This window comes from Cognataquiflexum rubidum (genome assembly GCF_022538115.1).
GTDB lineage: Bacteria > Bacteroidota > Bacteroidia > Cytophagales > Cyclobacteriaceae > Cognataquiflexum > Cognataquiflexum rubidum.
Genome location: NZ_JAKZAL010000002.1, coordinates 403,699 through 461,369, shown reverse-complemented (window position 1 = coordinate 461,369; position 57,671 = coordinate 403,699). Strand labels below are relative to the sequence as shown.

Below are 57,671 nucleotides of genomic sequence, written 5' to 3'. Positions count from 1 at the left end.
CCTTCCTGAATGGTATGACCATACAAAATCAGTTGGGAAATATAAAGAGCAAAAACCTTGCAAGGTATTGCGGGCAGGATCAAATTTCTTTCAAATAGGGGAATCAATTCCTAGGCTGAAAAGAAGTTTTGAAGACCTTGCTCCCGATATGGTGGGCCTTATCCATCCCATGAAATTTGTAGGAGTAACAATTACTCTGATGAAATTATAATTTCAGCTTGCACTTGAGAGAATTGATGAAAAAAACCTCTTTTTACTTCCCATAATTCAAATCAAAAGCTTGCAAAGAGAAAGGCAAATCAAAAACCCAAGGTAAATTCCAAGGAAAGTCTTTCTTCTACTTTAATCATTCCACCCATTTTTTTGGGTGCTTCCAAATCAAGGTCATCAAAACTAAGGACCAGATTGGCACGAAGTCCTTCGGATACCCTCTTTAAAACCAAGGATGGAAAATCAAGTTTTTTACCCACCAAAGTGACTGAAAGGTCGCAGGTATAATGTCCGTAATTGGACTTGAGGTTTTGTACTTTGACCTTGGCAGTGGGGAACTTGTCTGATTTGACGGTGTTTCTGAAATCTCTATTCAGTAAAAAATTACCACATGAAAAATCATGAACCGGGATGTCAAAAACCATTTCCTTTGTCGGTCCTTCAAAGTCAATAAATAACGTATCCTTCAAGCCTGCTTTTGAATAATCGCAACTGAATCCACCGATCGAGGTCTGACCACTTACTGTGATCATTTTTTTGGTGACTATTACCTCTCTCTCTTTTTTTTCAGGATTCAGAAGAATCAAAATTAGGGCTAGAAGGATACGCATCATGTTTATTTAATATTAGAATCCTATGACACCTTCAATCATGATGCCGTTGAATCTACCACCATTTCTGATATCTGTAGCAGCAAAACCTGCATAGTTCTGGCTTACATATTCAAGTTTTGCAAGGATGTTTTTGGTTACAAACCAGCCACCGCCTATTTGAATCCTGTCCATGTTGACTTCCAAACCTGAACCTGCCAAAGGACCATTGACTTCATTGTATCGGCCAGCCACGTAGTATTTTTCGCTTCTGCCAAATCTATAGACCAAGTCCAATCCAAGTTGATTCCATGTTCTGTCTACAGTTTCATTTGCAGCTCTACCTGTTGATTGCTCGAAGTTACCAAAGAACTCCAAACCTTGGAACTTGATGAATGGGTTGACCACAAAGGCAGTGATATTATTTGTCTGACCTGGGTTAAATCTTCCAGATGTGAAGTTAGCAGCAGTAGTTGCCAAGGTGTTTTCCATAACCAAGTAGTATCTTGAACCTGCACGGTCACCACCCCACAATGTATTTCTCGCTGAACCTGAAGTGGTATAGATAGAGCCTGTCAATCTCACTCTCAAATCATCAGAAAGTTGTTTATCATATCCGAATTTACCGATAAAAGAAGGCTTTCTATCATTCGGTCTGGTAACACCACCTTGGATTTCACCACCTGTGATGGCAGCCAAAGCTAACCAACCGTTGGATTGGAAGAACAACTCTCCACCAACTTCTGTGGTAAAGGCATCCATGATATAGTTTCCTACAAATGGATTGTAAATAGCGTTACCGTTGTCAGTTCTTCTGAATTGCGCATCGCCATAGTTGATCTGCATGTGACCGACACGGAGAGTCAGGTATTTGTCAAACCAATCAGTGTTGCCTACATTCAAGAAGGTCAACTTGTCCACCTGCAAGTATCCACCTTTAACCCATGTTTCAGGGTGGTGTCTAGAAGACAGGTAAGCAATCATGTTCAATCTCAAACCATCTGCCAAGGCCACGTCGATGTTAAGGTTGGCAGTGGCAAGGTTGGTACCTGAACCGATTTCAATAAGTTGATTTAAATTCACGTTATTAGCATTCAATACCGGGCTGGCAGTGTTTGTGTGACTTAGGCTTTGCCATTGTTGGGTGAAATGGCCACCAATTCGGACTTTCATTCCTTCAAAGGCTACGGAATCGTTTTTTCCGGTTTCGAAGATGTTAATACCTCTTTGGTCATATGGTCTCCAGAATTGTAAGTCTCTCTGTAGTCCTTGGGCATAAGTGGATAAGGATAGCACCACAAATGCAAGCGTAGCAATAAAATTCTTTTTCATGATATTAGGATTTTTAGTTGATAGGTTGAAATGTTGTTTTAAATGATATTTTTACTTCGTCTCTGGTTTTTACTGTTCCCATCAAGGCTGTTGGAGGCGTGATGGAGAAGTTGGTCAATTTGGTATCGAAACTTCCTTCAAAGGTGAATTTGTTTCCACTTTGGGTAACCTTCAGGGGAAAAGAAGCTGTCTTTGTGACACCGGCGATCGTAAAATCTCCTTTTGCCTGAAAGCTGCTTCCGCTGCCTGTGATTTCCTTCAAGGTGAATCTAATTTCCTTGTTCTTACTTGTGTCCAGTGCCTTGTAAGCATTGTTGTCTAAGCCTCTAGTTCCACTTTTTAAACTTTCGGCTTGTGCTGATACGGTTGCGCTTTTCACACTTTTCAATTGGTTACCTTCTACTACCAGCAGGGCTTCCCCTTTGGCTGTGCTAGTGGTCATGGTCCAGTCATGCAGGGACGAACCTCCGTCTATCTGTAAGTTTGGTGAAGGGGAAAGTGTGTACTTGGTTTGTGCCTGAAGGGCCGAAATTGTTGATATCAGGATAAAAACCAGTATCGTTGATATCTTCTTCATGCTGTTTTTCATAATCAGTTGTGTTTGTTTAATGACTCAAATTTGAGGATATGAATCTCATTAAAACATGATCAAAGTCATTTAATAGTATGATTTAAAGCACAACGATATTTTATGGATTAAGTCAAAATAAAAAAACAGAATTTCCACCCAAATTCAGGTGAAAATTCTGTTGAATCTGTCTAAGACAGGATAAAATAAACCCTATACTTTATTTAAATAATTTTTCCAAAATTTTATATGTTATCAAATAGGTCGGACGCACCCCCTCCATGCCCAATGCGCCTGATGCCAAAGTGCTTCCCGTCTCCAAAGGATTGTCAGAAGCATAGTATGCATAAAGTACTTTTACATTTTTGGAAATGTTTTGTCTGATCTTACTTTCGGATTGGATGGCCTTCTGATAATGTGCCCCTTCCATTTCCAGTCCGATTGCCTGCCAACTTGATTCCATCAAATAACTCAGGACATCTTTGTTTTGAAGAGAAGTCCCCAAAACGGTAAACATTGTTCCTTCATAAACCCCCAAACCAAATCCTTCAAAGTCCTGTTTCTTCAGCTCGTTCTTGATAGGGTAATTGTCCGCCGTGCCTTCAAACACATGGCTTGTCGGAATCATGATGTCTCCTTTTTTGCCGGTAAGGATTCCGGCCTTACCCATGATGGAGGCAGAGAGCACATTCAAAGGATAGGATTTGCCATTGATATGGTCGTAAGGCTTGAGCAATTCATCAAAGCACTCGTATGCCTGCTCACCAAAAGCATAATCCATGATCAAAATCACAGGTTTCTTTTTGTCTTCTTTGGCAATTTTGACCCCGGGAATGAGAGAATCAGTGGACATCTTGGCGGTATCAATAAGCTGCACGTTGATGTTGGTCCCTGAGGCATCATGAACCTCAATGAGTCCATTTTTCAGGGCAAAGCTCCAGATTTCCTTTCCTTTGTTGGTTTTGGCTCCAGTACTGATATCCATGGCCACACTTTCTATTTCCTCAAATGACTTTAATCCCAAAGCCTGATGCCCGTAAATAGTATTGGCCACACTATGAAGATTAGCTGAGATGATGTGGATCGGCCTTTCTATCAATCCTTGCTCAAACAGTACGGATTTGATGGTATTGGCCCAAAGCTCTCCATAGACGTGGTGACCGACCCGTTGTCTCAAAGTGGAAGAAAAAGAAATTTCCCTGTCTTTTCCATTGAAAAACTCATCCATGGCCAGCTTTCCCAAATGATATACTATAGAGAAAAGACTGCTCGTATGAGGCGATGTTTCAAATTTTTGCACCGCATCGTGGGTTTCATCGAAAGTCCTTCCGATGACATGACTGAGATAGGAACAGGCAACTTCCCTATCAAACTCCTCCCCGTTGACTTCCTTCTCGACGGTTTTTTCCAACATCTCCCAGTTCAGGTCAAACCTGCCTTTGTGGTCCGTACCGTTGGATTTGATTTTTTCTGACTCTATATACAGAAAAGTAATGTGGGTCAAAATATCATAGATATCAGATCTTCCCCTTGTCATCTCGACATACATCTGATCCTGATCGACCCGGTAGCAGTTTCTTTTCCTTTTGGCAGGGATGATCGCTGAAAAAGTTGAATTCTCATATCCTTCCCTACTGATAAGCCTGATATAGCGGCATTGTTCGATCCCCCTTGGAAGCCGTTCCATGACATACAATAAGCCGTCTAATTCAATTTTTTCCTCATTGCCCAATAGCCCGTAGATCTCCGGACTCAGCACCAAAAGTGAATCTACAAGCGACTCACCGGAAACTCCCATTGGCTTATAAGAACCCCTCATAAAAAGGTGTCTCATCGTGATGTAGAGTTTTTCGATGGCTGCCCGTGATTCTTGTGCGCGTGTTCTTTGCATAATTTTTAAAATATTTTGATTGGATAAATTCGACAAACTTAATCAATTTTACCCAATTGATCAGGTTAAATTTTCATTACCCTTCCTGCCCTGTCCCAGATCAGACGTATTTCTGCTTCAATACATTTATATGATGCTGCGCATGTCCTGCAATGATATGGATCAGTGCCCTGACAGAAACCCGGAAACCATTGGCATTTCCGATATTGGTATAAGATGATTCCGGTAAGTTTTTTACGAGCGAAACCAAGGCCTTCCTGGAAAATTCAAAATCTTCCAATAAAGCTGAAAGCGGGATATGGTTAAAATCTGCATTTACCACAGATTGGTCCTGATCAAATCCCGGAAGGGCGGCTTTTTCTCCCCGTGCAAAGCACAAAGCCCTAAATGTCATGATCCTATCGGTATCGATGATATGTCCCAAAACTTCCTTGCCTGTCCATTTTCCCGGTTCATAGGCGAGTAGGCTTTTCTCTTCTCCCATTTGCTCATAAAATTTCCTGATCTCATCCACTTGTTCCAAAAGCAGGGAGGGAATATCCTTTCCTATGACCCAATTGACATAACCGGTGTAATAGGATTCGTATTCACCTTCGTGGGGCACTAATATTTCGTTCATGTAATTCTGGTTTATAATTTAGATTTCTACGGGTAAATTTAGCCCATTCACCTTGAGCATTTCCGATTATGAAAAAAATTTTACTCCTCCTTGCCTGTTTCTCTTTCAATTTTGCTTTTGCGCAGACTCAGATTATCCACCGCAATGCTGAGATCGAAAAGATGGTAAAGGAAATTTCGGCCACCAACCTGGAGAAATATGTCAGGGACCTTGCCGGATTCAGAACCCGTCATACCTTAAGTCCAAACAATCCAAAGGAAGGAATCTCAGCTTCCCAACAGTATGTCCTGAATCATTTTAAATCTTTTGAAGCGGCCTCCGGTGGCAGGCTGACTTCTTTCATCGACACCTATACCATCCCTGCGGACAGCAGAAGAATCCCCACAGACACCCAATCCGGCAATGTCATGGCGACGCTCAAAGGTACAGATCCCAATGATGACAGGGTCTTTATCATCTCCGCCCATGTCGATAGCAGGGCTTTAGATGTGATGAATACAAATATTGACGCACCGGGAGCCAATGATGACGGTTCGGGGGTAGCTGCAGTCATCGAATTGGCAAGGATCATGTCACAAAAATCCTTTCCTTCAACCATCATATTTGTCGCAGTATCAGGTGAGGAACAAGGCCTGAAAGGTGCCGCATACCTTGCAGAGAAAGCCAAAAAAGAACATTGGAACCTCGTCGCCATGCTCAACAACGACATGATCGGCAACAGCAATTCTTCTGAAACCAATATCAATGACAATACCCGTGTCAGGATCTTTTCCGAGGGTGTTCCTGCTGCCGAAACAGAGCAGATGACTGCTATCAGAAGATACACCAACGGAGAAAATGACAGCAAATCCCGTCAGCTTGCACGCTATATGAAGGAAGTCGGTGAAAGATACGTAGATCAGCTGGAAGTGAAATTGGTCTATAGAAACGACCGTTTCCTCAGAGGCGGCGACCACACACCTTTTGCTAGGGAAGGATTTACAGCCATCAGGGTTTGCGAAATGAACGAAAATTACTACCACCAACATGAAAATGTCAGGGTAGAAAACGGCATCCAATATGGAGATTTGCCTGAATTCGTTGATTTTGAATACATGAGAAAAGTGACAGGCATCAATTTGGCTTCCTTATATTCCATGGCATCGGCTCCTTCAGAACCACAAACCGTCGGCATAGATGTCCGAAAACTCAGCAACACCTCCACCCTCAGGTGGGAAGCCCCGGCCAAAGGAAAAGCGAAAGGATACTATGTCATGATGCGGGAAACAGATTCTTCTAATTGGGAAAAGAAATTTTATACAGAAGCCACTACCTTGACCATACCTTATTCCAAAGACAACTTTTTCTTTGCAGTCCAATCAGTCAGTGAAGATGGACATGAAAGCATGGCTGTATTCCCGCAGCCGATTACGAGGTAATCATATTTCTTAAAAAATGATGTTTTAGAAAGGTAATGGATATTAATGGATATTGGATATTGATGGATATTGGTGTTTGAACCAACCCTTTTGTTTACCTCGGGTGAATTGTCTTTTCGAAAGAATAAAGAAAATAGAGATTTAGAATTGGCATTATCGTTACTACTTTTCCATGATGGTATCTCAGTAAAGAATCGCCTTTGCCTACCTAATCCAAATATCAAATAGTGTCTTTTTTGAAATGAGGCATATTACTGAATAATAGTTGGTTGAATACCCTTAAAATCTTTGAATAAGAATTACTTACAGAATGGTCTCGGCAGGCTCGACCACCGGGATTATTGATGTTGAAGGGGGCTATGAGAAATGCGGCTTTGCCGCATTTCTCATAGCCCCCTCTTGTCTCACGATATCCGTTCACCGAGCTTGCCGAGGTGGAGAAAAATGATATTTGGCTATTGGTAAATAAGCGGATAATCATATAATGAAAATACTGATTTTGTTTGCTTTGTCCAGAATATCAAAAAATATCTAATATCAATTAATATCCTACCGCCTTCCGGAAATAGCCTTGAAAAAGAATAGCCGTCCGATATGGTATTTCGGTTTATCCTGATTAGAACGGATACCCGATCGCAAAATTGATTACCATATTTTCTCTTCTCCAAGCCGGATCAAAAACGTAAAAAGTATCCAGCCATCTGTCATCTTCAGGAAGCCAAGGTTTGCGGACAGGAAAAGCCAAGTCAAAACGCAACACAAAAAGGCTGATGTCAACCCTCAGACCGAGTCCTGCACCCACACCAAGTTCTTTGGCCCAATCATTGGTAAAATTACCTCCCTTGAGTGCATCGTTTTCATTAAACAACCAGACGTTACCTGCATCCACAAAAAATGCTCCTTTCAGGTATTTGTTAAAGGGAAATCTCATTTCCACATTTCCCTCCAACCTGATATCACCTGCCTGGTCAAAAAATCCACTTGTACTTCCTCCTTCAGGAAAAAATGTACCGGGACCTAAGGACCTGATTCTAAATGCCCTTACACTCCTTGGACCTCCTGCGAAAAATTGTTTTACGAAAGGCAGTGAAACCGAATTGCCCAGAGGAACACCCACACCGCCATAAAGCCTGGTGACAAGCATGGTTTCTTTGGTGAATTTGTGGTAAAACCTCAGATCCATGTCATTTTTGATGTATTGGGCATATTCCAATCCAAAGGCAAAACCGGGATTTTCTGTATCAAATAAGGTGTTGATCCCTTTCAAAAAATTACCTGCAAGGTCAATGGTCGTGGAAAAGAAAATGGCATTCTTCCTATCAGCATCTACGAGCTGGTTATAATTGAAAGTGTAATTCATCCCCATGATAAACTGCTGCTCAAAACTTCTCCTCAGAAAAGGGTTGGAGTCCAATATCTCATCGAATTCCGGTGTTGTACTGACAAGGTTGACAATACTCACGCTGAGAGGATTGAATTCGTGGTATACGTATTTGTTGATGTTCCAAAAATAACCAAAGGCGGCATTATAAGAATTAATAAGGTATAAATCAGTTCTGTTTTGATATTCCACACCTGCCGTAATTCTGGTTTTTGGGATGGCCAATTTGAAACGGTTCATCACTGGGACAGGGAATAGTACCCTCGGAAAAACCAAAGATCCTTGTAATCCCATTTCAATAGATTGCTGTGCCTGCCGATCCCCTGATTGTAACTGAACTTCATATCCAAACTTTGCGGTCAGATTGAATGTCTCTCCACCGTGGAAAATATTCCTGTTTTGGTAAGTAAGGATCAATGCGGGGCCCACAAAACTGTTGGACTTGGTGACACCCTGGATTTCTGCCCGAACCGCCCTTTTATTGAGCGGTGACAACAGAATCCGGGCATTGAGCGGATAGGTGCCGTCTTCATTTCTAACGCTATCTGTTTCTTCAAAAGAAATGTTGACAAACCTAAAATTACCTATTGAAGAAAGCCTGTTTGAAGTTTGCCTCGAAATTTGCGGGTCGAATTTAGCCCCTTCCCTAAACAGCACGTAATTTTCCAATAAATGGGGTTTGAATACCTCACCTGCCTGAATGATGTCTATCCCGTTGATGGTGACCGTATCCTCATCAGCTCCATCTTCATTAAGGGCATAATTTGGAAACACCTTGATGTCCTGAATGGTATAAGGGTATTTGGATTTAACAGGTGTATTTGTTTTGAGTCTCAAATAAAGGTCAAATCTCCTGTCCTCATATTGATTGGTATCGGCTTCGAAAACCAACAAATCTGCATTGAAATTGTAATAACCTTTTGACTTAAGGTCCAGATCAACCCTTTCCCTTTCCTTTTTCATAGCATCCAAGTCAAGCTTGCTACCCCTGACTAACTCAGTCTGGTCTAGGCTGTTTTTGATCTCTTGGATGACTTCCAATGAATCGCCAAGCAACTGATAGGTCTCAAGTCGATAAGGCTCCCCAAATTCCATGGTGTATTCAATCCTTGCAAATTTTCCTTTCTCGATGATTTCATATTTTTCCTTTCCATAAAAGTACCCCTTATTTTCTAGCCGGTTGAACAGGATATTGGTGGTCCGCTCAGGCTGAACATCACTGAGGTAAACAGGTTTTTCTCCAAATCTTTTGCCCAAAAACCTGTTTATGAATCCTGGTTTCTCTTTGTTGCTTTTGTAATGAGCCCAAAGACCAAACCTTACTCCCAATATTTTGCCATTTGGATCAGGTTTGATAAGACTGTTGAGGTCAGTTTGGAGTAATGACCGCTCAGATTTGGTAAGTGGTGCATCTAATATCAATTCATGCCCGGTGTAAAGGGACTGACCTTCAGGAATAAATTTTTTGACCCCACATGAAAAATTCAAGAGGAGAAAAAATATCAATATGTATCCCAGTCGCTTACTCATTTCCGGTCTTTTTTTCACTTACCATCGTTCCTTCGGTTTCCTCCACCTCATTATTCTCCTCTTTTTTTACAGCTTCCTCAGCACTTTTTCTCCAAAGCTCTTTGAAAGCATTGAATTCCTTATTGAAAATAAAAGATATTCCAGTTATTATCAATTGACCGTCTATGACGGATTCAAACTGGTTTTTACGGTATGCTTTTGCCCTCCACTGTCCTCTCTGATCGAGCAGGTATTCCACACTCACATCACCAAAAAGCGCATCACCCTGATTTACTTCCTGATTTCCTCCTTCTACATCCACCTGACCACCGACAGAGATTACCAATCGGTCATCCATCAGGGATTGTTTGGCGGCGACATTGAGCTGTGTCCTGTCTTGAGCTGCCCCCGTCTGGAAATCCGTGTAGGAATCCAGGTCAAAATCCAAAGAAAATCCAGTATCACCAAACAGCTTTCCGGAGAGCGCATTGAGCTGACTCGAAAGAACCTGGCTGACTGAGGACCTTGCAAGGTTGACAGAACCCCCGGCAGAACCGTCATTGCCAACGACCGGGAAAAACTGATTGAGAACCAACAAGGAGAAAACCTGTTTGGTCAATTCATCCTCCTGTTCATTGATCTGCTGAATCATGCCATACACACTTCCTCCAAAGGCTCCCCTTTCCTGTTCGGCAAGGTCTAGCTCAAAAGAAATTTCCGGTTTCAGTAATTCCCCGTCAATGTTCAAATAAACCATAAAAGGAAGAACCTGCCTGAATTGGCTTGCAGTGCTTTTGTCCGTACCACTGAGCTGTGCCTGCATTAATTCTGCTGCCGAAGTTCTGATATTATATATGGCGGTGAGGTCCAGCGTTGCATCCATTGGATCTCCTTTCCAAATCACTGTACTGCCTGGGGCAAGTTCAAATCTCCTGTTGACCAAGTTAAACAGGTTCATTTCATAATGTCCGTTATTCACCTCATACCTTCCCGAAAGGGATATGTCCCCATTTGGATTCATCAGCATATTGAGGTCAGCCTCACCTTGGATTCTCAGGTTGTCATTGGTCCTTTCATCTACTATCAGGTTGAAAATCGTCTTTGGGTCTATCTTCAGATTTGCTCTCACATCATAGCCTTTGATTCCCGGTGTCAAGGATTCCCCTTCCCTCCTATAAATAATATCGTAGGGATCCTGATGGTTAACAAAAATCACAACTCCGGTCCGCTCGACGAGGTCTATGCGGTCTTCCGGTACGATAAAACTTACTTCGGTCCCTTCATTGACTTTGAGCTGCATATTCACCACAGGCAGAGAAAGCTTTCCTCCTATTTGCAAATCAAGGTCTACTGATGCTTTGCCAAAGAAAAGGTCACTATCTGCCCTTGTAGAATTCATTACCTGAAAACCTTTGGTCTGAAGCTTAAGGTCAAAACCGACATCTGTAAGATCCTCAGTGAGGACTTTCCCATTGATGACAAAATCATCTCCCAATGCATCTTTGATTGTAAAATTTTTGAAATAAACCCCACTGTTGTCCAATTCAATCAATTCATTAGGAAAAGTAAAACTTGTATTCAGCTGACTTACCAAAAATCCTGCTTCTTTAAAGCCAACTTTTCCTTTATAAACAGGCTCCTGTGCAGCCCCCGTGACTTTAAATTCTCCTGTGATATATCCTTTGGGCTGGGTCAGGGCGCTGTCTGAGACAATTTCCAAAATTGACATTTGCAAGGCATTGAGATCCACTTTGAGGTCCAAGTCTGTCTGTGCTGAATCTGCCAATATGGTCCCAAAAACATCAAGGTCCACTTCGCCTTCTTTCAAAGCCAGGTTAAAATCATATTCCTTGATGCTTAAAGCTGTAGCTTTTAAATCCAACCTTCCGAGAGGAATGTCAACCAACTCAAAATCCCTCACAGACAGATCAGCCAAAAAACCTATGGCATCAAAGGGATTAACCGCTATAAGGTTTCCATTGACAATTCCTTCAGCAAGGGGATTTTCCGGATTTAGAAAACCAAGGATGGAGTGTAGCGTAAAGTTTTTGAATTCGATGCCGAGATGCTCTTCGTCTTCTTCAATAAGCTCATTTTTCAAGCCCAAAGATTGGTCACCGTTGGAAAATACGAAATTTTGAAACTGTAATGATTTAGGAGAATAAGTCACCAAATTGTCCTCAGGGATATCCCATTTTTCTTTGTCGAAGATTAGGTCTTCCGTCAAAAACCGCACTTGAATCGAATCCCCCCGATTGGTAACCTGCGATGCAAGGTTGATGACCGTCTCCTCTTCATATTCGGAATTAAATAAAAAATTGACTACTTGGTCTTTGAAGTCAGCATGCACTTTTGTTTTTCCAATATTAAGGGGAGAGTATAAAAGACTATTGAATCCCAAATCAAAATTGAGTGAGTTTGCGTCCCCGTTTAGGTCAAGGCTGAAGGTGTCCAAGGTGGCATTTAAGTAAAGCAAATGGGGCATCCGGATCCTGGTATGGAGATTTTGAACAGAGGAATTGAACCCAAACTCAAACAAAAGCGTGTCCATTTCATCTATGTCAGCCAATAAAAGCTGGTCAATAAATGGCGTCGGATGGAAATTGAAAGATGACTCAGCTACGATATCTCCTACAAAAAGTGAATCTGAACTGCCCACTATGACCTGATTGAAATAATCTTCCATGGCCAAAGCAAGATTTGGCAATGAACCATTTACAGTAAAAAATCCATCTAGAAAATCAGATTGGACCTTTATATCTGATAAGGTATCTAAAAGCGTGGCTTCCATTATGATGTCACCCATCGGGAAATCCCTGTCTTCTAAGTGGAAAGTCCCGTCAGAAAGCTCTATATCCGCCAAAAATCCCGCCGGATTTCCAGACACGTTACCTGAAATTTGGAATTTGGTATTGATATCCTGTCTCGTTATTCCGACCGTTTTGGTATTAAGTTTTTTGACATCCATCAGGAAATTTACCTCAGGGTTGACTGTGTCAATTTTAAGAGTGGAATTCAAAGTGAAATCGATGTATTCTCTGGCATAAGCCATTTGCAAGGTGGCGACTGTGTCCTTTGCGGAAAGCGCCAGCTCAATTTCAGACAGGTCGAGATCTGCCCAAGCCAATTGGCTAAAATCGACTTTCATGAGGCCTTCTATGTCATACAATCCTGTTCCTTGGCCATCAAGGCTTGACACCATGCTGATAGGCTTCAGATCCGGCAATTCAAGTATTTTTCCAAGATCTAACTCCACAATCTCCAGATTCGATTTTACAAAATACCGGCCTTGTTCTAAGATCGTCCCATTTAAGGCTACAGTTCCATCGCTTGTTTCGAGTAGCAAATCAGTCATAAAGTCTGCCAAGCTTCCATCCGCCATCGCCGTCAATTGAATATCTTCAGGCAGCGAGTAAGATTCCGAATCAAAAAATGGTTCGAGGACGTTCCCTTTGGTCTTAAATACCATTTCAGGAATATCGACATTGAGCCTATCCAAATCGGTGGCATTCCGGATCTGTGCAGACCTGATTCTCATGCTGGTATTTCGACCATATGCAAGGTCAAAACTCGGGATTTTCAGGTTGGTCATTGTGCCGGAAACATTGCCCGAGGCCCTGATCCCATTTTTCCTCAATTCCTTGAAATAAATGTCACTTGCCAATTCCGGCACAAAGTAAAGGGCCTCTGATGCATCAGTTTCCAATTGCTGCAAGCGGATCTCAAAACCGGAGTTTTCGGGTTTATTGATAAAAGCATCTAGGCTTTGGTATAAAACCAAAAAATCTCCTCTAAGGGAAGATTTAGCTGTTTTGGCATCGAAATTCCCGATTCTTATCTTTGTATCATCAACTTCCAGTTTACCTTGAAGCCTTTCAATAGCCAACCCACTGCTTTCTTTGAACGACAGTAAGTCAATGACAGCTTGCGCCTGTTGGTCTTTTAAAAAGATACTGTGGGTTTCAAAATTGAGTCCGGACAGCATGATGGCATCAGAATTGAAAATCCCCTGTCTGACATTTGATTCCCCTGCAAAATATGCGACTTCATTGTTTTCAAGCTTGATAGAACCTACCTCTACCCACCACTCCGGCCAAGAAAAAGGTACCTGTTCTTGGCTGACCGGTACACTTGGAGAATTGCTTGTAGGGCTTAACCTCAGGTCGATTTTTGAATCCGACAAGGACAGGGATTTAACCAAAATCTTGTTTTCTTCTAAGTTGGCTTCCGGGAGGGAAAGGAAAAAATCCCCGATATCCATTTTGGTAGAAATGCCATCTGGAATGGACGTGTACTCAATTTTGCTGTTTTGGATTACTACTTTGTCCAACGCCAGTAAAGGCAACGGGGAAGTAGCAAGCGTATCCAAATCTTCGGAAGGAGGAAAAGAGTGGGTTTGAAGGTAAAAGATGTCAGCATTGTCAATGAGGATATTTTGAATCCCAAAGTCCATCTTGTTCAGATCGAATTTATCAGAATCAATGGTGATCTCTTTCCATCCCGCACGCAGGTTTATCCCCAATATCGGATCATAATATTTCAGCCTGAAATTTTTCAATTCCACCAAACCAAAAGTTAGGTTTGGATAAGCGGCAACGCTGTCAGGCTGTGTTACAAGCTCTGTGGAATCTACTGGAGTAACAAAAGCATCTATCAAAAAATTGAAATTGAAATTCTCTGTCAAAGAATCCCGCGTGACATTCGCTACCAACCCATCCCACCAAATTTTTGAAACCTTAATTTCTCCATCTCTGATTAAGGGCATGATAGCAACACCTGTCTCCAGGTTTTGGGAATAAACCAAAGTGTCGCCTTCTAAATCTTCCAGATACAGCCCATTCAAAAAAATATTGCCTCCAAAAGTGATAAAGAGTTTTTCAATACTGACGGGCGTTCCCGTTTTTTTGGAAACAAAGGAAGTCGCCTTTTGAATGATGATGTTTTGACCCCAAGGACTTCTGATAAAAAAGAAAAGACCAACCAGCAAAAGCAATAAAACCGCTAATGTGATGCCTAAAGTCTTTAAAAATATCCTGACAACCTTTTTGATGAACTTTAAATTTAAATGAATTGGCTATTTTCAAATATACGTGTTAAACAATTTTTACACGAATTTTTCTGTCAATTGTCTTAATTGCTAAATACATTCTGCCAACTTAATGCCAGTTACATATTAAGAGAATGTTAACTTTTGAATTTATGGGTGTTTTCGGTTTTGAATTACTTAAATTGAATGATATTCAAACTCGAAATGGAGATATTTTTCAGCATACTTTTTTTATTGGTTACCTATTTTATGACTACGCTCGGAGTAGTCCAAGGCTACATACCGGGTGGGTTCAAAACTGTAAAAGAAAAAAACGGAAAAACACATCAAGTCGTCAACTATGCTAAAATTTTAGGCATCAGCTTTATTATTGCATCGGTGTTTTCAGGAATGTTCTTTTACTTTTTCATTTATCCCAACTATCAGTACAAATAAGGATTTTATCATTCCTTTTTTAGAGATATCAATTTTTTTACCCATTTTAACGCATCAAAAATTCTTTCATTCTAATCCCTTAAAATCCATGGACTATTCTATCAGACCTTGCGAAGAAAAAGATTTACACGCCTTGGTGAAATTATGTGGCGCTCATGCCACACATGAAAAATCAGAGTATTCGCCGGAAGGAAAAATCGACGGTCTCAGAGATGCCATCCTGGGGACCAACAAAAAACTGAACTGTTGGATTGTGGAAATCGATGGGAAAGCCGAGGGATTTACCACCTTCACCATTGATTTTTCTACTTGGGATGCCGCTCCATTCTTGTACATGGATTGTCTTTTTCTGAATGAAAAATGCCGAAGTACCGGAATCGGTGCTGAAATCATGCGCAGGATTCGGGAAGTGGCGAAAGAAAACAAATGTGTCAATATCCAATGGCAAACTCCTGAATTCAACGTCCGCGCCATCAAATTCTACGTTGGTCTGGGAAGTACTGGCAAGCAAAAAATGAGGTTCTTTTTGGAGCCTTAGGATTGGTTAATGGTTATTTGGTTAATGGTTATTTGGTTAATGGTTAATTGGTTATTTGGTTAATTGAGAAAGTCTTTAGCTTATTTTAAATTCAAAAGAAATAAAACAGAAAAACCTCCGAAATCGGAGGTTTTTCTGTTTTCAATGGGATTTAAGCTTAATTAAATAAGTCAAATTTTACTCCGAAATTGATACGTGCACTGTAAAATTCTTCTTGTGCAGTTCTTTGCCTGATTCCCTGATAGTATCTCAAAGGCTGATTGGTCAGGTTGTTTGCCTCAGCAAAAACCCTCCAGTTTTGGGTGATGGCATAAGATGCATTTACATCAAGGAACGTCTGACGGTCATAGAATAGATCTTCAAAATTGGACCCGCCAATCTCATCAATGTAACCGCTCGCATGGTTTACTGATACCCTTAGAACCAATTTTTCGGTTTCAAATGACAAGGAAACGTTGAACATATTTCTTGCAGTTCCCGGCAATTTTAGAGCATCCTCTTCTCTTCCTTCTATCCCCGAAGTTCTTGAATCAGTGAAAGTGTAATTGGCAAAAATCCCAAGACCTTTCCATATTCCCGGCAGAAAGTCAAACTGTCTTTGGATGGAGGTTTCAAAACCAAAGACATCGGCAGTTCCGCCATTTTCAGGACGAGAGGATTCGATTAGGTCCCCAAACTGTGGATCCGTGATATTCAATTGGGTGTTTTGGTAAATAAAATTATCTACATCCTTGTAAAAACCACCTGCTGTGAATACTCCGACAGATTCGTAGTAATTTTCAAACATCAAATCAAAATTCATTGATGTAGTTGGTACCAAGTTAGGATTTCCCCTTTGTAGGGATTGGTTTTCAGGGCTAAATATGGCAAAAGGAACTAGGTCGAAGTAATTTGGTCTTGCAATGGTGTTGGCCCATGCCAACCTCAAGATTCGATTATCACTGATATCGTATTTGAAGTGAGCTCCCGGCATAAAGTTGGAATAATTTTGGGTAACAGTTGCTGACTGGGTGAACGTCTCCTCGTCCTCATCCAACTCAAAGCCCCTGTATTCTAAACTTGTGTTTTCGAGCCTCAATCCGAAAATACCTGAAAACTTAGAATTGAACTGGTAATCAGTCATCACATAACCTGCGGTGATTATCTCCGAAGCTTGGTAGTTGCCGGTAATATATTCAGCAAAAGCATCTTCAAAATCGAACAAAGATTCATTTTTGAGATCTAATCCCCCCAAAAACTCTTTGTCCACGAACCTTCCCGGTACATACTGAGGTCCGTTGAGAAACACCCTGTCATTTTGAAAACTATTAGGCAAAGAACCAAAATTATTACCTCCTGCACCTAAATCAACAATCGGATCATAAACGTCATAAGAGTCTGTTCTTTCCTTATATTTTGACCTTACCCTTCCGCCAAATTTAAAAATCCCTTTATTGGCAGCATAAGGCATTGTAAAATCTACTCTACCATTGAGGTCCTCTTCAAATGTATTGTTATTGGATTCATAGATTTCATTGAGTCCCAATCCCAAAGCAGCATCTTGGTTGACTAGGGTAGTCAAAACCTTGAATGGATCTCTGATATCCAAAATCACGTCTGCATTGCCCCTATGTGTGATGTACCGCTCGTTTGGTCTGTCTTCTGAAGCTTTGGCATACGTTCCGTTCCAGGTCATTTTCAGCTTGTTGAAAATATGGCTACCCGAAAGCGTGGTGTTGATTACCCTTTGGTCTTCCAGACGTGTATTCCTAACCCTATCATTATCAATTCCACCCTTGGTTTGAATGGCTGTTCTTCCACGCATCTGAAAAAGATTGGGTGCCAATGTGGTAAAATTACCCGACTCAAAAGGCAAATCTGTACGGTCTACTCTAAATCTATACCTGCTCTCCCAATCATCCCTCCAATTGTACATGGCATTAAATACAATGGAGTGGTTTTTATTGAAATCATAGTCCAAAGCAAGGGTGGCAGACCTTCTTACCCTTTGGACATTATATTTTCTTATATCAAAATTATTTACAACTACAGGATTGTTAGGATCGTCTGTCTCTGCCCATTGTGCTTCATAATTGTCTGATCCGAAGTTGTGGTTATTGTAGGAACCGGAAAAAATCACTCCCAATTTGTCATTGGCAATCCTATCACCTAAAATCAGCCCACCAGTCCAGATGGGTTTGTTTGTCAAGAGATTGACACCTGATGCCGCTGTACCTGAAACCCTGAGTCCGTTAGGAGCTTTTCTCGTCACAAGATTAACCGCGCCACCGATGGCATCCGCATCCATATCTGGAAGTACACTTTTATTGACCTCGATCGTCTGGATCATATCAGAAGGAATCAAATCCATCTGAACTCTTCTGTTATCACCTTCTGCAGAAGGAACTCTTTCTCCATTGATCATAACGGAATTCAACTCCGGTGCCATCCCACGGATGATGATGTTCCTTGCTTCACCTTGGTCATTTTGCATGGTGATACCCGGAATCCTTTTGATCGCATCACCGATATTGGCATCAGGAAATCGCCCAATCTGATCCGCAGCCACAATGTTGGTGATATTGGAATTGGTTTTTTGTTGGTTTAACGCCCTAGCTTGGCCTTTGAGCCTGTCACCAAATACAATCACTTCACCACCTTCTAACATTCCGGGCATCATTTGGAATCTCATATCCAAAGTTTGTCCATCCTGAAGGGTGATTTCTTTGGTGAGAGAAGTATAACCTAAATAGGATACAATGACCGTATAATTTCCCGCAGGGATTCCCTGAATCACAAAGTCACCAAGCTGATTGGTCACTGTGCCTTTATTTGTCCCTTCCAGAATGACATTTGCTCCAGGAAGAGAGAGGTTTTGGTCGTCGATTACCTTTCCCCTAAATGTGGATTGGGCCAATAATTCTCCTGAAAACAGGAGAAAACCCAACGCCATTATTAAATGTAACTTTGTTTTCATATAATCTTAGTTTGTTTTTTTATTTTCTGGATTTTAAAAGATCACCGGCAAGGTCTTCCCATTTATATAACTGGAATGTTTTGTCGTCCGACATGGCGACAAAGAGTCCTTTTGTGAAAGTGCTGTTCAGTGGAAGACTGGTGACCTCGGAGCCATCGCTTGATACGGTGGAAGTTTTGATGATGGTGATCAGGTTATGTTGGTGAGGATTGGCTGGGGCGCCCTCTCTTGGGAAAACATGGAATTGGTTGACCTCCTGATCTGATACCAGGATGTAACCTGTGGTATCATCCAATTTGTAGATAGATATTCCCTCGTGGTCTTGGTTAAAACCCTCTGTGGCAAAAAGTGCCAATTCCTCATTTCCTTTTGCGGGGTCAGCATAATATTTCCTGACACCGACTCCTTCATCCGAATAATAGATGAAGCCTAATTCATTGTCCACTGCAATGGCTTCGATTTCTTTTTTGCCGCTGTAGTTACCAAATTTCCGAACCAGCTCCAGTGTAATTCCTGTCTCCGATCCTTTGATTTCATATTGCCATAAATAAGTACCATCAGTTGGTCCTGTTTTTCTCCCTGCGATGACATAATGTTTTCCATTTGACTTATCATGATAAACGGCCACTCCCATTAAGTCCCGGTACATTTCAGCCGTCTCTCCCTGATATACTTCGACTCCCCCGACTTGGATTTCTTTCATATCGGGCAAAGAATAAAATCTCAATTTTGAAGTCATCCTTTCACCGGTCACCGCAAAATCTACAAAGCTATCCCCCATTTTCAATCCGTAAGCGACATCTACATTATTGGGACGTTGAAGACCTCTGACAATCAGGGAATCTATTTTTTTACCCGAGAGATCGAAAACATAAAGGGCACCATCAGCATCTTTGTCTGTTCCTATTATGAGGCTTTTGGAAGGGTCTGTAGGATTCACCCAAATAGCCGGGTCATCGGTATCATAAATAACCGAATCTGTCACATAGATTGGTTTTATAGGTTCAATGCTCTGGGCTGCCTCTATTTGTGTGTTTTCAGGAGATCGCTGGCAGGAAGAAATCAAGAGCGAAATCAAGAGAGAAAAAGCAGTAAATTTTCTAATCATATTGATGTGTTTTTTGATGCCAAAACTAAGGAGCGATCAAAGACTTACCCATTAAATTGTGTTATCAAAAAAGTAACATTTGAAGAACAAAATGTTAATTCCAGAATATTAAAGAATCAAATATGCTTATATAAATTACTGATTTATAATATTTTATATCATGTTAAGAGAAAATTAAGCGAAAAATAATAGTAAACAGCAGATAACAATTCATTCACACTAGGACATTAAACAACGCATTGAAGTGCTAAAAAATACTCCCTTTGGGGTATGGGTTTCGAAAATTATTTTTTTGAGTTTTATACTGAATAAAGTTCCATCTTTTTTAAACATCCCAAGCCATGAGAAATGATTTACAATTTGCATTGGAAAATGAAAAAAAACTCATGTTCAAAAACAAGGTCGTCAAACTAAACACCTTCAAAACCAAGGAGCCGATCAAGAAAGACACAATATCCAAAGCGGGTGAATACTATCAAGATAGAATTGCCATCCCTACGGTAGAAGGCCATGAGATTTTTTTTGTTTCCAAGATTATCAGATGCGAAGCAGACGGAAACTACTCCAAAATCATCTTTGCAGAAAATGACTTCCCAATCATAGTCTCCCGACAGCTGAAATATCTTGAATCTGTGCTATTCAAAAACGGTTTTCTAAGAATCCATCATTCACACTTGATCAATCCCTTTTTCATAAAAAAAATCCTAAAAAGCGATGGAGGTCAGGTGGAAATGGAAGGCGGAACCAAGATCCGGATAACAAAGAATAAAGAGGAAATAATCAAAACCCTGTTCATTTCTATCGATAAAATATAGGTCAAATCAAGAAAATACTAAAAACACCAAAGCCAAATATCTCTATTTGGCTTTGGTGTTTTTTTAATGATTTCTATAAAGCGCTCTTATAATTTATTCGCCTCTTTAAGGTTCTCAATGGCTAACTCAAAATCTGATTGCATTTCCAATGCCTGATTTAAAGCTGCAATAGCTTCAGCCTTATTTTTTTGGTACATGTAGACCATTCCTTTCAGGTTGAGCGCGGCGGCTTTGAGGGTTACTTCCTGAGTGGTGTTGTCGGCTTTTGGAAATCCGACCTTTTCTTCAGAAGCTTTTGGCGCCTTCACCAGCATATTGATGGAATTCAATGCTTCTTCCTGTCTGTTTAGTGAATATTGCATGTAAGCGGTTTTGTACAGACTGAAGAGGTTATTGGTCAGCAGGTAATGCCTTTCAAAATTTGGAAGTGCTTTGTCCAAAGCTCCCAACTGCTCCAATGAATTGGCGGCAACTTCAAGAGCGATTAGGCTTTTGTCGTTCATTTCCAGGATGTCCAAAGCAGATACCGCTGCCGATGTGTATTGTCCAGCTTCAAAATAAAGCGAAGTCAAAGTTTCCGGATAAGTGATGTTGGTCGGATTTCTTTCTATCAATTCAAAAAGCTTCGTTCTGGCGACGGCCAAGTCATTGTACCGCAATGCCAATTGGTAAATCTTCTTGTCAATTTCGTTTCGTTTTTGGTTTGTTTCTGTTTCTACAGGTTTGTCTTGGGCTAAGACCGAAGTGACCATTACGAGCATGAAGGCCACCGTCATCATTATTTTATTCATTCTTTCTATTGTTAAATCGTTGTTAATCCTTTAGTGGCGGCTAATTTATATAATAAGTCCATAGCTTCAGCTTTATTGTTTTGAATTTGTCCCTCCAAAATCGCCTCCTTGATTTCCTCTTTCAATTCACCCACTACTTTTGAAGGCCGCAGGTCAAATAAAGCCATGATTTCTTCTCCTGATACAGGCGGTTGAAAATTCCGGACTTGGTCATTTTCCTCCACTTCCTTCATCTTTTCCTCCACCTTATCAAAATTGGCCAAAAACCGCTGCACTTTGCTGTTGTTTTTGGAAGTGATGTCTGCGCGGCAGAGTTTCATCAAGTCTTCAATATCATTACCCGCATCGAAAAGCAATCTCCTTACCGCAGAGTCAGTGACTTTCTCAGAAACCAAGGAAATAGGCCTGAGATGTAACCTCACAAGCTTTTGGACATACTTCATGCGGTCATCCATCGGAAGTTTCATCCTGCGGAAAATTCCAGGAACCATCCTTGAACCTTTGTCTTCATGGCCATGGAAAGTCCATCCGACTTTTTCATTGAACCGCTTGGTGGCAGGCTTCGCAATGTCGTGCATGATGGCTGCCCATCTCAGCCAAAGGTCTTCCGACATTTGGGACACATTATCCAAGACCTGCAGGGTATGGTAAAAGTTGTCCTTGTGGGATTTATCGCCTACTGAGTCTACGCCTTGTAGCTCCACCATTTCTGGGAAAATTTCCTGAAGTAGTTTGCTCACAAACAGCAACTTGAAACCGTAAGAAGGCTTTTCTGTCAAAATGATTTTATTGAGTTCATCAATGATCCGCTCGGCGGAAACAATCTGAATCCTGTGCGCATCGTGGACTATCCCAAGAAAAGTATCCGGTTCGATGTCAAATTTCAGTTGGGTGGCAAATCGAATCGCCCGCATCATCCTGAGTGGGTCATCAGAGAAAGTGATGATCGGATCGGTTGGCGTTTTGATTGTTTTTCTTTTGATATCCCCCATTCCATCAAATGGATCAATCAGTTCTCCATAATTATGGGAATTGACAGATATAGCCATAGCATTGATGGTAAAGTCCCTGCGCTCCTGATCTTCCTGAAGGGTTCCATCCTCCACAATAGGTTTTCGGGAATCGTGCCGGTAAGATTCTCTCCTCGCTCCCACAAATTCAACTTCCCAATCTTCCAAACGGATATTTGCTGTGCCAAAATTCTTGAAAACAGAAAGCGGAACATGCTCCTCAAAGCTGTCTGCAACAGCTTTTGCCAAAGTAATACCACTGCCGACGCAGACAAAATCAATGTCCTTGCTAGGTCTTTTCAATATCAGGTCACGAACATACCCACCGACCACGTAGGTTTCCAAGCCAAGTTCATCGGCTATACGTCCAACACGGCTGAATATTTCTAACTGGTCTAAATGGGCTTTGAAATTCATGCTCTAATAATTTTGACGTCCCCATCAGGGCTCAAAAACATTTCTTTGGTACCTGCACTCAAAAGTGGAAAAAAGTCCTCCGTTACCATATCCCATTCTTTGGATTTACTAAACTGAAGGATCAAAGGCTGGGAAAAAGCAAATATCAGCTTATTCCAAAATTCTTTTTTAATGAAAGAGAATTTGACTTTTCCGTCAATAATGGGTCCGTTTTTTAGAATCCTGTTGACAGGAGTATGGTAAATCGTCGGCTTGGTGGCATACTCAATGATATCCAAAGACACCTCCGAAAACTGCTCTGCGACATTTCTGATCTGAAATACATCAAAAAAAAGAAAAATGCCCTCCTGATCGTCTTTTGCAGCATCCCAACGTTGAGGTGCAATCAACTCCAAAACGGTACCATGACCGTCTTTGATCTTGATTCTTCCCTTTTCTTTGAGAATATTGACTGCATCTTTGATTTCCATTCCGATTCTTTTGCTTCAAAAATAAGGCAGATTATTGGAAGGAATGCTAAAGAGGATTACAAAGTTTTTAATTGGTGGCGAATTCTGACTATATTTTTGTTTTGATCTCACGCAAAAACGCTAAAGCGCAAAAAAAAAGAGGAAGAATCTTTAATTTTCCCGACTCCTCCAATGCACCCTATATTCTGCTTCTCCAGAAGTTGGATTTAATTCTCTCGCAAAGACGCCAAGGCGCAAAAATCTGTCGGATGGATTAAAGCCGTCAGACATTTTTTAAACTTCCTACTATCCTGTTATCCTGCTTCTCCAGAAGCTGGATGAATTATTCGCCGCAGTTATCCTGCTTCTCTAGAAACTTTATCGTTAAAATTTCTAATTGTCAGAAGCCAATTTTATTCAGCTAAAAATAAAATCCACAGCTAACTCAGCATGCAGCTGGGTAGTGGAAATCAAAGGAAAATCCGTTTCCTCCTGCTTGATCAGCAATGGCAATTCGGTGCATCCCATGATCATCCCTTCTGCTCCTTTTTCTTTCAAAAGTTTCATCTGTTCCAAATAGAAAGCCTTGGCCTCATCGGAAAACTTTCCAAGTGTCAACTCCTTGGAGACGTAATAATGCGATTTGTCCAAGTATACGGCGTCAGGAATGATAGTATCAATGTCAAAATGGGTTTTGAGGTACTTTGGAATGAAATCACCTGTCATCGTCGGCTTGTTTCCCAACAGACCCAGCGTTTTCAAACCTTGTTTTTGGGCGCTTTTGCCGATCGCATCTGCGATGTGGAGAATAGGGATATTGATCTTTGGCTGTACAAAATCATAAACCATGTGAGGGGTATTCGCACAGATGATGATTCCTTCTGCTCCGCCTGCCTCCAGTTTCTGGGCAATCTGCAGGTAAGTTTTGTTGATCAAGTCTTTATCCTGTTCCCGCATCAGTTGGATGTTTTGACTGTAGATCAACATAGGCGGGTTTTGGTCGTGACCCATTCTATCTCCGGCAAGTTCATTGATCAATTTGTAGTATTCGATGGTGGAGTGCCAGGAAGTCCCTCCAATCAGTCCGAGAAGTTTCATGATGGGAAAGTAAGTTTTTTGTGAATGAGGCTCTGTGAGGAAAGGTACATTTGGATTTAATTCTCTCTCAAAGACGCCAAGGCGCAAAAGAAAAAAGAGCGCTGATCTTTTTATATCTTGTACTTTGTGCTGCCTGTACAAAGACGGAAACACAATGGACGGCTAGCAAAAAGTCAATTAAAACTTGATCGATACGGATTGATAAATTATATTTGTACGTATTAAATAGAAATATGATGGATGCCAAATTGACACTCAAATTAAATAAAGATGTGATTGATAAAGCAAAAGAATATGCCTCATCACAAAACAGAAGTCTCTCAAGGATGATAGAATCCTATCTTAAATCTTTGGTAGAGAAGGAAAATCCAACTTCAGAGGAGGATTCCGATATATCCCCTTTTGTAAAAAGTATGAGAACAGGTGTTAAAATCCCGGCAGATTATGATTACAAAAAGTCCTATGGTGATTACCTATCTGAGAAATACAAATGAAAGATAAGGTGTTTCTTGATACCAATGTGGTTGTCGATTTGTTGGGCGAACGAGAACCATATTATGACGCTGCAGCCAAGATTGCAACTTTGGCAGACAAAGGAAAAATCGAGGTTTTCGTCTCGGCCTTAACATATTCAACTGTTTACTATTTGCTCTCAAGATTTGAGAACAAGACTCAGGTAAAAGAGAAAATACGAAAGTTTAAATTAATTGCACAAACATCCGACCTCAGTGATAATATCATAGATAAGGGTCTCTCATCAAATTTCAATGATTTTGAAGATGCCCTTCAGTATTATTGTGCTTTAAAAATGGGTTGCAAAATAATGATTACCCGAAATGGGAAAGACTTCAAAGAGTCAGAAATTCCTATTCTGAGTCCCGACGAATATTTAAAAAGTCTCTAATTTTTAGTGGATATCCTTTTTCGGCTTTAAGTAAATAATGATCTCTCAAAGACGCTGAGACGCAAAGAAAAATATCAACCAAACCTTTTTCCCTTCCTAAAATCCCACCCCAAAAACACTTCTTTATTTTTTTCCTTTAGGCACCTCACCTCCAAATCAAATTTTTCTCCTACCTTTGAATCCCATAAGAATCCAAACAATATTCTCCATCCTACCCTTCTTATGGGCTCAACCACCAAATATATCTTTATCACCGGAGGCGTTACCTCCTCCCTCGGGAAAGGCATTATCGCCGCTTCTTTGGCCAAACTCTTGCAGGCTAGGGGCTTTAGCGCTACGATCCAAAAATTCGATCCTTACCTCAATATCGATCCGGGAACACTCAACCCCTATGAACACGGCGAATGTTATGTCACCGAAGACGGGGCAGAAACGGACCTTGATTTGGGTCATTATGAGCGGTTTCTGAATACTCCGACCTCGCAGTCCAACAACATCACGACAGGGAGGATATACAACAACGTCATCACCAAAGAGAGAAAAGGAGAATATTTGGGAAAAACTGTTCAGGTTATCCCCCATATCACGGATGAGATCAAAAGGAATTTCTTCAAACTTGGTGAGGAAGGCAAATACGATGTTGTCATCACCGAAATCGGCGGCTGCGTCGGTGACATCGAATCACTCCCCTTCATCGAAGCGGTAAGACAGGCCAAATGGGATATCGGTCCAAACAATATCCTTGTTGTCCATCTGACCTTGATCCCCTACTTGGCGGCTGCAAAAGAACTGAAAACCAAACCCACCCAACATTCGGTAAAGCAACTTTTGGAAGCAGGTATTCAGCCTGACATTTTGGTTTGCAGGACAGAACACCACCTTCCTTTGGAAGTGAAAAAGAAATTGGCGCTGTTTTGCAACGTGCAACTGAACTGTGTCATCGAGGCCATGGATGCGGAAACCATCTATGATGTTCCTCTGCTCATGAAAAAGGAAAAACTCGACGAAAGAGTCATGAGCAAACTCAAGCTGACATCCAAAGTGAATACTGATTTGGAACAGTGGAAGGACTTTTTGGGAAGGCTAAAAAACCCTACACAGGAAGTGAATATCGGCCTGATCGGAAAATATGTTTCCCTTCCCGATGCTTATAAATCAATCATTGAGGCTTTTGTCCATGCCGGAGCGGCCTGCGAATGCAAGGTCCACCTGACATTGATTTCTTCTGAAGAATTGCTTCCCGAAAACGTAGCCAAAAAACTGGAACACCTTGACGGGATTCTGGTGGCCCCCGGATTTGGCGAAAGAGGACTTGAAGGAAAGATAGAAACTGTTAAATTTGCCCGCGAAAACAAATTACCTTTCTTTGGAATTTGTCTTGGGATGCAGGTTGCAGTGATCGAATTTGCCAGAAATGTACTTGGCCTCAAGGGCGCCAACAGTACCGAAATGGACCCAAATACCCCACATCCGGTTATTGATCTGATGGCTGATCAAAAGAATATTGAGATGAAGGGGGGCACCATGAGATTGGGTTCTTACCCTTGCGAACTCCGAAAAGGAAGCAAGGCTGCCCAAGCTTACGGCAAATCCAAAATTAAGGAAAGACACAGACACAGGTATGAATTCAATAACAAGTACCTCAAACAAATAGAGGAAAAAGGAATGATTCCTTCAGGGATCAACCCGGAAAGCCAATTGGTTGAAATAATCGAGCTTAAAAACCATCCATGGTTTTTGGGAACACAATTTCATCCGGAGTATAAAAGTACTGTTCTGAATCCCCATCCGTTGTTTGTGAAGTTCGTAACAGCTACTATTGACAACAAAAAATCAAATATTTGAATACCGCCTAAATTAAGAAACAGGTAACACAAGGTAAAAGGGGAATCTCCTTCATACTTTCTGTTACCTTTACTTTTCAAAAGGCATATAAAGTAACAATATGGACAGAAACCAAGCGGCAGGCTTAATCTTATTTGCGGCAGTATTGCTGATTTATTCGATTTTCTTTGCTACCCCTCCCGAACCACTCCCGGAAGAATCAACCCAAGTCACTCAGACAATCCCTCAGGAATCTGCTGATGTCGATACCATTGCCCAAGAAATTATCCAGCCTGACAGCATACAGGACTTGATCGCACAGCGTCAGTTTGGGGTTTTTGCCCCGATGACAAAAGGCACAGCAGAAGAAATTGTCCTTGAAAACGATAAAATTTCAGTTACTTTTTCTACCAAAGGTGCCGAAATCACCAAAGTGGTATTGAAAGAGTACAGGACCTGGGATCAAAGACCGTTGGTTTTATTGGATGATGAAAGCTCCGACCTGAGCTTCTCCATACAGACCGAAAAAGGTCCTTTGAGCTTAAATGATTTTTACTTCAACCCTACAGCATCCACTGTGGATGTGGAAGGAAATCCGGTTTCTCTAATCACCTTTATCGCAAAAGCAGGGAGCGGTTCCATCACCCGCACCTATTCTTTAGCCGACGGCGGATATGTTTTGGACAAATCCCTGGAGTTTGCAGGACTTTCCAACAGTCTGAAAGACACGACCATTTTGGTTAATTGGGATGCCAAGCTGATCCGTCAGGAACAGGACATCGAGGAATCAAGGAGAAAAACCAATATCAATTTCTTTACAGCGGAAGAAAGCCATGATTATTTGAGCACAACTTCCGAGACAGATGATGCGGATGTTCAGGAACCATTGAAATGGGTAAGTTTCAGTCAAAGATTTTTCACCACAGGTATCATCGCAGCCAATAACTTCAGTTCAGCTAGGTTCAACCAACAGACCCCGCAAGACACCCTTTCGATCAAAAATGTGCAGGCGGCTATAGTACTGCCTTTGGACAACAACAAGGTGGATTTGAGCTATTATTTTGGTCCAAACAGGTACAATACCCTGAAAAAAATCACTCCGGGTTTTGAGAAAAACGTGGACATGGGTTATTTCTTTGTCAGTTGGGTTAATAAATACATCATCGTAAACCTTTTTCAGTTCCTTGAAAAATATTTTACCAACTACGGTATCATCATTATCATCATCGTATTGATCATCAAGATTGCCTTGACACCGCTGACCTACAAGTCTTATATAGGAATGGCAAAAATGAGGGTGATCAAACCTGAAATCGACGAACTCAAGGCAAAGTATCCTGATGACCCTACCAAGATGCAGCAGGAACAGATGAAGCTCTTCGGGCAATTGGGCGTAAGCCCGATATCGGGATGTCTTCCATTGGTATTCCAGATGCCCTTCCTTTTTGCGATGTTCTTTTTCTTCCCAAATGCCATCGAACTCCGACAGCAATCATTCCTTTGGGCACACGACTTGTCGACTTATGATTCTATTTTGAGGTTACCGTTTACTATACCTTTCTATGGGTCACACGTGAGTTTGTTCACGATATTGATGACGGTATCGCAGATAGCCTATACCCACTTCAACAACCAGCTTACAGCTCAGACAGGACCGATGAAGAACCTCGGCTATATCATGCCGGTGGTGTTCATGTTTGTCTTGAATTCCTTCCCTGCGGCGTTAAGTTTCTATTATTTTGTTTCCAACATGGTAACTTTCGGACAACAGGCACTGATCAAATTGTTCGTGGATGATGCCAAAATCAGAGAGAAAATTGAGCAGAACAAAGTGAAAAATGTTGACAAGAAAAAGTCAAAATTTCAGCAAAAGCTTGAAGATGCCATGAAAGCAGCAGACGCCAATAAGAAAACCAAATAAGAAAAGAGACCCAAACGGGTCTCTTTTCTTTTGATGTCTTTTCCTTTAAACCTCAGACTATTAACATTTTCAGATAGGCACTGTGGATAACAATTCATTTCAAGCAAATATTTTAATGATATATTTGTGAGTAGCGCAATAAAATCATTCTCGCAACCATGATCAAACTGACCTATTTTGGACATTCGTCCTATCTTGTGGAAATCAACGATACCAAAATCCTTTTTGACCCTTTTATCAGCCCCAATTCCAAAGCATCAAAAATAGATATCTCTTCTATCAAAGCAGACTATGTATTGCTCAGTCATGGGCACGAAGACCATGTCGCAGATGCAGAATCCATCACCAAAGCCAATAATGCTATGTTGGTCTCCAATTATGAGATAGCGGTTTGGTTTGCCCAGAAAGGTGTAGAAAAATACCATCCCATGAATATCGGTGGAAGCAAAGTCTTTAATTTTGGAAGGGTAAAATATGTAAATGCTGTTCACAGCAGCACTTTGCCGGATGGGGCCTCAGGCGGCAATCCCGGCGGATTTGTCATAAAGCATGATTCAGGTTGCTTTTATTATGCAGGAGATACTGCCCTTACCTACGACATGAAGCTGATCGCAGAGGAATTTAAAATAGACTTTGCCATCCTTCCCATCGGGGATAATTTCACAATGGATATCAATGATGCTATCAAAGCGGCTGATTTTGTGGGCACAAAAAAAATTGTAGGGATGCATTACAATACCTTCCCATACATTGAAATAGATTTGGAAGCTGCAAAAAAAGCAGTTTCAGAAGCAGGAAAAGAATTGATTTTGATTAATATTGGTGACAGTATTACGCTCTAAACTATTTATGGGAAAAGTTATCGCAATTGCTAACCAAAAAGGAGGCGTAGGAAAAACTACTACTGCCATGAATCTGGCGGCAAGTCTCGCAGTTTTGGAATTCAAAACCTTGGTAATAGATGCAGATCCGCAGGCAAATACCACCTCCGGTCTTGGCCACGACCCAAAAGAAATAGATACCAGTATATATGAGTGTATGGTGGACGGCATTGACATCCACACCATCATCCTCAAAACAGAGATTGAAAATCTTGAGCTTGTCCCCTCCCACATCGACTTGGTAGGTGCGGAAGTAGAGATGATAAATCTCGAAAACAGGGAAGAGAAAATGAAATCAGTCATCCATCTTGTCAAAGACAAGTATGACTTTGTGATCATAGACTGTTCGCCTTCTTTGGGCTTGATTACCATCAATGCATTGACAGCTGCCAATTCTGTAATTATCCCTGTTCAGTGCGAATACTTCGCTTTGGAAGGTTTGGGTAAATTGCTCAATACCATCAAAATCATTCAGACCAGACTAAATCCCGATCTTGAAATCGAAGGAATTCTCCTCACCATGTATGACGTGAGACTGAGACTTTCCAATCAAGTGGTGGACGAAGTGCGCATGCATTTCAAAAACCTGGTATTTGATACCATCATCCCCAGAAACGTCCGCTTGAGTGAATCCCCAAGCTTCGGTCTTCCTGTGATTGCCTTTGATGCAGAAGGAAAAGGAGCCGTTGCTTACCTCAACCTTGCCCATGAAATAGCTGTTAAAAACGGCAAGGAGAAAGTTAACTGACCGAATACATACTATGACTGATAAAAAACCTACACCAAAGAAAAGCGCGCTTGGAAAAGGATTGGGAGCTTTGCTGCAGGACTCTCCTCAAAAAAACAAAAGTGAATCCCTCATGCCTTCTTATCCGACAGCGGGGATTTTTGAGATTTCCCTTGGTGAAATCCAGGTAAATCCTTACCAACCTAGGACGCACTTTGATAAGGATGCCCTAAGGGAACTCGCTGATTCCATAGTGACCCAAGGTATTATCCAACCGATTACGGTCAGGAAGCTGGATGACAATGAATACCAACTTATCTCGGGCGAAAGAAGATTTCAGGCGTCAAAGATGGCCGGACTGAATAAAATCCCTGCCTACATCAGAACAGCAAATGACCAGCAAATGCTGGAAATGGCTTTAATAGAAAATATCCAAAGGGAAAACCTCAATTCCCTGGAAATTGCCCATTCCTATCAAAGACTTTTGGCCGAATGTAACCTCAAGCAGGAAGAACTCGGCGAGCGTGTGGGGAAAAACAGAACCACAGTAAACAATTACCTGAGGCTGCTTAAACTTCCTCCTGATATTCAGGCCGGATTAAGAGACAACAAAATCTCCATGGGACATGCGAGGGCTTTGATCAACGTTGAGAGCATCGACAAGCAACTAGCCATCTTCAAAAAAGCCATTCAGGACGAACTTAGCGTCCGTCAGGTGGAGGCTTTAGTGAAATCCATCAACGGAGAGCGGGAAGAAAAGGAAAACAAAAAAAATTCCCCATTTGATCCTGTCAGGAAATATGAAATCACCAAGATCCAACAAAGGCTTGCCAGTCATTTTGGAACAAAAGTGAACCTTAAATCGGATGCCAAAAACAAGGGAGAAATCAAAATCCCCTTTCATTCTTCCGAAGACCTGAACAGAATCCTGGAAATTTTGGAGATCATCTGAGTCTTGGAAAAGAAAACAAAAAACCGGCTTTTGAGTGTAACACCCAAAGCAATGATAAATCCATTTATCATTGCTGTTTTTGTTTTATTGCCCTTTTGTGACTTGACCGCCCAAAAGATGATCACCGGTACGGATACTATCAAGGTGGACTACACCGATCCTGCCATCAAAAATCCTAAAAAAGCGACCATATTATCAGCAATCTTACCCGGTGCAGGTCAGGTTTATAATGGGAAACCTTGGAAAGTACCTATCATTTATGCCGGATTTGCAGCCAATATCTATTTCATAGAATTCAATAACCGGCGGTATGAGCTTTTCAAAGAGGCGTTGTCCATTTTCGATGAAAACCCCAAAGACCCTGAACAGCCTTTTCCAAGTCTGAACCGGGACGGATTGGTCAGGAATGTTAATTATTGGAAAAGGAACAGGGATTTGAATTACTTCCTGTTTATTGGTATTTATGCACTCAATATCATCGATGCCAATGTGGATGCACATTTATCAGCATTTGACGTCAGTGATGACCTGACTTTCCGGTTTGAACCGAGTTATGAATCCCTGAGTGCCGGAGGAGGCAATATCATGGGACTTTCTTTAAAAATAAACTTCTGATTAAAATGAATATTCTTCTACTTGGCTATGGGAAAATGGGAAAAATCATCGGCGATATTGCCGAATCCCGAGGCCACCATATTGCCGGAAAAATAAATATTGACAACCGGCAGGACCTGGATTTATTGGACAAATCCCAAATCGATGTCGCCATTGAATTTAGCACTCCGGAATCTGCTGTAGAAAATATCAGTTGGGCAATTGAGCGTGGGATTCCTGTGGTCTCAGGTACTACAGGTTGGCTTGCCAATAAACCCATGGTCGAGCAATTGACCCTACAGTACAATTCAGCTTTTTTTTACGCCTCCAATTTCAGTATTGGCGTCAATATTTTCTTCAAAGTCAACCGGTTTTTGGCCTCCCTGATGAAAGACCAACCAGAATATAAGGTCAGCTTGGAAGAAATCCACCATACTGAAAAAAAAGATGCCCCAAGTGGCACGGCTATCACACTAGCCGAAGGAGTAATCCAAGAAATCCCAAGGATTAGAAACTGGACATTATCAGGAGAATTGAACGAAAATGGACATAATCTACCCATTACCTCCAAGCGTATTGACCCAGCTCCCGGAACCCATATCGTAAGGTATCAGTCTGATATTGATGATATTGAAATTACCCACACAGCCCACAGCCGCAAAGGTTTTGCTCTTGGTGCGGTTTTGGTGGCGGAATGGATAAAAAATAAAAAAGGCTTATTATCAATGGACGAATTCCTATCTTTCTGAAATTTTAAACTATAATGACTGAAGTAAAAAAGAAAAAATCTGCCGCACGTGAATGGGCAGATGCACTGGTCTTTGCAGTAATCGCTGCAAGCTTAATTCGTTGGCTGCTCCTAGAGCCATTTACTATTCCCACCGCATCAATGGAGAAATCCCTGCTCGTCGGCGATTTTCTTTTTGTGAGCAAAATGCATTATGGAACAAGGATTCCGAGGACACCCCTTCAGGTACCTTTGACCCACCAAAAAATATGGGGTACAGACGCCAAATCGTACGTAGATTGGATCCAATTGCCTTATTACAGGCTTCCGGGGTTTTCTGATGTGGAAAGAAACGATGTGGTCGTTTTCAATTACCCATCTGAATTCGAGTATCCGGTAGATCTCAAAACCAATTATATCAAAAGGGCCGTTGCCGTCCCTGGAGACGTCCTCGAAATTAGAAAAACCCAGGTTTTCGTCAATGGTGAGCCTTCCTCCAATCCCGAAGAAATGCAGTTTTCCTATGATGTGATGTCAGACAGAAATCTAACTCCAGAGTTTTTTGATGAGTATGGTATCAACCAAGACAGTTTCATGCCTTTTTCCAATGGCTCAGGCTATATGGTCATGGCTACCGCAGCATCCATCGAAAGATTGAAAAGCTCGCCAGCGGTAGGTTCTATTACCATGAGGCTGGACAGAGAAGACTTCGGTGATCCTAGGGTTTTTCCTGATGGCGCGTATTTCGGTTGGAACAAGGACAATTGGGGTCCATTGGAAATCCCGGGAGAAGGTTGGACAATCGAAATGACAAAAGACAATATCGCCAAGTATGCCTTCACCATTGAAAAATTTGAAGGCCATGAGGATGTCAAAGTCCAGGATAATGAATTGTATATCGATGGCCAAAAGGTGACTTCCTACACATTCAAGCAAAATTATTACTTTATGATGGGCGACAACAGGCACGATTCCCTTGACTCAAGGTATTGGGGATTTGTACCTGAAGACCATATTGTAGGAAAGGCTTGGTTCTTATGGCTGTCCCTTGACAAGCATAAGTCGATGTTCAGTAAGATACGTTGGAGCAGGTTCCTAAACGGAATCGACTGAAAAATGAAAGCCGAGATTCACATCCCGGCTTTTTTTTTGAGTCCTTCTTTCAATTCCCTGATATCTTTATGACATTTTTTTCCTTAGTGAAGGAATATCCGCTTTCTTGACAACCTCATTATTGACCACTACAACCGGAGCTGATTTACAAAAATCCATGCACTTCGTTTTGACGATTTTGTACTTTCCTTTGTGGTCATCAGACTTCACAAGGTCTTTAATCTCCTGCTGCAGTTTTTTGCAACCTTCTTTTTTACAGTCAGATCCATTGCATATAAAAATAAATTTACGGTAGGTTGCCATGTAGTTTGGTTTAATTTTGACGGTAAAGTTACACGCTTTTAGGTTTGGCCATTTTGCATGGCCAAAAAATGTTGCACCGAAATCGTTTTGTTAATGAAAACCATACAGCATCCCTGAAAAGATGCAATTCAATTTAGGGGAATTTCGGCCTTGGCAATATAAAATACCCTTATCAAGAATACCGACAGGGAATCTTTTAACCATGGATCCATTGCATCATCAGACCGCTCAAATATGCGCCGTACGTTCCCAAAGCATAACCCAACACAGCCATCAAAACGCCGACAGGTGCCAAGGAAGGATTGAAGGCTGAAGCTACAATGGGTGCTGAAGCTGCACCTCCGATATTGGCTTGGGATCCAACCGCCACATAAAAGAATGGGGCTTTGATCAGGTAAGCTACCAAAAGCATGAGCAGGATATGAAAAGATATCCAGATTATCCCTATTAAAAACAATACAGGATTGTCAAATATTGCCATCAGGTCCATCTGCATGCCGATGGTGGCCACCAAAATATATAGCAACACAGAACCAAGCCTTGATGCACCTGCTCCTTCGAGCTCACGGGCTTTGGTAAAGGACATCAACAAACCTCCTGTGGTGGCGATGACAACAATCCAAAAAAAGGTCGAATCCAAAGAATATTGACTCAGTTGAGGATAATTTTCCCCGATATACGGCGCAACGATATCCGCCACCCAATGGGAAAATCCTGTAACTGCAAATCCAATCCCCAAGATCAGCATCGTATCTGACAAGGTTGGTATCTTCAAAATCCCGGCACGATACTTCTCCACTTTCAATTGAAGTTCAAGAATGGCAGAACTATCTGCTTTGAATAGTCGGTCAATCTTACCCGGCTTGGCTGCCCAAAAAAGCAAAACCGCCATCCATAAGTTGGCTACCAAAACGTCCACCGCTATCATTTGGCTGAATAAAGAAGGGCTTGCACCAAATACCTCCAACATGGCGGTCTGATTGGCGCCTCCCCCGATCCAACTTCCTGCAATCGTTGACAATCCCCGCCAAACCTCGTCAGGCCCTACCCCATTCAAAATTTCAGGGTAAATACCTGAAACCACCAACAAAGCAAATGGACCTCCCAACATTACCCCTACGGTACCGGCAAGAAACATAACCAATGCTTTTGGTCCCAGTTTTATAATTCCTTTGAAATCAATACTCAAAGTCAACAAAACCAAAGAAGCAGGCAGCATATACCTTGAGGCAACTTTATACAAACCGGAGGATTCACCGGAGATGATATTGAATGAATTGAGAAGTGCCGGAATAAAGTAGCATAACAGAACTGAAGGCACTATACTGTAAAATTTAACCCAAAAAGGTGATTTGTTGGAGGAGGTAGAAAAAACCAAAGCCAATATGGTCATCAATAACCCAAAAACGACGGCATCATTACTGATCAAAGGACTGCTTTCTTGCATGCTTGATAAAGGTTAGTCCTACAACAATACCACAATTAGGAGAAACTTCAAAACTTGGAATTCTCCCACAAATAAGTGAATTCGCCAAGCATCATGGCCGTAGCTCCCCAAACCACTTCATTTTCAATGTCAAAATAGGGTGCTTCAAAACTAAAACCTGAGCTTCCTTTAATCTGAGTAAGTTTTCTGTTTTCTTTATCTAAAAGTACAGGAAGAGGGCAGCTGATAATCCTCTCCACTTCTGTGGCTTGGGGATTAAAATCCGGCTTTTCTGAGATGAATCCGATATAAGGAGACACCAAAAAATTACTTGGCGGAATATAGACATCACTTAACTTGCCCAATAAGGTGATTTTTTCTGAATAGACACCAATCTCTTCTTCGGCTTCCCTGAGTGCGGTGACGCTCATATCGGCATCCTCCGGTTCCCACTTCCCTCCAGGAAATGCTATCTGACCACTGTGCACTCCGGGGTATTCAGGTCTTTTGATAAATGGGACAAAACTGCTATTTCCTTCCGGATAAAAAAGCATCAAAACCGCACCCTTTCTATGGTCATCCCTGACAGAAAATCTTTTTTCGTCAACCGGCTGCGGCAACATGGTTAGATGTCCAAGCATCCCAGGAAGAGGGTCCTGCAACAGTCTTTCTAATCTTCTGACTACTTTATTCAGCTCCATTTGAAAAATCGATGTTTTGGAGCTTCTTGACGAGGTAACCTGTTTTGGGATAAGTGCTAGTATAGAGTGAATGCTTGAAGGTGATGTATTTGTGGTCATCAGGCATGATAATCCAAATCATAGGCGTGATTCCCCCCTCCTCCTCAAAAAATCCTGTTACCATCAGATGCTCAGGACTGACCCAAATGGCTTCCTCAAATCCTCCTGAAGGCCCCATAAACATCAACCTCTCCCGCATGCCATTTGACTTGAAATATATCACTTCTGAATCGGGGTTAAAAGAAACCTGGGCTTCTTCCGGCATCACGACTTTGTAACTGTAAATGTCCACTACACCGTGACCTTCAGGGTTTGGAATAAGGTACTTATGGAGTGGATGGTCTTGTCGGATAAAATTTTCCTCCGGCCATTCCAACGCTTCATAAGGGATTTCCCTGCTCATTTGAAATCCTGCCAAGTCAAATGTTGGTTCTTGCGATTTCCAAAATCCGGTCCAATTACTTAATTGCTGAAGCCCTGAAGCAAGAAGCTGATTAAGTTCTTCCTCTTCGGAAATTGATATTTTCTCTACTGTTTCTTCTGTTTTTTCTTTTTGAAAAGTACAGGAACCCAAGAACACCAAGCATGCAAATAAAAACCTGGAAGAATGGATTTTGGCTGAGGGAGACATTTTTGGAGATATAAAGAATACGAATGAAATATAAAAACCCCAAAAATCAAAAAAGGTCAGAACATTGTCCCAACCTTTTTTATCTCTCAAACCTATTAAACCTATTGTAGATATTCAATGAATGAATAGCATGCTCGAAAGGTAAATAATGTTTTTTTATTGTCCAAACAATCGATTGCGAAAATTATATTTTGTGTGTTCCAAAATCTTAAATCAAGCTTTTTGAGGCCTTTACAACAAGCAATAATCCGCTCTTGAAGCTTATTGAAATACTTAAAATTATTATCATCCTACAGAATTTTTTATACTTTTTGAATTGTGGGTTTTTTGAAATCATAATTTCAAAAAAAAAATATTTTTTTTCCTGTAATTAAAAAAAACTGTATTTTATTCTTCCTAAATATAATCTATTGACCTTGTCCTGTCAAAAACAACATTTTTATGAGCGAGAAATTGATCGACGAGACCTCACTTGTACTTCTTGCAGGATTTGATACTTATGTAAGAGATTTCAATGAGTTGACGGACCTGACTCCGGCTTTTTTTAAAGCAAGAGACTGGAAGGCCATGCAGCAAAATCACCGGAAAAGACTTCGCCTATACAAAGATCAGGTGAGTGCTACCCGTCAACTTCTAAGTGAAATGCTTTTGGAAAATGCCAACAGTTTTGATTTTTGGAAAACTGCTAAATCGCATTATTCACTGCTTATATCCAACAAGAAAGACAAAGAACTGGCTGAGACTTTTTTCAACTCTGTTATCCGCAAATCTTATTCGGGTCTTGCCATCAATGAAGACCTGATGTTTGTCCATGAAGGTTATAACTCTTGTGTCATTTATCCAAATGACAATCTTTACCACAGCTATCCCTCTGATTGGGGATTAAAGAAAATTATCCAAAAGATCCTGGAAGATTTTGATTTTGGGGTTCCTTATATGAACAAGGAAGAGGACATAGAATTTTTGATCAAATCTGTCAAAGACGTGATATTGACCAGGTATATCCCTTCTGCTGAAAGTACCACACAGGTATTGAAGTCCGTTTTTTATAGAAACAAAGGCGCCTATGTCATCGGCCGTATCAAAATAGGCAACAAATGGATGCCATTCATTATTCCTTTTCTCAATGGCCCAAAAGGGGTTTTTGCAGATACCATGATCTTTGACCCCAACCTGATGTCCGGATTATTTAGCTTTTCCAGGTCTTATTTTATGGTCAAAGCCGACATTCCTTCGCAGATGATATCATTCCTTAATGCGGTGATTCCCAACAAAAAAATCCATGAACTTTACAATGCCATTGGGTTTAACAAACATGGCAAAACAGAATTCTACAAGGATTTTTTAAATCATCTCAGTCAGAGCAAGGATAATTTTGTCTTGGCCGAAGGGGTCAAAGGGATGGTCATGACAGTGTTTACACTCCCCTCTTACAATGTCGTCTTTAAGATGATCAAAGATTATTTTGACCCGCCCAAAACCATGACCCGACAGGAAGTCCGTGAAAAATACAAGATGGTCGGGCTGCACGACCGGGTAGGTAGGATGGCAGATACGCATGAGTTTGAAGAATTTCACTTGCCACTCAACCGGATTGACCCAACCCTGTTGGAAGAACTCCGCAGCACGGTAAATTCTCTGTTGTACACAACCTCTGATGAACTAATCCTCAAACATGTGTACATCGAAAGAAGGATGGTTCCTCTTAATATTTACCTTGAAAATTGTACCACGGAAGAAGCCCGGCAAGCTGTGGAAGAATATGGGGATTCAATATTGGAAATGGCAAAAGCAAATATTTTTGCAGGAGACATGATGACCAAAAACTTTGGCGTGACAAGGCAAAAACGGGTGATTTTCTATGACTATGATGAAATTGAGTTTTTGACAGATATGAACTTCCGGGAGAAACCAATACCCGAAACTTATGAGCAGATCTATGCGTCATCTCCTTGGTATGACATTGCCCAAAACGACGTTTTTCCGCAGGATTTCAAAAGGTTTATGATCGGCAGGCATGATGTCAAAAACCATTTTTTCGATTTTCATACCGAGCTTTTCAATCCCGACAATTGGAAAAAGATCCAAGCCAAAATCCTTTCAGGTCAGGGAATCCATGCATTTTCATATCCACAAAAGATCCGATTCCGCCCAGGGGAAGAAATCTGAATCAAGGCTTGATTAGTCTCAACCTTAACAAAAACATTCAATTCCCCTAAGCAAAATCAACTCTTTAGCTGATTGGTATCAGGGATTTTTGTTTGGGATATAAGTAATTTGGAGAGTCAATAAATAAAGCAGCCATGAAAACACTATTCATGATTATTCTATTGATTCACGGCCTGATTCACCTGCTTGGATTTATGAAAGCCTTTCTAATGGCTGAATTAAGCGAAATCACCAGTCCTGTTTCCAAAACCATGGGTTTGCTTTGGTTATTGGCGGCCTTAATCTTGTTGTTTTCTGGGGTGATGATTTTTCTAAAAAATCCTTTTTGGTGGTTATTCGCGATAATCGGTGTCCTGATCTCCCAAGTCCTGATCATTGTTTTTTGGAAAGACTCTCTCTATGGTACGATACCGAATGTCCTGATCCTGACTGTTGCCCTAGCTGCCTTTGCGCATTACGATTTTGAGAAAAAAATCAGAAAAGAGGTCACTTATATTTTGGAAAACGCAAATGAAGAAATGTCTTCTCCCATTACGGAAGAGGAAATCTCCCAGCTCCCAAAATCGGTACAGACTTGGATGAAGGCTGCGGGAGTACTTGGAAAATCCCGAATCCAAAGTGTATTTATGGAACAAAATTACCAGATCAAATTAAAACCTGAACAGAAAGATTGGTATACTACTGTCGCGGAACAATATTCAACCATATCCCCTCCGGCTTTTGTCTGGAAAGCTAAAATTGAAATGATGCCGGCAATCAGTGCTTTTGGCAGAGACAAGTTTATTGAAGGAAATGGAGAAATGGTTTTTAAGTTATTTTCGGTTTTTCCTGTGGCAAATGACGGACCCAATCCACAGATCAACGAAGCTGCCTTGCAGCGTTTTTTGGGTGAAATTGTTTGGTATCCTACTGCCTCACTGAACGATAATATTACCTGGAAAGAACTTGGCAACCAGTCTGCAAAGGCCACTTTGACATTAGGAGGACTTTCAGGATCGGGTATATTTTCTTTTGGCGAAGATGGACATGTCCTGAGTTTTTCGGCCTTGCGGTATCAGGGAAGCGGTCCAGAGGCCAAAAGATCAGAGTGGACCGTAAATGTGACCTCCACAAAAGAATTCGACGGAATTAAAGTCCCTGCATCCGGTGAAGTTACCTGGAAGCTGGATTCAGGTGATTGGACATGGGCAAAGTTCGAAATAGTGGCATGTAATTTCAATCCAAACAAAACGGGGTTTTGATTTTCTATTGTGTGAAATTTTAACCCTTCTCATATAAAACTGTAATTTGCGAAGTATTACTCCCTACCCAATGAACAAAATTCTACTTCTGCTATTTGTTTCTTTTTTGATGCCTGTGGCCGTTATGGCGCAGTTCCCTTATGTCGGCATCCAAAACAGCCAAAGAAAGGGAATTATCAGCGCTATGATGAATCCGGCTGAAATGAACAACTTGTCAAGAACAGTGGAAGTACAGTTTTTTGCCGGAAATGCTGTAGTCGGTAACAATACCCTGACATTTTCTGAAACCTTAGAAAACCGAAATGACCTTTGGAGCAAAATGATGGAGAAGGCAGATCAGCCCGTGGATGGAAACACTGACGGGTCGGTAATCATACCTTCCTTTGGAATGAAGAAAGGAAAATGGGCTTTTGGGCTCATTTCCCAAGTTCAGACCAGGGCCACCATCTTAAATATCAATCCTGAAATCGGCAGGTATGTTACAGATAATGAAATCAGTTTCGATATTTTAACACTTGGCATCAACAATCCAAACAACCAAAGGGCTAACACCGCAACTTGGTTTGAAACGGGTGTGGTCATAGGTAGAGAAATCTGGAATAGCCCAAAAAGCAAATTTTCTGTAGGCACCAATTTCAAATTGCTCTTCCCTACCGGATATACCAATTTAGGCATAGGCAGTCTCAGAGGGACATTGGTGGTCGATCAGACTGCCGTGGCTCTGACCAATGCACAGGCTACGGTTAATATTTCCTACGATGAATCTGTGGTCAACAAGAGGAATTTCAGTATAGATTATGAGAACTTGAGTTTCGGGCAATTGTCAGGAGTCGGTTTTGACATCGGGTTCAATTACCAATTGAAAAACAAAGACGGCGTTTGGCTGAATACGGGCATGGCATTTAGGAATATCGGTAATTTGACATTAGGCGCAGGCCAAAACAACCAAACCTTCAAAATGAACATTCCGGAGGGACAATCATTCAGGATAGACCTTCTGGAACCCGATTTACGTGCCATAGAAAGGGATTTTTTAGAAAGTGGTTATTTCTCCAGGGAATCCAATACGGATGGCATCAAGGCAGGATTACCGACAGTCTGGGCTGCCAACGCTGATTTGAAGTTATCGGATAAGTTTTTTGTCAGTGTTTATGGACAGACATTCCTCCAAAATAAAGAGAATAACCTTCAAATTCCCGCCATGAACCTTATCGCCCTCACCCCGAGTGCTGTTTTTGGCAAGTTTGAAGTATATTCCTCGTGGGGATATTATGACATAGCCGGATTTACCGGCGGCTTAGGATTTCGCTTTGGAGGATTTTTCATAGGTTCTCAATCGATCTTAACAGCCTTGATGGCAGATACAAAAAAAGCCGACCTGCAGGTCGGCTTAAGTTGGGGATTTGGTAAGAAAATAACTGACAACTTTTAGGATTCCAATTTTCCCAAAAGAATCAGGACTTACTAATCGATCTTTTGTCTAAAGGGTACAGCCGGTAAGCTGAGGCTATTGTATAAATTAAATTCTGGATTGTCCGCCCAAGCGAACCTGACTTCTCCAGGGTTTTTTACTTTAGGGCTATATACTTCCACCTGATTGGTTCCCACGATTTTTCCTTTTGCTGATTCAAATTCTCCATCTTCTCCGGCAAGGACAAAACCCTTGACCTCTGCTCCAGAGGACAATTGCAAACCTTCCCCCACAAAATCAAACGTGACTATAATTTTTTCACCTTGCTTTGCTACAGCTGAAATAACCGGTCCCGAATGCACGACATCATCTCCGTAAGCAACTTTTTTGGCGGACTGCCATAGCCTGTGACCTACATCTTTTTTGTTTCTTGGATGGATATCACCTGCATTCCCCACGTCTATGGTGACGGCCATTCCGGTATTGGGAAGTTCCAAAGTCTGTGTCTGCGCTTCTCTCAAAAATGCCCAATCAGAGTCCGGCTGAACATCTTTCCTTTCCATAAAATTGGCTAATTGAACAAATAGAAAAGGAAAATCCCCGATTCCCCAAGCTTCCCTCCAGTTTTGGATCATGGTGCTAAATAGCCGCTTGTAATATTGATGTTCACCGGTATTACTCTCTCCCTGATACCATATTACGCCTTTGATGGGGTATTTCACGATAGGTGCGATCATCGCATTGTACATCATGCCGGGAAGCCAATTGTACCATTCCACTTTTGGAATTTCCTCCTCTATCCTATTATTGTATTTCCATTCTCCTTCGAGCGAAATTTTCTTTCCGCCGGATTTGACGAAAAACTCACCGCTTTTTCCCAATACCGGAGAGTTGTTCCAAGTATTGACTATCCTTACGGCCAACAAATTTTCTCCTTGGACAATCATTCCTGCCGGAAGCGTAAACTCCTTCACCGCATCACCATAATCTTTAAATAAAAGCCTTCCTCCATTGAGGTAGATATAGGCCATCTGTTGGATATCGCCAAGGTTCAAAGAGACATTGTCAATATTGGTTACAGTAAATTTTTTGCGGAACCATGCAATGTCCGAGAAAGGATTATCGCCCGGAAGATTTACCGTCTGCCAGTCACTGTCATCAAAGTTAGTATTGACCACTCCCTTGATTTCACCGTTTTGAGGTGCAGCCACCAAGTCATTTCTTTTGAGTTCCCTGACTTTGTTGTCAATGATTTCCTGTATCCAATAGTCTTTTCTATCTACAACATCCTTTGCTTTCTCCTGGTATGGTGGAAAATCAATCAATTTTTCTGAAGCAGTCCAACCTTCGGCAGGTGTTCCGCCCCAATTACTTTCGATGATACCGATGGGAACTCCTTTTTCTAAATGATTTTTTTTGGCAAAAAACCAGGCCACAGCAGAGAAATTCATAAGGTTATCCGCATTGGCCACTTTCCATTCTCCTCCCCTGACGTCTGTTTTTACTTTGGCATCATAGTCATGGGGAATTTTGAAAAAACGGATGAGAGGATATTCACTGTCGGCAATTTCCTCCTGAAGTCCCTCCACTTGAGCACTCATAACCCATTCCATGTTGGATTGTCCACCGGCCACCCACACGTCACCGATCTGGATATCCCGAATTTTTTTCCCGTTGACATCCAATACAAATGGACCTGAAGCAGGCATCGGATCAAATTCTACCATCCAATAACCATTATCGTCAATCTCTGTTTCCTTTTCCTGATTGTTGAATGTTGCAACAACACTCTTGCCGGGTGTTCCATCTCCCCAAACCCTGATGGGTTGATTTCTTTGAAAAACCATGTGGTCCGCAAAAAACTTCGGCATAAAAACCTCAGTGGGAGGTTCATTGGATTGACAGGAAAAAGCAAAGATGATCACACAAAGAAGCGTTGCTTTGATAATTGATTTTAGCATAGAAATAGGTTTTTCTGGGAAACGGCGAATTTATTTATTCGAAATAATTCTGTCAAGGTAATTTTTTTGCTGACCAAAATCAATTCCCAAAAACAGCACTATTTCCTATAACTTCAACAAAAGCATCGCTACCCCAAAGTAAACTGACAATCCCAACAAGTCATTGGCAGTGGTGATGAATGGCCCGGAGGCAATGGCGGGATTAATCCCAAATCTATCCAAAACCAAAGGTGTGACTGTACCCATAAAGGAGGATAAAAGCACCACGCAAAACATCGCCAATCCAATCGTCAGGCCAAAAATGGAATCGAAACGGTAGATAAAGACTACTACCAAAAAAACGAAAGAGGCCAACACTACGCCATTGACCAAGGCTATCAGAAAGCCTTTGATAAACCGCTGCCAAGGAGTATCGTCAAAGACAGATTTGGAAGCCAGAGACTGCACTACAAGCGAAGAAGACTGAATTCCGACATTACCGCCTGTGGCCGCAACCAAAGGAATAAAAGAAGCCAAAGCAATGTATTTGCTCAACCCAACCTCAAAGAACCCGATGATTTTGGCTCCCATCAATCCTCCGATCACACCGATGAGCAACCATGGCAACCGGGCTTTGGAAATCCTAAAAATAGAATCTGATTCCTCCACATCTGCCGAGATACCCGTCATCGCCTGGATGTCCTCATCCGATTGTTCTCTGATCAAATCCAAAATATCATCGACCGTAATCCTACCTACTAGCCTGTTTTTGGCATTGACTACTGGTACAGATTCAAGGTCATACTTTCTCATGATTTCGGCGACCTCTTCGCCTTCCATGTGTGTAGAGATGGATATCAATTCAGGTTCATAAATATCCGAAATCTTAGTATCCGCCGAAGCAAGGATGATTTTTTTGAGAGACACCCTCCCAAGCAGATGCTGCCTGTTGTCCACCACATAAATGGAATATATCTTCTCTACTTTTTCTGCCTGCCTCCTGATTTCCTCAATTGTCTGGACGACATTCCAGTTTTTATTTGCCCTGATAAATTCTTTGGCCATCAAACCACCGGCTGAATCTTCGTCGTAGCGTAAGAGGTCGAGGATATTGGCCGATTTTTCTCTTTCCTGAAGGTGGCTGATGACGTCTTCCCTCTCTTTGGTTGGCATCAGGATCAGGATATCCGCTGCATCATCAGATTCCATCTGATCGATCAGTCCTGCCAATTCAGTTGGTTCCAATTCGCGGATCACCTGAATCAAAGAATCTTCATCCAACTCAATAAGTATATCAGCAGCTGTAGTGGCGGGAAGCAATCTCAAAACATAGATCGCCTCGTCCATATTGAGTTCGTCCAATAGGGAGGCAATATCTGCCACGTTGGCACCTTCAAATGACTGCGTAATGAAATCATTGTTCTGGATTTCAATGCTGTCCTGAAGGCTTTCCAGATATTCTTTGGAAAGTTCAAATGATTTTATTGGTTCCAAGATTCCTGTATTTTTTGAGTTAATCCGATAAATTCCTGCACATCCAACTGCTCCGCTCTTTTGTCCATGATAGGATCTTTGGCCAGTTCTTCAGAAAGCCCAAATGATTTTAGACAATTTCTCAACGTTTTCCTTCTTGTTCCAAAACCCTGCTTCACAACACGAAAAAACAGTTTTTCGTCGCATGCTAACTTTTCTACTGAATTTCTTTTGAGCCTGATAACCCCCGAATTGACCCTTGGAGGGGGATTGAATACGCCCGGAGGTACAGAAAATAAATATTCAATGTCATAAAATGCCTGCAAAAGCACGGATAAAATGCCATAATCTTTGTTTCCTTTGGGCGAAGCGATGCGTTGTGCCACTTCTTTCTGCAACATACAGACCACCTCTGTCACCTGACTCCTTTGCTCCAAGACATTGAAGAGAATTTGGGACGAAATGTTATATGGAAAATTCCCGATGATGGCATAAGGTTCCTGCATGATAGTGGCAAAATCCTTTCTCAAAAAATCCGCCTCGATGATTTTCTCTCCAAGATCAGGATATTTCTCCCTGAGGTATTTGATCGAATCCCTGTCGATATCGACCAAGTATAAATCCCATTTTTCCTGCAAAAGAAAATCAGTCAACACCCCCATTCCGGGTCCTATTTCGAGGACTTTGGTGATGCCTCCATGGCCCGTGATGGCCTTGGCAATATTCTCGGCAATCCCCAAATCGATCAGGAAATGCTGTCCAAGGTGTTTTTTGGGTTTGACCTTTTCCATGCGGTATACTCTAATATTTTTATCTAAATTGCGTGTCAAAAATAAGAGAATTATCACAAAGCCCTACTATTATTAAAATGGCAATGTGTCCCTTTTCTTAACTTATTCGATTTTTCTTCATCCCTAAAAAGAGGATCTCTAAGTTTTGAAAACAATAAATCTAAATCAATAACCAACAGTATTCTATAATTTTAATGAACCAAAGAAAAAACAAACCGGTCGTTGGCATCAGTATTGGAGACATCAATGGCATAGGTGCGGAAGTCACCATCAAAGCACTTTTGGACAACAGACTGATCAAATTGGTAACTCCTGTGATCTATGCACATGGCAAAGCCCTCACTTTTTATAGAAAACACCTCGGCATTGAGGACTTTAACTTTATGCAGATAAAAAGTATAGATGAAGTCCACCACAAAAAGATAAATGTCATCAACGTATTGGAGGAAAGCCCGGAGGTAATCCCCGGAATGGAAACCCATGAAGCGGGCAAATTGGCTCTCGCAGCTCTTGACCATGCTATCAAAGACCTCAAAGACAATAAAATTGAGGCTTTGGTCACTGCCCCTTTGAACAAAAACAACATCAACAGCCCTGATAAGAAATTTATCGGACATACTGAATACCTGACCGAGGCATTTGGAAGCAAAGACAGTCTGATGTTTTTGGTAGCTGATGGCATCAGGGTTGGATTGGTAACCGGACATGTTCCTCTCAAAGAGGTGGCTAAAAACGTCACTACTGAAAAAATAAAATCAAAACTCAATATCATGCTGAAGTCCCTCAAAGATGACTTCGGTATAGGAAAACCAAAAATCGCGGTCCTTGGATTAAATCCACATGCCGGGGAAGATGGACTTTTGGGAGATGAAGAAGAGAACATCATCAAACCTTTGATCAAGGAATACAAAGACAAGGGCCATTTGGTTTTTGGACCCTACTCTGCGGATGGATTTTTCGGGATGATGCACCAAAAGAAATTTGACGGAGTCTTGGCCATGTACCATGACCAAGGTCTGATTCCTTTCAAATCCCAGGCATTTGAATCAGGTGTCAACTTCACTGCCGGCCTACCCATTATCCGCACTTCACCTGACCATGGCACAGCCTACAATATCGCAGGCAAAAACGTGGCTGATGAGGGTTCGATGAGGGCGGCCATCATGCAGGCCTATGATATCATTCGTCATAAAGGAAATTGGGAAGAAGAAGGAGAAGGCTAATAAATTGATAATGAATAATTTGGTGATTAATTGTTGTTGGGTTAAATGGATAAATTCGTCCTTCAGCCTTCCTCATTGATCCTTTCGAAAATAATTTTACGCCAAATTTTATTTTTCTAAAGCATTTCCCTAAATTTGCGGTCTTGAAATAGCAGGAGGTTCGTGAAATTCTTAAGATACTACGATATTGACGTAATCAAATTAAGGGATGGAAAGCATTCTTTCACATTTGAAGTCAGTAATGAGTTCTTCAAATATTACGAAGCAGAAGATTGGGTCAACGGAGCCGATATCACTGTCACTGTCAATGTAAACAAAACCGTTTCTGTATTGGAAGTGGACTTTGAGATCAGAGGAACAGTGGGATTGACCTGTGACAGGAGTTTGGAAGAGTTTGACCATCCATTGGAACTGACCGAGAAGGTCATTTACAAATATGGTCCGGTGGTGGAGGAAATCAGTGAAGATGTCTTCATGATCACCAAAGATACCCCGAGCGTCAATGTCGCCCAGCTCATTTATGAGTTTATCCTTTTGGCCATACCGGCAAAAAAAATCCATCCTGATTACCTGGATGATACAGATGAGGATGAATTTGATGAGGAAGGAACTTTGATATACCTTTCTGAAGAAGATGAAGAAATAGAATCGGAAGATTCAGATGATGAAGAAAGTCATCAGGAAAAACCGGCAGATCCCAGATGGGACATATTAAATAAACTAAAGAAAAAAGATTAATCTAAAATAGTATAGAGATGGCACATCCTAAACGAAAAATTTCGAAAACCAGAAGAGACAAAAGAAGAACTCACTATAAGTTGACAGCTCCAGGTCTTGCACAATGCCCTACCACAGGCGAATTTCATTTACCTCACAGAGCGTTTTGGCTTGATGGCAAACTGTACTACAAAGGACAGGTGATCATGGAGAAAGAAGTTCTTGCATAATCATTACGAAAACCATTTCCTAAAATCCATCCTGATTCTCATCGGGATGGATTTTTATTTATAGGAAAATCCAATCGGAAATGCCCTTAATGGTCTATTTATCAAAACTGTTATTCTAAAACCAAAAACCTTTGGTGGAAAAGCACATTTTAGATAATTTTGTCGCCTTGAAAGAAAATCCGAAAGTCTTCTCAAGGGTAAATTCCTATACCACATCTAAGCCACATAATTTAGGATAATTCAACCTACCTTAGGGCTTCAAACAAAATTTGAATGAAAAAAACCAGAGCAGTCATTACGGGGGTCCAAGGTTGGGTACCTGATTATATCTTAACCAACCGTGAATTGGAAACCATGGTGGATACCAATGACGAGTGGATTGTCACAAGGACAGGGATTAAGGAAAGAAGGATTCTTAAAGGTGAGGACAAAGGAACTTCTGTCATCGGTATCAACGCTGTCAAAGGACTTTTGAAAAAAACCAATACCAATCCTGAGGACATCGACCTGATCATTTGTGCCACTGTAACCCCTGACATGCCTTTCCCGGCTACTGCCAACATTATTGCTGACGGAGTCGGAGCAATCAACAGTTATAGTTTTGACATCTCTGCAGCCTGTTCGGGATTTCTTTACGCGCTTACAATCGGAAGCCAGTTTATCGAAACCGGCATGCACAAAAAAGTGATCATCATCGGTGCGGATAAAATGTCCTCTATCATTGATTATCAGGATCGGGCTACCTGCATCATTTTTGGTGATGGTGGCGGTGCTGTTTTATTAGAACCTACGACTGAAGACGTTGGCGTCATGGATTCTCTCCTGCACTCTGACGGCTCAGGAGCGCCATACCTTCATATGAAAGCCGGAGGTAGCCGCAAGCCTGCCACTATGGAAACCATCGCTGCACGCGAGCATTATGCTTTCCAAGAAGGTGCTTCTGTTTTCAAATTTGCTGTAACAAACATGGCAGAAGTAAGTGCTGAAATTATGGAGAGGAATAATCTTACGGCTGAAGATATCTCATGGCTCGTACCCCATCAGGCAAACAAACGGATCATTGACGCCACTGCAAACAGGATGGGAATAGGCCCTGACAAAGTCATGCTCAACATTGAAAAATACGGAAATACTACCGCAGGAACACTCCCTTTGTGTCTTTGGGATTATGAATCAAGGCTCAAAAAAGGAGACAATATTATTCTGGCTGCTTTTGGTGGAGGATTTACTTGGGGTTCGATTTACTTAAAATGGGGCTATGACCCCAAATAACAATTAACAAAAAAACCAAAATATAATAATGGCAAGTACTGCAGATTTCAAAACCGGACTGTGTCTGGAAATGAATAACGACATCTTTACAATTGTAGATTTCCAACATGTCAAACCAGGTAAAGGAGGCGCTTTTGTAAGGACCAAATTAAAAAGTCTTACCTCAGGAAAAGTTTTGGACAAAACTTATACAGCAGGTGAAAAAGTAGTCACTGCAAGGGTAGAAAAAAGACCTCATCAGTTCATTTATCAGGATGATTTGGGTTACAATTTCATGGATACAGAAAACTTCGAACAAATCTCTATCCAAGAAAAACTTATCGAAAGACCAAAGCTACTGAAAGAAGGCCAAACAGTGGATATTTTGGTGCATGCCGAAACGGAAACACCTATCTCTGTGGAGCTTCCTCCTTTTGTGGAGTTGATGATAACTTACACCGAACCTGGCATCAAAGGTGATACCGCAACCAACGCATCCAAACCAGCTACTCTGGAAACAGGTGCTATTGTAATGGTACCTTTGTTTGTAGAGCAGGACATTATGATCAAGGTGGATACCAGAGACGGTTCTTATTCGGAAAGAGTAAAATAATTTTAATAAGCTATGTGATTTGCATAAATTACATAGCTTATTTGTTTTAATACAATATCAAACCTGAACCCAAATATCTAGAAGGGTTTTCATAAAACAGACACATCATGAAAGCAAAAGAAATCCAGGAATTAATAGACTTCATCTCAAATTCCGGCTTGGCCGAGGTAAAAATAGAAACAGAAGAGTTCAAACTTTCTATCAAAAAATATTCTGAAGCTCCTGCTGTCAAATTCGAAGCTGCACCTGCTCCTGCTTTTGCAAGTGCGCCTGCACCCCAAGCTGCGCCTGCTGCCGTGGCTGCACCACCGGTCCCAGCCAAAGAAGATACTTCCCGTCTTGTTGAAATAAAGTCTCCAATGATCGGGACATTCTACCGTACTTCTAATCCCGATTCAGATCCTTTCGTGTCTGCCGGAGATTCTGTATCTGCAGGTCAGACAGTTTGTATCATCGAAGCCATGAAGCTTTTCAACGAAATCGAATCCGAAATTTCGGGTAAGATCGTCAAAGTTTTGGTGGAGAATGCCACCCCGGTGGAATACGACCAGCCACTTTTCCTCGTTGATCCTGCGGGATAATTTTGTTTCACTAACCCTGACTGACTGTGTTTAAAAAAATATTAATCGCCAACAGAGGAGAAATTGCCCTTAGGGTGATCAGAACCTGTAAGGAGATGGGCATCAAAACCGTCGCTGTGTATTCAACAGCCGACAAGGACAGCCTTCACGTTCGCTTTGCTGACGAAGCGGTATGCATCGGACCTGCACCAAGCAGGGAGTCATACCTGAATATCCCAAGGATCATTGCAGCTGCAGAAATCACCAATGCAGATGCCATCCATCCCGGATATGGATTCCTTTCCGAAAATGCTGAATTCTCAAGAATCTGTGAGGAGTATGGAATCAAGTTTATCGGTGCCAGCCCTGAAATGATCAATAAAATGGGAGACAAGGCCACTGCCAAAGCTACCATGAGAGAAGCCGGAGTACCGACTATTCCTGGATCTGACGGTTTGCTGGATTCGATAGAACAAGGAATCAAAGTTGCCAATGAAATGGGCTATCCTGTGATCCTGAAGGCTACTGCCGGTGGCGGCGGTCGGGGAATGAGGATAGTACGAAATGAAGGTGAGTTCAAAAAATCATGGGATGATGCTCGCCAGGAATCGGGCGCTGCATTTGGAAACGATGCGCTTTACCTTGAAAAATACGTAGAGGAACCGAGGCACATTGAAATCCAGATTGTCGGAGACAGTACTGGTAGGGCATGTCACTTATCCGAAAGAGACTGTTCCATCCAAAGAAGACATCAGAAACTGCTGGAAGAAACACCTTCTCCTTTCATGACTGATGAGCTTAGAGAGGCCATGGGCAAAGCAGCAATCAAAGGTGCTGAAGCCATTTCCTATGAAGGTGCGGGAACAGTGGAGTTTTTGGTGGACAAGCACCGCAACTTCTATTTTATGGAAATGAACACCCGTATCCAGGTAGAGCATCCGATTACAGAGGAAGTGACTGATTTTGACCTGATCAAAGAACAGATCAAAGTCGCTGCCGGTGAGAAAATCTCAGGAAAAAACTATTTTCCTAAACTTTATGCCATGGAATGTAGGATCAATGCCGAAGATCCGGCAAATGGTTTCAGACCGAGCCCAGGTAAAATTTTGAATCTACACATGCCTGGAGGAAGAGGTGTCAGGGTAGACAGCCATGTCTATGCAGGATATGTAATCCCACCAAACTATGACTCCATGATTGCCAAACTTATCGTCAGCGGACAGACCCGTGATGAAGTTATCGTGAGGATGAAAAGAGCTTTAGAAGAATTTGTCATCGATGGCATCAAGACAACCATCCCATTCCATATTGCCTTGTTGGATGATTTTGAGTTCAGGAATGGTAATTATACCACCAAGTTTCTCGAGACATTCGATTTCTCAGTGATCAAAAAATAATAATTCAAAGCTTTCATATTTGTATTAAAACCGGAGGTAATCCTTCGGTTTTTTTGTTTTCTACAAAATCCATTCATTTTCAACGATTCCCTGAGTCATTTATCCGGCAAATTGGGAATCAATCCCTCAGGGCTAAAGTTTTTCTGTTAATTTTGCGCCTTGAAGTTTTACAAAGCTCAAAAATCAATTATGTCATTAGCTACCAAATACAGTCCTGAAGCCACCGAGTCAAAATGGTATGCCTATTGGATGGAAAACAAATTTTTCTCCTCCAAAGTAGACCACAGCAAAGAGCCATATACCATTGTCATCCCTCCGCCAAACGTCACCGGAGTACTCCACATGGGACACATGCTCAACAATACCATTCAGGATGTATTGATCCGGAAAGCCCGCATGGAAGGCAAAAACGCATGTTGGGTTCCCGGAACTGACCATGCTTCCATCGCAACGGAAGCCAAAGTCGTCGCCATGCTCAAGGAAAGAGGCATTGACAAAAAAAACATTTCCCGGGAGGAATTCCTCAGGTATGCCATGGAGTGGAAAGAAAAATATGGCGGTATCATCCTAGAACAACTGAAGAAATTGGGAGCTTCCTGCGATTGGGACCGAACAAAATTCACCATGGATGCCGACCTGAGTGATGCGGTGATTTCGGTTTTTGTGGATTTGCACAAAAAAGGAAAAATCTACCGTGGCATCCGCATGGTCAATTGGGATCCGCAGGGCAAAACTGCCCTTTCGGATGACGAAGTGATCATGAAAGAAATTGCCTCGAAGCTTTATTATATCAATTACAAAATAGAAGGAACCGAAGATCAATTCCTGACCATCGCCACTACCCGACCCGAAACCATCATGGCCGATGTGGCCATCTGCATCAATCCCAATGATGCACGGTTCTCACACCTAAAAGGAAAAAAAGCCATCATCCCACTTATCAACCGAACCATCCCGATCGTTGAGGATGACTATGTTGATATGGAATTTGGTACGGGCTGCCTGAAAGTCACTCCGGCCCATGATATCAATGATTATGAATTGGGGATCAAACACAAACTGCCTGTCATAGATATCCTGAATGACGACGGGACATTGAATGAAAAAGCCAAGATTCTGATCGGTGAAGACCGATTTATAGCAAGAAAGAAAATTGCCAAGCTTTTGGATGAAGCCGGCCAACTTGAAAAAATTGAGGATTACAAATCCAACGTCGGTCACTCTGAGAGGACTGACGCGGTGATTGAGCCGAAGCTTTCTTTGCAGTGGTTTTTGAGAATGGAAGAAATTACCAAACCTGCCCTTAGCTCGGTGATGGATGACATTATCCAACTCCATCCTCCCAAATTCAAAAATATGTACCGCTCCTGGATGGAAAATGTCCGTGATTGGTGTATCTCACGCCAACTTTGGTGGGGACATCAAATACCTGCATTTTACCTTCCAAATGGCGAATATGTGGTTGCCAAAACAAAAGGGGAAGCCCTGAAATTGTCAAATGAAAAATTCAATACTTCCTATTCTTTGGATGAATTGACGCAGGATGAGGATGTCCTGGATACCTGGTTTTCTTCCTGGCTTTGGCCGATATCGGTTTTCGATACCGACATATTTACCACAGGCGAGAAAAATGAAGACCTTAAATACTACTACCCTACCAATGACCTGGTTACAGCGCCTGAAATTCTTTTCTTTTGGGTAGCACGAATGATCATTGCAGGATATGAATACACTGGAGAAAAACCTTTCAGTAATGTCTACCTGACAGGAATTGTACGGGACAAACTCGGCAGGAAAATGTCAAAGTCTCTTGGTAATTCGCCGGATCCACTTGAACTGATCAAAACTTTTGGCGCTGATGGAGTACGAACAGGAATGTTGTTTAGCTCACCTGCAGGAAATGACCTGCCTTTTGATGAAAAACTGGTAGAACAGGGAAGGAATTTTTCCAACAAAATATGGAATGCTTACCGATTGGTACAGGGATGGGAAATTGATCCCAAACTTGATGGAAAAGAAAATGAGGCAGCTATAATTTGGTTTGAAAACAGGTTCAATGAAGCTTTGACCGAAATCGAGGAACACTTCCAGAAGTTCAGGATCTCAGATGCACTTATGACAACTTATAAGCTTGTTTGGGACGACTTCTGCTCTTGGTACCTTGAGATGATCAAACCTGCCTATCAGCAGCCGATTGAGCAAAAAACCTTCGACAAGACAATCGCTTTCTTTGAAGATATTCTAAAAATCCTTCATCCATTCATGCCATTCCTGACCGAGGAACTTTGGCATCAGATCAAAGATCGGAAAACAGAAGAAGCACTGATCATCGCGGCCTGGCCCAAGCCAAAAAGCTTTGATTCAAAACTGATAGCGGATGCCTCACAGGTTTTTGAAGTGGTGTCGCAGGTAAGAAATACAAGAGCTTCCAAAGGAATATCTCCTAAAGAATCATTTTCCCTAACTGTTAATACGAAACAGGAAGAACTTTACAGGAATTTCGAAGCCGTATTGAAAAAATTGGCAAACTTATCCGAGCTTTCTTTTGGCGAAAAAGTTGACAATGCAATGAGTTTTGTGGTGAAGTCGGATGAATGTTTTATCCCGATGGGTGACAAACTGGATGTCGAAAAAGAAAAAGAAACGCTTCAAAAAGAGCTGGAATATACCAAAGGGTTTTTGAATACTGTCCTCAAAAAACTCAGCAATGAGCGATTTGTTGCCGGCGCTCCTCCCCAAGTGATCGAGGTGGAAAGGAAAAAACTCGCAGATGCCGAATCTAAAATCAAAGCTTTAGAAGAATCTCTGGCGAAGTTGTCCTAACATTTTCTTTGAAGCTTCAAAGTTAAAAAAAATCCCTGTATCCAAATTTAATTTGGGTAGCGGGATTTTTTTTGAATCCATAAATGCTATTTTTAAAACTCAAATCCAAATTTAACCGTACGATATAGTATTTTATACCATAAAACCCGTTAGCCATGAGATATTCTTTCAAACTCGTTTTAATTTTGGTAGTGCTATTAGGCTTTCAAGCCTGTAATCAGTCTGAAGATAATGTCCCTGAAATAACCAAGGAAGAGTTTCCCGATCTAAAAATTTTCCTGGACAAGTTTGAAGTAGAAGCCAAACTCAGAGGCTATAATTTTGATTTTTCTAATTTAGACATAATCTATGTAGATGAAATTAAGAATCCAGATGGATCAGAGTATTGTGGATTTGGGTTTATCAAACATCCTGTTTCCGGTAAAAGAACAATACAAATCTCAAAATCTCCCGGCCTTTGTGATTGGGCCAATAAAACAGATATTGAAAGAGAAAATCTGTTTTTCCATTTAATGGGGCGTGCTTTTTTAAATTTACAACCTGATAATGCTCTGATGTGTAATGGAAAGCCATTGTCAATGATGTCTATTACCTTCAATAATTTCAATATCTATAAGGAAAATGAGCCTGAACTTAGGGAATATTATATAGACGAATTGTTTGACAGGTTAGCAGCCAATGAACAGTGTATAGATTTCAGGCAAAATTTCACTCAGAATCCTGTTTTTTTTAAAAACGATTTGTCTGACCCTTTGTGGAGATTTTCCAATGACAATGGCAGATACCAAGTTTCGAGAGGAATTCATCCAAATTCATTCAGCACCACGTTTTTGGGGATTTCGTCCACAGGTACCGGTCAAAATACAGGCTATATCTACAAAGAGTTAGAAATGCCAAATATTCCTGAAGGGGCCACAGTAATATTGCGTACTAAAGTAAATGCTGAAAATTTGCAAGGACCCGGAGTAGCAATAGCAATGAGGGTTTACGATAACAAAATCGGCACATCAGGAGCTACCACAAATGAATCTCACTTTTTAACTACGGAGCCTAATCCAATTAATGGGAAATTAGAGAACCGGGTTTTAGAATTAAGGTTAACCAACTTCACCAGAAAGACAATATTTATTATTCCCTTTGCGGTTATGATGCCTGGAACAAGTGGGCAGGCATTCTTCGATGATTTTGAGATTTTGGTGGAACCGAGATAAAAAGATTGAAAGGTTGGGAGGGTTCTAAGGTTGTAAAGTTGGACGGTTGAGGGCAGGTGAAAAATTAACAGGAAAAATTTCTAATATAAATAGAAATTTTTCTTATTTTTATTTTTATTAAACCAATCAAATGGAAAAAGCCTTAAAACCTAAAAAAGCCACCACTCTTAAGTCAGTTGGGTTTTTGGATCAACCAATCGACGACTTTTCAATTGTTCTTTGTGCCCATAAAGGGATTGAAGTGGATTGGGCATTTGAGCTTGCCGATCAATTAATGATCCCTTATGATGAGTTCTCTTCACTTTTGCAGTTTTCTACCAAAACACTCAAGAACTATCAAAAGGAGGAAAAAAAGCTGAATCCCATATCAAGTGAACAGGTTTTAAAACTCAATAAAATGAGGATTCTTGGTCTAAAAGTTTTTGGAACGCCCCAATTTTTTAATAATTGGCTAAAAAAGCCAGCTATGGGTTTAGACAACGAAATCCCGTATGCTCTGCTCCAAACAAGTGGTGGGATTGACTTGATAATTGAAGAATTGGAAAGCATTGCCCACGGTGATTTCTCTTAAAATGCTTGTTTATAGAATTTGTCTCGCTGAGTATGCCAATGAGTTGAAAGCTTCCGGAAATGCAAGCAGGTGGAATTCAAAAGGAAATTTTGTGATTTACGCAGCCGCAAACAGGGCTTTGGCTTGTTTAGAAAATGTCGTGCACCGAAGTAGTGAAGGGTTAAATCATCTTTTTAAGGTAATGGTCATAGAAATTGAGGATTCTGTTTCTGTTTTGGATATATCGGTCAGCTCATTGGATATTGATTGGCATAAACGGATTTCATATCCTTATTGCCAAAAAATCGGTGACAAATGGTATAATGAAGAGAATACCGCTGTGCTGAGTGTCCCCTCGTCTATCATTTCAATGGAAAAAAATTACGTTATCAATTGCAGACATGAGGATTTTATTGGCAAAAAAATTCGACTATTAGGCACCGAAGACTTTGCATTCAATCCTCTGATTAAAGGAGATTAGAAAAAATTGGAAGACTGGAAGATTAGGAAGGTTGGAAGGTTGGAAGGTTAAAGGAAACCAAAAAAAAATTTAACAACTGTGACTGGTCACTGAAAACTGCCTACCTGCTTCTTGCTCCTTTGAATAGGATGTTTTTCAGGATTTTGAAAAAATACATGATATCTGTCCTTAATGGTGAAATAGAATAAGACTCCAGATACCGCATTTCGGACTCCATGATTTCTTCCAAGGTACTTGGCATGTCTGCATAATAAGGCGGAATCAATCCCGGCTTGAATTGGATTCTTTTTTCTTTGAGTTCGGCATGGTAAAGGTTAAAATATTGATGGCTGAGGGGTCTGACTCCCACCAACTTGATATCTCCACGAAGGAGATTCCAAATCATAGGCACTTCATCCAACCAGACTTTCCGGAGCAATTTCCCAAATCGGGACACCCTAAAATCATCCTTGAATTTACCTCCTTCTGTCAGGTTGTTTTTTTGATACACCATGTCCTGAAGAAACTCAGAATAGGGATACATCGTGCGTAACTTGTAGACATTGAATGTAATGCCACCCTTGCCGACTCTGGGTAATTTGACTATCGGCCAATAAGTAGCATTTGTATTTTTGACGGGCTTACCTACTTTCCGCGCGGCGAAATACATAAAGCCCCCAATTTCC

The 57,671-nt window shown here is 41.3% G+C and carries 49 protein-coding genes (1 of these 49 running past the window's edge); 28 read left to right on the top strand and 21 right to left on the bottom strand.

The features are described from left to right. Window positions 1–299: 299 nt before the first annotated feature. From MMU05_RS04210 to MMU05_RS04190, 5 genes are all read right to left on the bottom strand, one after another. Window positions 300–824, bottom strand: coding sequence for a hypothetical protein (locus MMU05_RS04210; protein WP_241140418.1), 525 nt, complete (start codon window positions 822–824; stop codon window positions 300–302). Between the two features lie 12 nt (window positions 825–836). Beyond that, entirely contained in the window at window positions 837–2,132 is a 1,296-nt protein-coding gene (locus tag MMU05_RS04205) for a hypothetical protein (protein WP_241140417.1), read from the bottom strand. 13 nt (window positions 2,133–2,145) lie between these two features. After that, a complete protein-coding gene (locus MMU05_RS04200; RefSeq protein ID WP_241140416.1) occupies window positions 2,146–2,709 on the bottom strand; it encodes a YceI family protein in 564 nt (187 codons plus the stop codon). A 211-nt stretch (window positions 2,710–2,920) separates the two neighbouring features. After that, a complete protein-coding gene (locus MMU05_RS04195; protein WP_241140415.1) occupies window positions 2,921–4,591 on the bottom strand; it encodes a DUF6909 family protein in 1,671 nt (556 codons plus the stop codon). A gap of 100 nt (window positions 4,592–4,691) precedes the next feature. Continuing rightward, window positions 4,692–5,210, bottom strand: coding sequence for a DinB family protein (locus tag MMU05_RS04190; protein WP_241140414.1), 519 nt, complete (start codon window positions 5,208–5,210; stop codon window positions 4,692–4,694). 68 nt (window positions 5,211–5,278) lie between these two features. On the opposite strand from MMU05_RS04190, the gene MMU05_RS04185 reads away from it, so the two are divergent. After that, window positions 5,279–6,628, top strand: coding sequence for a M28 family metallopeptidase (locus tag MMU05_RS04185; protein WP_241140413.1), 1,350 nt, complete (start codon window positions 5,279–5,281; stop codon window positions 6,626–6,628). A gap of 616 nt (window positions 6,629–7,244) precedes the next feature. Here the strand turns inward: MMU05_RS04185 and tamL are convergent. Together tamL and MMU05_RS04175 are read right to left on the bottom strand one after the other, a co-directional pair. Further along, window positions 7,245–9,539, bottom strand: coding sequence for a translocation and assembly module lipoprotein TamL (tamL, locus tag MMU05_RS04180; RefSeq protein WP_241140412.1), 2,295 nt, complete (start codon window positions 9,537–9,539; stop codon window positions 7,245–7,247). Beyond that, the gene (locus tag MMU05_RS04175; protein ID WP_241140411.1) at window positions 9,532–14,511 is read right to left on the bottom strand and encodes a translocation/assembly module TamB domain-containing protein; all 4,980 of its coding nucleotides are present in this window, start codon (window positions 14,509–14,511) and stop codon (window positions 9,532–9,534) included. Before MMU05_RS04175 ends, tamL begins: the two co-directional genes overlap by 8 nt. A 240-nt stretch (window positions 14,512–14,751) precedes the next feature. On the opposite strand from MMU05_RS04175, the gene MMU05_RS04170 reads away from it, so the two are divergent. Both MMU05_RS04170 and MMU05_RS04165 read left to right on the top strand, forming a co-directional pair. Further along, window positions 14,752–15,000 (top strand): hypothetical protein, encoded by a 249-nt coding sequence (locus tag MMU05_RS04170; RefSeq protein WP_241140410.1) that lies wholly within the window; start codon window positions 14,752–14,754, stop codon window positions 14,998–15,000. Window positions 15,001–15,088: 88 nt separating this feature from the next. Next, entirely contained in the window at window positions 15,089–15,538 is a 450-nt protein-coding gene (locus tag MMU05_RS04165) for a GNAT family N-acetyltransferase (RefSeq protein WP_241140409.1), read from the top strand. Window positions 15,539–15,695: 157 nt separating this feature from the next. Here MMU05_RS04165 and MMU05_RS04160 read toward each other — a convergent pair whose 3' ends face one another. Both MMU05_RS04160 and MMU05_RS04155 read right to left on the bottom strand, forming a co-directional pair. Continuing rightward, window positions 15,696–18,494: a TonB-dependent receptor gene (locus MMU05_RS04160; RefSeq protein WP_241140408.1), complete on the bottom strand. Its 2,799-nt coding sequence runs from the start codon at window positions 18,492–18,494 to the stop codon at window positions 15,696–15,698. 19 nt (window positions 18,495–18,513) lie between these two features. After that, on the bottom strand, window positions 18,514–19,602 hold the full coding sequence (locus MMU05_RS04155) for a phytase (RefSeq protein ID WP_241140407.1): 1,089 nt from the start codon (window positions 19,600–19,602) through the stop codon (window positions 18,514–18,516). A gap of 341 nt (window positions 19,603–19,943) precedes the next feature. Here MMU05_RS04155 and MMU05_RS04150 point away from each other — a divergent pair, with 341 nt between their 5' ends. Further along, the gene (locus MMU05_RS04150) at window positions 19,944–20,417 is read left to right on the top strand and encodes a LytR/AlgR family response regulator transcription factor (protein ID WP_241140406.1); all 474 of its coding nucleotides are present in this window, start codon (window positions 19,944–19,946) and stop codon (window positions 20,415–20,417) included. Window positions 20,418–20,503: 86 nt separating this feature from the next. Here the strand turns inward: MMU05_RS04150 and MMU05_RS04145 are convergent, their stop codons facing one another. From MMU05_RS04145 to MMU05_RS04130, 4 genes are all read right to left on the bottom strand, one after another. Continuing rightward, complete coding sequence (locus tag MMU05_RS04145) at window positions 20,504–21,208, bottom strand: tetratricopeptide repeat protein (RefSeq protein WP_241140405.1); 705 nt, start codon at window positions 21,206–21,208, stop codon at window positions 20,504–20,506. An 11-nt stretch (window positions 21,209–21,219) separates the two neighbouring features. Beyond that, window positions 21,220–22,635 (bottom strand): CCA tRNA nucleotidyltransferase, encoded by a 1,416-nt coding sequence (locus tag MMU05_RS04140; RefSeq protein ID WP_241140404.1) that lies wholly within the window; start codon window positions 22,633–22,635, stop codon window positions 21,220–21,222. Then, window positions 22,632–23,105 carry a hypothetical protein gene (locus MMU05_RS04135; protein ID WP_241140403.1) on the bottom strand — a complete coding sequence of 158 codons (474 nt, stop codon included), beginning with the start codon at window positions 23,103–23,105 and terminating at the stop codon, window positions 22,632–22,634. The genes MMU05_RS04140 and MMU05_RS04135 overlap by 4 nt, the downstream gene beginning before the upstream one ends. 396 nt (window positions 23,106–23,501) lie before the next feature. Then, window positions 23,502–24,182, bottom strand: a complete 681-nt coding sequence (locus MMU05_RS04130; protein WP_241140402.1) for an aspartate/glutamate racemase family protein — start codon at window positions 24,180–24,182, stop codon at window positions 23,502–23,504. A gap of 233 nt (window positions 24,183–24,415) precedes the next feature. On the opposite strand from MMU05_RS04130, the gene MMU05_RS04125 reads away from it, so the two are divergent. The 10 genes from MMU05_RS04125 to lepB all read left to right on the top strand — a co-directional run bounded on the left by MMU05_RS04125 (window position 24,416) and on the right by lepB (window position 33,825). Continuing rightward, complete coding sequence (locus MMU05_RS04125; protein WP_241140401.1) at window positions 24,416–24,676, top strand: DUF6364 family protein; 261 nt, start codon at window positions 24,416–24,418, stop codon at window positions 24,674–24,676. Further along, window positions 24,673–25,086, top strand: coding sequence for a type II toxin-antitoxin system VapC family toxin (locus MMU05_RS04120; RefSeq protein ID WP_241140400.1), 414 nt, complete (start codon window positions 24,673–24,675; stop codon window positions 25,084–25,086). The genes MMU05_RS04125 and MMU05_RS04120 overlap by 4 nt, the downstream gene beginning before the upstream one ends. 222 nt (window positions 25,087–25,308) lie before the next feature. Beyond that, window positions 25,309–26,931 (top strand): CTP synthase, encoded by a 1,623-nt coding sequence (locus tag MMU05_RS04115; RefSeq protein WP_241140399.1) that lies wholly within the window; start codon window positions 25,309–25,311, stop codon window positions 26,929–26,931. Between the two features lie 100 nt (window positions 26,932–27,031). After that, window positions 27,032–28,831, top strand: coding sequence for a membrane protein insertase YidC (yidC, locus tag MMU05_RS04110; RefSeq protein ID WP_241140398.1), 1,800 nt, complete (start codon window positions 27,032–27,034; stop codon window positions 28,829–28,831). A gap of 158 nt (window positions 28,832–28,989) precedes the next feature. Then, entirely contained in the window at window positions 28,990–29,673 is a 684-nt protein-coding gene (locus MMU05_RS04105; RefSeq protein ID WP_241140397.1) for a metal-dependent hydrolase, read from the top strand. 7 nt (window positions 29,674–29,680) lie between these two features. Next, on the top strand, window positions 29,681–30,460 hold the full coding sequence (locus tag MMU05_RS04100) for a ParA family protein (protein WP_241140396.1): 780 nt from the start codon (window positions 29,681–29,683) through the stop codon (window positions 30,458–30,460). 13 nt (window positions 30,461–30,473) lie between these two features. Beyond that, the gene (locus tag MMU05_RS04095) at window positions 30,474–31,391 is read left to right on the top strand and encodes a ParB/RepB/Spo0J family partition protein (protein WP_241140395.1); all 918 of its coding nucleotides are present in this window, start codon (window positions 30,474–30,476) and stop codon (window positions 31,389–31,391) included. 51 nt (window positions 31,392–31,442) lie between these two features. Further along, the gene (locus MMU05_RS04090) at window positions 31,443–32,006 is read left to right on the top strand and encodes a DUF5683 domain-containing protein (RefSeq protein ID WP_241140394.1); all 564 of its coding nucleotides are present in this window, start codon (window positions 31,443–31,445) and stop codon (window positions 32,004–32,006) included. A gap of 5 nt (window positions 32,007–32,011) precedes the next feature. Then, window positions 32,012–32,734, top strand: a complete 723-nt coding sequence (dapB, locus tag MMU05_RS04085) for a 4-hydroxy-tetrahydrodipicolinate reductase (RefSeq protein ID WP_241140393.1) — start codon at window positions 32,012–32,014, stop codon at window positions 32,732–32,734. A 14-nt stretch (window positions 32,735–32,748) separates the two neighbouring features. Next, a complete protein-coding gene (lepB, locus tag MMU05_RS04080) occupies window positions 32,749–33,825 on the top strand; it encodes a signal peptidase I (protein WP_241140392.1) in 1,077 nt (358 codons plus the stop codon). 66 nt (window positions 33,826–33,891) lie between these two features. On the opposite strand, the gene MMU05_RS04075 is transcribed toward lepB, so the two are convergent. From MMU05_RS04075 to MMU05_RS04060, 4 genes are all read right to left on the bottom strand, one after another. Further along, window positions 33,892–34,128, bottom strand: coding sequence for an NAD(P)H-dependent oxidoreductase subunit E (locus MMU05_RS04075; RefSeq protein WP_241140391.1), 237 nt, complete (start codon window positions 34,126–34,128; stop codon window positions 33,892–33,894). 196 nt (window positions 34,129–34,324) lie between these two features. Then, window positions 34,325–35,575, bottom strand: coding sequence for a DUF819 family protein (locus MMU05_RS04070; RefSeq protein ID WP_241140390.1), 1,251 nt, complete (start codon window positions 35,573–35,575; stop codon window positions 34,325–34,327). 47 nt (window positions 35,576–35,622) lie between these two features. Further along, complete coding sequence (locus MMU05_RS04065) at window positions 35,623–36,255, bottom strand: NUDIX hydrolase (RefSeq protein WP_241140389.1); 633 nt, start codon at window positions 36,253–36,255, stop codon at window positions 35,623–35,625. After that, the gene (locus MMU05_RS04060; RefSeq protein WP_241140388.1) at window positions 36,242–36,925 is read right to left on the bottom strand and encodes a bifunctional isocitrate dehydrogenase kinase/phosphatase; all 684 of its coding nucleotides are present in this window, start codon (window positions 36,923–36,925) and stop codon (window positions 36,242–36,244) included. Before MMU05_RS04060 ends, MMU05_RS04065 begins: the two co-directional genes overlap by 14 nt. A 441-nt stretch (window positions 36,926–37,366) precedes the next feature. Here MMU05_RS04060 and aceK point away from each other — a divergent pair, with 441 nt between their 5' ends. The 3 genes from aceK (at window position 37,367) to MMU05_RS04045 (ending at window position 41,767) form a co-directional block, all read left to right on the top strand. After that, window positions 37,367–39,094, top strand: a complete 1,728-nt coding sequence (gene aceK, locus MMU05_RS04055) for a bifunctional isocitrate dehydrogenase kinase/phosphatase (RefSeq protein WP_241140387.1) — start codon at window positions 37,367–37,369, stop codon at window positions 39,092–39,094. Window positions 39,095–39,228: 134 nt separating this feature from the next. Continuing rightward, window positions 39,229–40,335, top strand: coding sequence for a DUF6920 family protein (locus MMU05_RS04050; RefSeq protein WP_241140386.1), 1,107 nt, complete (start codon window positions 39,229–39,231; stop codon window positions 40,333–40,335). Between the two features lie 70 nt (window positions 40,336–40,405). Next, entirely contained in the window at window positions 40,406–41,767 is a 1,362-nt protein-coding gene (locus tag MMU05_RS04045; RefSeq protein ID WP_241140385.1) for a DUF5723 family protein, read from the top strand. Between the two features lie 32 nt (window positions 41,768–41,799). Here MMU05_RS04045 and MMU05_RS04040 read toward each other — a convergent pair whose 3' ends face one another. The 3 genes from MMU05_RS04040 to rsmA form a co-directional block, all read right to left on the bottom strand. Next, on the bottom strand, window positions 41,800–43,707 hold the full coding sequence (locus MMU05_RS04040) for a sialate O-acetylesterase (protein WP_241140384.1): 1,908 nt from the start codon (window positions 43,705–43,707) through the stop codon (window positions 41,800–41,802). Window positions 43,708–43,812: 105 nt separating this feature from the next. After that, the gene (gene mgtE / locus MMU05_RS04035; protein ID WP_241140383.1) at window positions 43,813–45,180 is read right to left on the bottom strand and encodes a magnesium transporter; all 1,368 of its coding nucleotides are present in this window, start codon (window positions 45,178–45,180) and stop codon (window positions 43,813–43,815) included. Continuing rightward, window positions 45,168–45,950, bottom strand: coding sequence for a 16S rRNA (adenine(1518)-N(6)/adenine(1519)-N(6))-dimethyltransferase RsmA (gene rsmA / locus MMU05_RS04030; protein ID WP_241140382.1), 783 nt, complete (start codon window positions 45,948–45,950; stop codon window positions 45,168–45,170). Before rsmA ends, mgtE begins: the two co-directional genes overlap by 13 nt. Before the next feature lie 194 nt (window positions 45,951–46,144). Here rsmA and pdxA point away from each other — a divergent pair, with 194 nt between their 5' ends. From pdxA to MMU05_RS03975, 11 genes are all read left to right on the top strand, one after another. Continuing rightward, window positions 46,145–47,173, top strand: coding sequence for a 4-hydroxythreonine-4-phosphate dehydrogenase PdxA (gene pdxA, locus MMU05_RS04025; RefSeq protein WP_241140381.1), 1,029 nt, complete (start codon window positions 46,145–46,147; stop codon window positions 47,171–47,173). A gap of 162 nt (window positions 47,174–47,335) precedes the next feature. Then, on the top strand, window positions 47,336–47,911 hold the full coding sequence (locus tag MMU05_RS04020; protein WP_241140380.1) for a YceD family protein: 576 nt from the start codon (window positions 47,336–47,338) through the stop codon (window positions 47,909–47,911). Window positions 47,912–47,928: 17 nt separating this feature from the next. Then, window positions 47,929–48,120: a 50S ribosomal protein L32 gene (rpmF, locus tag MMU05_RS04015; RefSeq protein WP_113922858.1), complete on the top strand. Its 192-nt coding sequence runs from the start codon at window positions 47,929–47,931 to the stop codon at window positions 48,118–48,120. 273 nt (window positions 48,121–48,393) lie between these two features. Then, window positions 48,394–49,392, top strand: coding sequence for a beta-ketoacyl-ACP synthase III (locus MMU05_RS04010; RefSeq protein WP_241140379.1), 999 nt, complete (start codon window positions 48,394–48,396; stop codon window positions 49,390–49,392). Between the two features lie 28 nt (window positions 49,393–49,420). Further along, a complete protein-coding gene (gene efp / locus MMU05_RS04005) occupies window positions 49,421–49,984 on the top strand; it encodes an elongation factor P (RefSeq protein WP_241140378.1) in 564 nt (187 codons plus the stop codon). A gap of 107 nt (window positions 49,985–50,091) precedes the next feature. Next, window positions 50,092–50,565, top strand: a complete 474-nt coding sequence (gene accB / locus MMU05_RS04000; RefSeq protein ID WP_241140377.1) for an acetyl-CoA carboxylase biotin carboxyl carrier protein — start codon at window positions 50,092–50,094, stop codon at window positions 50,563–50,565. A gap of 26 nt (window positions 50,566–50,591) precedes the next feature. After that, window positions 50,592–51,941: an acetyl-CoA carboxylase biotin carboxylase subunit gene (gene accC / locus MMU05_RS03995; protein ID WP_241140376.1), complete on the top strand. Its 1,350-nt coding sequence runs from the start codon at window positions 50,592–50,594 to the stop codon at window positions 51,939–51,941. A 189-nt stretch (window positions 51,942–52,130) separates the two neighbouring features. Next, window positions 52,131–54,764, top strand: coding sequence for a valine--tRNA ligase (locus tag MMU05_RS03990; protein WP_241140375.1), 2,634 nt, complete (start codon window positions 52,131–52,133; stop codon window positions 54,762–54,764). A 155-nt stretch (window positions 54,765–54,919) separates the two neighbouring features. Next, window positions 54,920–55,975, top strand: coding sequence for a hypothetical protein (locus tag MMU05_RS03985; RefSeq protein WP_241140374.1), 1,056 nt, complete (start codon window positions 54,920–54,922; stop codon window positions 55,973–55,975). Window positions 55,976–56,105: 130 nt separating this feature from the next. Continuing rightward, entirely contained in the window at window positions 56,106–56,546 is a 441-nt protein-coding gene (gene parS / locus MMU05_RS03980) for a type II RES/Xre toxin-antitoxin system antitoxin (protein WP_241140373.1), read from the top strand. Window position 56,547: 1 nt separating this feature from the next. Next, window positions 56,548–57,006, top strand: a complete 459-nt coding sequence (locus tag MMU05_RS03975) for an RES family NAD+ phosphorylase (RefSeq protein ID WP_241140372.1) — start codon at window positions 56,548–56,550, stop codon at window positions 57,004–57,006. 100 nt (window positions 57,007–57,106) lie between these two features. Here the strand turns inward: MMU05_RS03975 and MMU05_RS03970 are convergent, their stop codons facing one another. Further along, window positions 57,107–57,671, bottom strand: partial view of a sugar transferase gene (locus MMU05_RS03970; RefSeq protein WP_241140371.1) — the 3' portion only. The gene runs 482 nt beyond the window's last position; only the last 565 of its 1,047 coding nucleotides appear in the window; the start codon falls outside the window, past its right edge; the stop codon is at window positions 57,107–57,109.

Coding starts and splice junctions, on each gene's coding strand:
- MMU05_RS04210 (WP_241140418.1), bottom strand. CDS start 824: ATGATGCGTATCCTTCTAGCCCTAATTTTGATTCTTCTGAATCCTGAA.
- MMU05_RS04205 (WP_241140417.1), bottom strand. CDS start 2,132: ATGAAAAAGAATTTTATTGCTACGCTTGCATTTGTGGTGCTATCCTTA.
- MMU05_RS04200 (WP_241140416.1), bottom strand. CDS start 2,709: ATGAAGAAGATATCAACGATACTGGTTTTTATCCTGATATCAACAATT.
- MMU05_RS04195 (WP_241140415.1), bottom strand. CDS start 4,591: ATGCAAAGAACACGCGCACAAGAATCACGGGCAGCCATCGAAAAACTC.
- MMU05_RS04190 (WP_241140414.1), bottom strand. CDS start 5,210: ATGAACGAAATATTAGTGCCCCACGAAGGTGAATACGAATCCTATTAC.
- MMU05_RS04185 (WP_241140413.1), top strand. CDS start 5,279: ATGAAAAAAATTTTACTCCTCCTTGCCTGTTTCTCTTTCAATTTTGCT.
- tamL (WP_241140412.1), bottom strand. CDS start 9,539: ATGAGTAAGCGACTGGGATACATATTGATATTTTTTCTCCTCTTGAAT.
- MMU05_RS04170 (WP_241140410.1), top strand. CDS start 14,752: ATGATATTCAAACTCGAAATGGAGATATTTTTCAGCATACTTTTTTTA.
- MMU05_RS04165 (WP_241140409.1), top strand. CDS start 15,089: ATGGACTATTCTATCAGACCTTGCGAAGAAAAAGATTTACACGCCTTG.
- MMU05_RS04160 (WP_241140408.1), bottom strand. CDS start 18,494: ATGAAAACAAAGTTACATTTAATAATGGCGTTGGGTTTTCTCCTGTTT.
- MMU05_RS04155 (WP_241140407.1), bottom strand. CDS start 19,602: ATGATTAGAAAATTTACTGCTTTTTCTCTCTTGATTTCGCTCTTGATT.
- MMU05_RS04150 (WP_241140406.1), top strand. CDS start 19,944: ATGAGAAATGATTTACAATTTGCATTGGAAAATGAAAAAAAACTCATG.
- MMU05_RS04145 (WP_241140405.1), bottom strand. CDS start 21,208: ATGAATAAAATAATGATGACGGTGGCCTTCATGCTCGTAATGGTCACT.
- MMU05_RS04140 (WP_241140404.1), bottom strand. CDS start 22,635: ATGAATTTCAAAGCCCATTTAGACCAGTTAGAAATATTCAGCCGTGTT.
- MMU05_RS04135 (WP_241140403.1), bottom strand. CDS start 23,105: ATGGAAATCAAAGATGCAGTCAATATTCTCAAAGAAAAGGGAAGAATC.
- MMU05_RS04130 (WP_241140402.1), bottom strand. CDS start 24,182: ATGAAACTTCTCGGACTGATTGGAGGGACTTCCTGGCACTCCACCATC.
- MMU05_RS04125 (WP_241140401.1), top strand. CDS start 24,416: ATGATGGATGCCAAATTGACACTCAAATTAAATAAAGATGTGATTGAT.
- MMU05_RS04120 (WP_241140400.1), top strand. CDS start 24,673: ATGAAAGATAAGGTGTTTCTTGATACCAATGTGGTTGTCGATTTGTTG.
- MMU05_RS04115 (WP_241140399.1), top strand. CDS start 25,309: ATGGGCTCAACCACCAAATATATCTTTATCACCGGAGGCGTTACCTCC.
- yidC (WP_241140398.1), top strand. CDS start 27,032: ATGGACAGAAACCAAGCGGCAGGCTTAATCTTATTTGCGGCAGTATTG.
- MMU05_RS04105 (WP_241140397.1), top strand. CDS start 28,990: ATGATCAAACTGACCTATTTTGGACATTCGTCCTATCTTGTGGAAATC.
- MMU05_RS04100 (WP_241140396.1), top strand. CDS start 29,681: ATGGGAAAAGTTATCGCAATTGCTAACCAAAAAGGAGGCGTAGGAAAA.
- MMU05_RS04095 (WP_241140395.1), top strand. CDS start 30,474: ATGACTGATAAAAAACCTACACCAAAGAAAAGCGCGCTTGGAAAAGGA.
- MMU05_RS04090 (WP_241140394.1), top strand. CDS start 31,443: ATGATAAATCCATTTATCATTGCTGTTTTTGTTTTATTGCCCTTTTGT.
- dapB (WP_241140393.1), top strand. CDS start 32,012: ATGAATATTCTTCTACTTGGCTATGGGAAAATGGGAAAAATCATCGGC.
- lepB (WP_241140392.1), top strand. CDS start 32,749: ATGACTGAAGTAAAAAAGAAAAAATCTGCCGCACGTGAATGGGCAGAT.
- MMU05_RS04075 (WP_241140391.1), bottom strand. CDS start 34,128: ATGGCAACCTACCGTAAATTTATTTTTATATGCAATGGATCTGACTGT.
- MMU05_RS04070 (WP_241140390.1), bottom strand. CDS start 35,575: ATGCAAGAAAGCAGTCCTTTGATCAGTAATGATGCCGTCGTTTTTGGG.
- MMU05_RS04065 (WP_241140389.1), bottom strand. CDS start 36,255: ATGGAGCTGAATAAAGTAGTCAGAAGATTAGAAAGACTGTTGCAGGAC.
- MMU05_RS04060 (WP_241140388.1), bottom strand. CDS start 36,925: ATGTCTCCCTCAGCCAAAATCCATTCTTCCAGGTTTTTATTTGCATGC.
- aceK (WP_241140387.1), top strand. CDS start 37,367: ATGAGCGAGAAATTGATCGACGAGACCTCACTTGTACTTCTTGCAGGA.
- MMU05_RS04050 (WP_241140386.1), top strand. CDS start 39,229: ATGAAAACACTATTCATGATTATTCTATTGATTCACGGCCTGATTCAC.
- MMU05_RS04045 (WP_241140385.1), top strand. CDS start 40,406: ATGAACAAAATTCTACTTCTGCTATTTGTTTCTTTTTTGATGCCTGTG.
- MMU05_RS04040 (WP_241140384.1), bottom strand. CDS start 43,707: ATGCTAAAATCAATTATCAAAGCAACGCTTCTTTGTGTGATCATCTTT.
- rsmA (WP_241140382.1), bottom strand. CDS start 45,950: ATGGAAAAGGTCAAACCCAAAAAACACCTTGGACAGCATTTCCTGATC.
- pdxA (WP_241140381.1), top strand. CDS start 46,145: ATGAACCAAAGAAAAAACAAACCGGTCGTTGGCATCAGTATTGGAGAC.
- rpmF (WP_113922858.1), top strand. CDS start 47,929: ATGGCACATCCTAAACGAAAAATTTCGAAAACCAGAAGAGACAAAAGA.
- MMU05_RS04010 (WP_241140379.1), top strand. CDS start 48,394: ATGAAAAAAACCAGAGCAGTCATTACGGGGGTCCAAGGTTGGGTACCT.
- efp (WP_241140378.1), top strand. CDS start 49,421: ATGGCAAGTACTGCAGATTTCAAAACCGGACTGTGTCTGGAAATGAAT.
- accB (WP_241140377.1), top strand. CDS start 50,092: ATGAAAGCAAAAGAAATCCAGGAATTAATAGACTTCATCTCAAATTCC.
- MMU05_RS03990 (WP_241140375.1), top strand. CDS start 52,131: ATGTCATTAGCTACCAAATACAGTCCTGAAGCCACCGAGTCAAAATGG.
- MMU05_RS03985 (WP_241140374.1), top strand. CDS start 54,920: ATGAGATATTCTTTCAAACTCGTTTTAATTTTGGTAGTGCTATTAGGC.
- parS (WP_241140373.1), top strand. CDS start 56,106: ATGGAAAAAGCCTTAAAACCTAAAAAAGCCACCACTCTTAAGTCAGTT.
- MMU05_RS03975 (WP_241140372.1), top strand. CDS start 56,548: ATGCTTGTTTATAGAATTTGTCTCGCTGAGTATGCCAATGAGTTGAAA.